The sequence below is a fragment of the Photobacterium sp. GB-50 genome (assembly GCF_003026755.1).
Lineage (GTDB): Bacteria > Pseudomonadota > Gammaproteobacteria > Enterobacterales > Vibrionaceae > Photobacterium.
This window is the reverse complement of record NZ_PYNX01000012.1, coordinates 57,672-113,227: the sequence shown is the minus strand read 5'-3', so window position 1 is coordinate 113,227 and position 55,556 is coordinate 57,672. Positions and strand designations below refer to the sequence as shown.

At 42.0% G+C, this 55,556-nt stretch carries 47 protein-coding genes, 2 tRNA genes and 1 rRNA gene; 23 read left to right on the top strand and 27 right to left on the bottom strand.

Annotated elements, in window-relative coordinates; genetic code table 11:
- The 4 genes from C9J41_RS15135 to C9J41_RS15120 all read right to left on the bottom strand — a co-directional run.
- Positions 1–457, bottom strand: a 16S ribosomal RNA gene (locus tag C9J41_RS15135); the annotation flags it as partial.
- A 374-nt stretch (positions 458–831) separates the two neighbouring features.
- Positions 832–1,935 (bottom strand): acyltransferase, encoded by a 1,104-nt coding sequence (locus C9J41_RS15130; RefSeq protein WP_107207686.1) that lies wholly within the window; start codon positions 1,933–1,935, stop codon positions 832–834.
- 22 nt (positions 1,936–1,957) lie between these two features.
- Positions 1,958–2,941 carry an acyltransferase gene (locus tag C9J41_RS15125; protein WP_233218511.1) on the bottom strand — a complete coding sequence of 328 codons (984 nt, stop codon included), beginning with the start codon at positions 2,939–2,941 and terminating at the stop codon, positions 1,958–1,960.
- 356 nt (positions 2,942–3,297) lie between these two features.
- A tRNA-Leu gene (locus C9J41_RS15120) sits at positions 3,298–3,382 on the bottom strand.
- Between the two features lie 224 nt (positions 3,383–3,606).
- Here C9J41_RS15120 and C9J41_RS15115 point away from each other — a divergent pair.
- Positions 3,607–4,098, top strand: coding sequence for an RDD family protein (locus C9J41_RS15115; RefSeq protein WP_107207685.1), 492 nt, complete (start codon positions 3,607–3,609; stop codon positions 4,096–4,098).
- A 33-nt stretch (positions 4,099–4,131) separates the two neighbouring features.
- Here C9J41_RS15115 and lptG read toward each other — a convergent pair whose 3' ends face one another.
- Positions 4,132–5,205, bottom strand: a complete 1,074-nt coding sequence (lptG, locus tag C9J41_RS15110) for an LPS export ABC transporter permease LptG (RefSeq protein ID WP_107207684.1) — start codon at positions 5,203–5,205, stop codon at positions 4,132–4,134.
- On the bottom strand, positions 5,205–6,305 hold the full coding sequence (gene lptF / locus C9J41_RS15105) for an LPS export ABC transporter permease LptF (protein ID WP_107207683.1): 1,101 nt from the start codon (positions 6,303–6,305) through the stop codon (positions 5,205–5,207). Before lptF ends, lptG begins: the two co-directional genes overlap by 1 nt.
- Before the next feature lie 195 nt (positions 6,306–6,500).
- Here lptF and pepA point away from each other — a divergent pair, with 195 nt between their 5' ends.
- From pepA to C9J41_RS15080, 5 genes are all read left to right on the top strand, one after another.
- Positions 6,501–8,009 carry a leucyl aminopeptidase gene (gene pepA / locus C9J41_RS15100; RefSeq protein WP_107247465.1) on the top strand — a complete coding sequence of 503 codons (1,509 nt, stop codon included), beginning with the start codon at positions 6,501–6,503 and terminating at the stop codon, positions 8,007–8,009.
- 49 nt (positions 8,010–8,058) lie between these two features.
- A complete protein-coding gene (locus C9J41_RS15095) occupies positions 8,059–8,511 on the top strand; it encodes a DNA polymerase III subunit chi (RefSeq protein ID WP_107292645.1) in 453 nt (150 codons plus the stop codon).
- 28 nt (positions 8,512–8,539) lie between these two features.
- Positions 8,540–11,401 (top strand): valine--tRNA ligase, encoded by a 2,862-nt coding sequence (locus C9J41_RS15090; protein WP_107294735.1) that lies wholly within the window; start codon positions 8,540–8,542, stop codon positions 11,399–11,401.
- 180 nt (positions 11,402–11,581) lie between these two features.
- Entirely contained in the window at positions 11,582–11,998 is a 417-nt protein-coding gene (locus tag C9J41_RS15085; protein ID WP_107287771.1) for a DUF2061 domain-containing protein, read from the top strand.
- 88 nt (positions 11,999–12,086) lie between these two features.
- The gene (locus tag C9J41_RS15080) at positions 12,087–12,992 is read left to right on the top strand and encodes a helix-turn-helix domain-containing GNAT family N-acetyltransferase (protein WP_107294734.1); all 906 of its coding nucleotides are present in this window, start codon (positions 12,087–12,089) and stop codon (positions 12,990–12,992) included.
- Positions 12,993–13,061: 69 nt separating this feature from the next.
- Here C9J41_RS15080 and C9J41_RS15075 read toward each other — a convergent pair whose 3' ends face one another.
- Positions 13,062–15,494, bottom strand: a complete 2,433-nt coding sequence (locus C9J41_RS15075; protein WP_107294733.1) for a glycoside hydrolase family 2 protein — start codon at positions 15,492–15,494, stop codon at positions 13,062–13,064.
- A 194-nt stretch (positions 15,495–15,688) separates the two neighbouring features.
- Complete coding sequence (gene rraB / locus C9J41_RS15070) at positions 15,689–16,087, bottom strand: ribonuclease E inhibitor RraB (protein WP_107247470.1); 399 nt, start codon at positions 16,085–16,087, stop codon at positions 15,689–15,691.
- A 304-nt stretch (positions 16,088–16,391) separates the two neighbouring features.
- On the opposite strand from rraB, the gene C9J41_RS15065 reads away from it, so the two are divergent.
- The 5 genes from C9J41_RS15065 (at position 16,392) to C9J41_RS15045 (ending at position 20,299) form a co-directional block, all read left to right on the top strand.
- Complete coding sequence (locus tag C9J41_RS15065; RefSeq protein WP_107260906.1) at positions 16,392–17,402, top strand: ornithine carbamoyltransferase; 1,011 nt, start codon at positions 16,392–16,394, stop codon at positions 17,400–17,402.
- Between the two features lie 272 nt (positions 17,403–17,674).
- Positions 17,675–18,604 (top strand): aspartate carbamoyltransferase, encoded by a 930-nt coding sequence (pyrB, locus tag C9J41_RS15060; RefSeq protein ID WP_107260904.1) that lies wholly within the window; start codon positions 17,675–17,677, stop codon positions 18,602–18,604.
- Positions 18,605–18,619: 15 nt separating this feature from the next.
- Complete coding sequence (gene pyrI / locus C9J41_RS15055) at positions 18,620–19,087, top strand: aspartate carbamoyltransferase regulatory subunit (RefSeq protein ID WP_107207673.1); 468 nt, start codon at positions 18,620–18,622, stop codon at positions 19,085–19,087.
- A 218-nt stretch (positions 19,088–19,305) separates the two neighbouring features.
- The gene (locus C9J41_RS15050) at positions 19,306–19,797 is read left to right on the top strand and encodes an arginine repressor (protein ID WP_107207672.1); all 492 of its coding nucleotides are present in this window, start codon (positions 19,306–19,308) and stop codon (positions 19,795–19,797) included.
- Positions 19,798–19,912: 115 nt separating this feature from the next.
- Complete coding sequence (locus tag C9J41_RS15045) at positions 19,913–20,299, top strand: RidA family protein (protein ID WP_107207671.1); 387 nt, start codon at positions 19,913–19,915, stop codon at positions 20,297–20,299.
- A gap of 98 nt (positions 20,300–20,397) precedes the next feature.
- Here the strand turns inward: C9J41_RS15045 and idi are convergent, their stop codons facing one another.
- The 9 genes from idi to C9J41_RS15000 all read right to left on the bottom strand — a co-directional run bounded on the left by idi (position 20,398) and on the right by C9J41_RS15000 (position 29,231).
- The gene (gene idi / locus C9J41_RS15040; RefSeq protein ID WP_107207670.1) at positions 20,398–20,922 is read right to left on the bottom strand and encodes an isopentenyl-diphosphate Delta-isomerase; all 525 of its coding nucleotides are present in this window, start codon (positions 20,920–20,922) and stop codon (positions 20,398–20,400) included.
- A 108-nt stretch (positions 20,923–21,030) separates the two neighbouring features.
- Positions 21,031–21,756: a 1-acylglycerol-3-phosphate O-acyltransferase gene (locus C9J41_RS15035; RefSeq protein ID WP_107247474.1), complete on the bottom strand. Its 726-nt coding sequence runs from the start codon at positions 21,754–21,756 to the stop codon at positions 21,031–21,033.
- Between the two features lie 173 nt (positions 21,757–21,929).
- A complete protein-coding gene (gene parC / locus C9J41_RS15030) occupies positions 21,930–24,206 on the bottom strand; it encodes a DNA topoisomerase IV subunit A (RefSeq protein WP_107207668.1) in 2,277 nt (758 codons plus the stop codon).
- Between the two features lie 73 nt (positions 24,207–24,279).
- Positions 24,280–26,163, bottom strand: coding sequence for a DNA topoisomerase IV subunit B (gene parE, locus C9J41_RS15025; RefSeq protein WP_105059453.1), 1,884 nt, complete (start codon positions 26,161–26,163; stop codon positions 24,280–24,282).
- A 214-nt stretch (positions 26,164–26,377) separates the two neighbouring features.
- Positions 26,378–26,956 (bottom strand): esterase YqiA, encoded by a 579-nt coding sequence (gene yqiA / locus C9J41_RS15020; RefSeq protein ID WP_107207667.1) that lies wholly within the window; start codon positions 26,954–26,956, stop codon positions 26,378–26,380.
- On the bottom strand, positions 26,956–27,780 hold the full coding sequence (gene cpdA, locus C9J41_RS15015) for a 3',5'-cyclic-AMP phosphodiesterase (protein WP_107207666.1): 825 nt from the start codon (positions 27,778–27,780) through the stop codon (positions 26,956–26,958). The genes yqiA and cpdA overlap by 1 nt, the downstream gene beginning before the upstream one ends.
- Before the next feature lie 38 nt (positions 27,781–27,818).
- On the bottom strand, positions 27,819–28,247 hold the full coding sequence (locus C9J41_RS15010) for a DUF1249 family protein (RefSeq protein WP_107207665.1): 429 nt from the start codon (positions 28,245–28,247) through the stop codon (positions 27,819–27,821).
- A gap of 38 nt (positions 28,248–28,285) precedes the next feature.
- A complete protein-coding gene (gene nudF, locus C9J41_RS15005) occupies positions 28,286–28,909 on the bottom strand; it encodes an ADP-ribose diphosphatase (protein ID WP_107207664.1) in 624 nt (207 codons plus the stop codon).
- A gap of 100 nt (positions 28,910–29,009) precedes the next feature.
- Positions 29,010–29,231, bottom strand: coding sequence for a hypothetical protein (locus C9J41_RS15000; RefSeq protein ID WP_107207663.1), 222 nt, complete (start codon positions 29,229–29,231; stop codon positions 29,010–29,012).
- On the opposite strand from C9J41_RS15000, the gene tolC reads away from it, so the two are divergent.
- A complete protein-coding gene (gene tolC / locus C9J41_RS14995) occupies positions 29,230–30,528 on the top strand; it encodes an outer membrane channel protein TolC (protein WP_107207662.1) in 1,299 nt (432 codons plus the stop codon). The genes C9J41_RS15000 and tolC overlap by 2 nt on opposite strands.
- Before the next feature lie 74 nt (positions 30,529–30,602).
- Here the strand turns inward: tolC and hldE are convergent, their stop codons facing one another.
- The 3 genes from hldE to C9J41_RS14980 form a co-directional block, all read right to left on the bottom strand.
- Positions 30,603–32,033 carry a bifunctional D-glycero-beta-D-manno-heptose-7-phosphate kinase/D-glycero-beta-D-manno-heptose 1-phosphate adenylyltransferase HldE gene (gene hldE / locus C9J41_RS14990; RefSeq protein WP_045083504.1) on the bottom strand — a complete coding sequence of 477 codons (1,431 nt, stop codon included), beginning with the start codon at positions 32,031–32,033 and terminating at the stop codon, positions 30,603–30,605.
- Positions 32,034–32,111: 78 nt separating this feature from the next.
- Positions 32,112–35,009 (bottom strand): bifunctional [glutamate--ammonia ligase]-adenylyl-L-tyrosine phosphorylase/[glutamate--ammonia-ligase] adenylyltransferase, encoded by a 2,898-nt coding sequence (gene glnE / locus C9J41_RS14985; RefSeq protein ID WP_107294732.1) that lies wholly within the window; start codon positions 35,007–35,009, stop codon positions 32,112–32,114.
- Positions 35,010–35,132: 123 nt separating this feature from the next.
- Positions 35,133–36,713 (bottom strand): methyl-accepting chemotaxis protein, encoded by a 1,581-nt coding sequence (locus C9J41_RS14980; RefSeq protein WP_107207660.1) that lies wholly within the window; start codon positions 36,711–36,713, stop codon positions 35,133–35,135.
- Between the two features lie 130 nt (positions 36,714–36,843).
- Between C9J41_RS14980 and C9J41_RS14975 the strand changes: the two genes are divergently transcribed.
- Complete coding sequence (locus C9J41_RS14975; RefSeq protein WP_107247479.1) at positions 36,844–37,638, top strand: potassium channel family protein; 795 nt, start codon at positions 36,844–36,846, stop codon at positions 37,636–37,638.
- A 66-nt stretch (positions 37,639–37,704) separates the two neighbouring features.
- On the opposite strand, the gene C9J41_RS14970 is transcribed toward C9J41_RS14975, so the two are convergent.
- The gene (locus C9J41_RS14970; RefSeq protein ID WP_107207658.1) at positions 37,705–39,219 is read right to left on the bottom strand and encodes an inorganic triphosphatase; all 1,515 of its coding nucleotides are present in this window, start codon (positions 39,217–39,219) and stop codon (positions 37,705–37,707) included.
- A gap of 185 nt (positions 39,220–39,404) precedes the next feature.
- Between C9J41_RS14970 and C9J41_RS14965 the strand changes: the two genes are divergently transcribed.
- The 3 genes from C9J41_RS14965 to C9J41_RS14955 all read left to right on the top strand — a co-directional run bounded on the left by C9J41_RS14965 (position 39,405) and on the right by C9J41_RS14955 (position 42,118).
- Positions 39,405–40,085 (top strand): TIGR00153 family protein, encoded by a 681-nt coding sequence (locus C9J41_RS14965; protein WP_107207657.1) that lies wholly within the window; start codon positions 39,405–39,407, stop codon positions 40,083–40,085.
- Positions 40,086–40,115: 30 nt separating this feature from the next.
- Positions 40,116–41,384, top strand: a complete 1,269-nt coding sequence (locus tag C9J41_RS14960) for an inorganic phosphate transporter (protein WP_107207656.1) — start codon at positions 40,116–40,118, stop codon at positions 41,382–41,384.
- A gap of 116 nt (positions 41,385–41,500) precedes the next feature.
- On the top strand, positions 41,501–42,118 hold the full coding sequence (locus C9J41_RS14955) for a TIGR04211 family SH3 domain-containing protein (protein ID WP_107207655.1): 618 nt from the start codon (positions 41,501–41,503) through the stop codon (positions 42,116–42,118).
- 83 nt (positions 42,119–42,201) lie between these two features.
- Here C9J41_RS14955 and C9J41_RS14950 read toward each other — a convergent pair whose 3' ends face one another.
- A complete protein-coding gene (locus C9J41_RS14950; RefSeq protein ID WP_107207654.1) occupies positions 42,202–43,158 on the bottom strand; it encodes a general secretion pathway protein GspB in 957 nt (318 codons plus the stop codon).
- A complete protein-coding gene (locus C9J41_RS14945; RefSeq protein ID WP_199189331.1) occupies positions 43,158–44,831 on the bottom strand; it encodes an AAA family ATPase in 1,674 nt (557 codons plus the stop codon). The genes C9J41_RS14950 and C9J41_RS14945 overlap by 1 nt, the downstream gene beginning before the upstream one ends.
- Positions 44,832–45,067: 236 nt before the next feature.
- Here C9J41_RS14945 and C9J41_RS14940 point away from each other — a divergent pair, with 236 nt between their 5' ends.
- Entirely contained in the window at positions 45,068–46,303 is a 1,236-nt protein-coding gene (locus C9J41_RS14940; protein WP_107294731.1) for a multifunctional CCA addition/repair protein, read from the top strand.
- Positions 46,304–46,379: 76 nt separating this feature from the next.
- Here the strand turns inward: C9J41_RS14940 and C9J41_RS14935 are convergent, their stop codons facing one another.
- The 3 genes from C9J41_RS14935 to folB form a co-directional block, all read right to left on the bottom strand.
- A complete protein-coding gene (locus C9J41_RS14935; protein ID WP_107247480.1) occupies positions 46,380–47,183 on the bottom strand; it encodes an undecaprenyl-diphosphate phosphatase in 804 nt (267 codons plus the stop codon).
- A 62-nt stretch (positions 47,184–47,245) separates the two neighbouring features.
- Positions 47,246–47,719, bottom strand: coding sequence for a 2-amino-4-hydroxy-6-hydroxymethyldihydropteridine diphosphokinase (folK, locus tag C9J41_RS14930; RefSeq protein ID WP_107247481.1), 474 nt, complete (start codon positions 47,717–47,719; stop codon positions 47,246–47,248).
- On the bottom strand, positions 47,716–48,069 hold the full coding sequence (gene folB, locus C9J41_RS14925) for a dihydroneopterin aldolase (RefSeq protein ID WP_045130746.1): 354 nt from the start codon (positions 48,067–48,069) through the stop codon (positions 47,716–47,718). The genes folK and folB overlap by 4 nt, the downstream gene beginning before the upstream one ends.
- Before the next feature lie 247 nt (positions 48,070–48,316).
- Here folB and plsY point away from each other — a divergent pair, with 247 nt between their 5' ends.
- Positions 48,317–48,928: a glycerol-3-phosphate 1-O-acyltransferase PlsY gene (gene plsY, locus C9J41_RS14920; protein ID WP_107260895.1), complete on the top strand. Its 612-nt coding sequence runs from the start codon at positions 48,317–48,319 to the stop codon at positions 48,926–48,928.
- 54 nt (positions 48,929–48,982) lie between these two features.
- On the opposite strand, the gene tsaD is transcribed toward plsY, so the two are convergent.
- On the bottom strand, positions 48,983–50,002 hold the full coding sequence (tsaD, locus tag C9J41_RS14915) for a tRNA (adenosine(37)-N6)-threonylcarbamoyltransferase complex transferase subunit TsaD (RefSeq protein ID WP_107207651.1): 1,020 nt from the start codon (positions 50,000–50,002) through the stop codon (positions 48,983–48,985).
- 249 nt (positions 50,003–50,251) lie between these two features.
- Between tsaD and rpsU the strand changes: the two genes are divergently transcribed.
- The 5 genes from rpsU (at position 50,252) to C9J41_RS14890 (ending at position 55,051) form a co-directional block, all read left to right on the top strand.
- Positions 50,252–50,467: a 30S ribosomal protein S21 gene (gene rpsU, locus C9J41_RS14910; RefSeq protein WP_005301411.1), complete on the top strand. Its 216-nt coding sequence runs from the start codon at positions 50,252–50,254 to the stop codon at positions 50,465–50,467.
- A gap of 31 nt (positions 50,468–50,498) precedes the next feature.
- A complete protein-coding gene (locus C9J41_RS14905; RefSeq protein ID WP_005369839.1) occupies positions 50,499–50,942 on the top strand; it encodes a GatB/YqeY domain-containing protein in 444 nt (147 codons plus the stop codon).
- Between the two features lie 133 nt (positions 50,943–51,075).
- Entirely contained in the window at positions 51,076–52,833 is a 1,758-nt protein-coding gene (gene dnaG, locus C9J41_RS14900) for a DNA primase (RefSeq protein ID WP_107207650.1), read from the top strand.
- A gap of 92 nt (positions 52,834–52,925) precedes the next feature.
- Positions 52,926–54,776, top strand: a complete 1,851-nt coding sequence (rpoD, locus tag C9J41_RS14895; RefSeq protein WP_005369841.1) for an RNA polymerase sigma factor RpoD — start codon at positions 52,926–52,928, stop codon at positions 54,774–54,776.
- 199 nt (positions 54,777–54,975) lie between these two features.
- Positions 54,976–55,051: transfer RNA gene (locus tag C9J41_RS14890), tRNA-Ile, on the top strand.
- Positions 55,052–55,556: the final 505 nt, after the last annotated feature.

Genomic DNA, 55,556 nt, shown 5'->3' with positions numbered 1-55,556 from the left:
GCCTTCCTCACAACTGAAAGTACTTTACAACCCGAAGGCCTTCTTCATACACGCGGCATGGCTGCATCAGGGTTTCCCCCATTGTGCAATATTCCCCACTGCTGCCTCCCGTAGGAGTCTGGACCGTGTCTCAGTTCCAGTGTGGCTGATCATCCTCTCAGACCAGCTAGGGATCGTTGCCTTGGTGAGCCATTACCCCACCAACAAGCTAATCCCACCTGGGCTAATCCTGACGCGAGAGGCCCGAAGGTCCCCCTCTTTGCTCCGAAGAGATTATGCGGTATTAGCTATCGTTTCCAATAGTTATCCCCCACATCAGGGCATATTCCCAGGCATTACTCACCCGTCCGCCGCTCGTCAGCATTGATAGCAAGCTATCAATCTGTTACCGCTCGACTTGCATGTGTTAGGCCTGCCGCCAGCGTTCAATCTGAGCCATGATCAAACTCTTCAATTAAAGTTTTTGTGGTCGCTCTTGTAAAAAGGCGACCGGCTCAATGAATACTGTTAATTCATCATAAAATGATGAATGAATTGACTGTGCTGATACTTACGTATCAATTGGTCACTAGTATCATTGATAAATCTTTCGACTTAACTTTTCAACGAGTGCCCACACAGATTGCATGGTCAAATTGTTAAAGAACAATACTGATTTTGTCGCTTGCCAGTGGCTTGCTCCGTGTCAGTGAGGCCGCATTATAGAGATTCAGATCACATTGGCAAGCTTTTTTTTTCAATAAAAAACACCACAAAAATGCGATAGCTCAACATCTAATCACGAACATAATAATCGTATATTTTACACACTGAACGTCTGACATTTCATATCTATTTAAAGCCCATAACCCGTTTTCCTAATGCTTGTCCTTTAAGCTCTATATATTTATATGTCGTCTTCGACACAAGGATAACGATCAAAAGAACAGAAACAACAAGTACATTATTATAAAACGTCGAACCTAAATCGATAAACCGTGCACCCTCTATCATTGGAGCGATTGCTTTACCTAACACTTTTTGTCCTACTAATGCGACCGATGTAACCATAAAGAGAATAGCGGCATGTGTTAAATAGATAGAATAGGACCATTTACCTAAGACTTGAAATATACTTCTATTTAACAGTTTTGAAATCGCACCAGACTCAAAAGCAAAAAACAATACAACAAGATAGAACAATAGCGTTGCGTATATATATCTGTAGCTTATTTCATTTGAAACCAAATAAACTACAGCACTTAAAAGCGCGACTTCAATAATAGAGCCTGCAATAAATGGAATCGATATGTGCTTTACTTTGGTAAATACAACATACGTGAATGCACCACCAAAAAAACATGATAATCCATTAAATACATATGGTTGAAGTAGTGTTGAATTGTTCCCCATTAAGCCTAAAATCATAACGGCTATCGTCAACCAGCTCCATACCTTGTAACGACCAAATAGATATAGCGTCAGGAAGAGTAAAACATAGAGATAAAACTCAATGCTTATACTCCACGATGGATAGTTGAACGATAAAGGATCGGTTAATGATGTCCATGATTGCACCATTAATAGGTTAGGGAGTATTTCAGACAGAGATCCATGGCCTGTAAAGGGCAATGTATTAAAACTAAAACCAACGGTTTTATACGCAATATATTTCACCACCTCTAACCCAATGAATACCATCAGCATGCAAACATACAATGGATATAGTCGAAAAAAACGCGATGCTATATAAGATTTAAAGTGTAGGTTGTCCCTAAAACCATAACTATGGGCGAGCACAAAGCCACTTAGGGCAAAGAAAAACTCTACAAATAATTCGCTGCCTCTAAAAAAAGGTAACTCAGTCACACTCCCAACTGCACGAAAGTGAAATAACACAACAGATAATGCACATAACCCGCGAAAGGCATCAAGGGCTTCAAAACGTCTTGCCATATAACAACTCAACTTCAATCAATTAATGTCTAACGACTAATTTGGACTCGATGAAGTGCCAGCTAATCATTGCAAATAAGAAAACAAGTACAGTTGCAATTGCTGTACCTTGATAAATATTCTTGAAAAAACCATACATGATTAATGTTTGTAAGATTGGAAAATGCCAAATATAGATACCGTATGATATATCACCAATACGCTTGCTAACCGCTATTGGCTTTAACTTAAAAACAATAACGTACACTATAAAACTCACCGCGAACGCATAAATCACAAACCAGCTTTGTAAAAAGAATACTATCGGGATCAAGATCAGTAGATGCCAAAGCCTTAAAAACTTAGGCTCCGCAAAATTCCAATATGCCCCTAGCATGAAGAACACTAACATAGATGGTAATTGTCGATTAATGCTTGCTGGTAAACCATGATACTCAATGAAATACTGCACTGTATAAAAACAGCAAATCGATACTAAACCTAGTAGTATTGTCAGCTTTTTATTATCTAACTTTTTATTCAGTACACCATAGATAATAGGTACACAAATATAGAACATGACTTCAATTTTAATGGTCCATAATGCTGCATTAACAAAAGGTTGAAAATTATTTTCAAATAAACCGGGTAACGTCGGATGCAAGAAGTTAGCGAACACATAATTAGACGCTAAGTATTTACCGGCACCATTATTTATGTCGTCAATAAAACTACCGGAGTAATGAAAATATCCAAAAATAAACGCCGTTGTAATAACAATAAAATACAGTGGGTAAATACGTAAGAAACGTGACTTTACATAAGTTGATAAAGACTTTCTTTTTAAGTAGCTTTTTACTATCAAATAGCCACTAATAACGAAGAAGCAATGCACTGCTAAGCCGCCTGGTACATACATGAGGTATTCATTTTGAGTTTCTATCCCTATATGGAAATAGAAAACAAGTACAGCGAGGAAAATTCGTAATACATCAAAATTATTTTTAACCACGAGATCAAAACTCAAAAATGAACCAGAAATAATTATTACACAGTTTTTTTATAATCAAAGTATCCTTCTCATTTCAGATAAGACCTTCACATAAATTATTATAAATAAAAATGAGAGACTATATATTCATTTAGAACAATCATATCTATCTTTTTGTTATATATGAGTAAATGAGATGACATATTTGATTATAAACTAAATACTTGAATAGCTACGTTATTCGATTGATTCGACGCAATGCTGCAATCAAGTCAGATAACGTCTGTTTAGTGTAACAATAAATATGATATGAATGTCAAGGAGGTGTTGGTGAGCTTACTATCTAAAAACAACAAAGCCCCAATCTTTCGATTGAGGCTTTGTTTGAAATTTGGTGCCCGAGGACGGACTTGAACCGTCACTCCCGAAGGAAACGGATTTTGAATCCGTCGTGTATACCAATTTCACCACTCGGGCTTATAGCGGCTATTATACGTATCCAATGCAGCGAGGCAAGCCTTTATCGTTAAGATATTCAACCAATCTCTTTGACCGCTATTTTTTCATCCTATTTACCTCTTTGTTGGTGATAATAACACCAGGTCCCTTACACATTCTGTAGCAATATCAAGCGTTCTCTGACTTATTGTTTACTGTTACACTCAGCACATATGGACACAGTCAGATAAATCGGATGTTTTATGTCAAAATCAGCAATAATAAAAAAAACCACTTCCCCACAATATCCAACCTTATTTCGGCGTTTAGCCGCTTGGTTTTATGATGCTATAATTGTCGCTGCGATTCTTATGCTAGCAGGCGGTATAGCAATGGCAGGAATAGCGCTTTTACTTCATTTTAATATTCTCGATTTAGCTCACTATGAAGATGTAAGTGCTTATTTAACACATCATCCACAAGCTAATTTACTTTACTCTAGTTACTTAGGCGCCGTAATTATTGGATTCTACACTTACTTTTGGACTCATGGTGGCCAAACGTTAGGTATGCGAGCATGGAAATTAAAAGTACAAAATAAAGATGGTCGCCCAATTACTATCACTCAAGCATTGATCCGCGCTGCAACGGCAGCCTTAGGGTTAGGGAATTTGCTCGCATACAACACTAAACGTCGAGCATTACAAGACGTAATGGCTGAATGTGAAATGATAGTGACAAAAGATATTCGCTAATAAAAAAGGAGCCTTTAGGCTCCTTTTTCCATTTTATAGTTTGCGTCTTAGCAAATATATCGTGATAAACAAGAACGCTAAACTTGGACCTAATGCCCCTAAAATAGGCGGTAATCGGTACACTAAAATCATCGGTCCAAACACTTGGTCTGAAATATAAAATGCAAAACCAAAAATGACACCTGAAAGGACACGAGCCCCCATAGTAACAGAGCGAAGAGGACCAAATACAAAAGATAATGCTAATAGCATCATAACAGCAATGGATATAGGCTGAAGCGCTTTACGCCAGAATGCTAACTCATAACGAGAAGCATCTTGCTTGGTCTCTTTGAGATAATTCACATAATGATATAAGCCAGACAACGATAATTCTTCAGGTTTCACCGTCACAACCGCTAATTTATCTGGTGTTAATGTTGTTTCCCAATGCTTACTTGCTATATGGCTATTGGTTAACTGACTACTACCTGTCATGTCTGTTATGGTTACATCATGCATTGTCCAACCCGTCGCTTTATCGTAAGACGCGCGTTTTGCAGATGTTACATCTTCCAACTGGCCTTTGTTGTCAAACTGCCAAATATTAACAACATCCACTTTATTGAGATCATGAACACGTCCCATATAAATGAAGCTATTATCATTTTTAGCCCATACGCCACTTTGTGCAGAAATCATACTACCGCCATAAACCCATATCGAACGATACTCACGTGCCATTTTCTGCGCTTGCGGTGCTCCCCACTGTCCCAGTAATACAACCACTATCATCATAGGGACTGCCGTTTTTAAGGTCGATAAACCAATATCAAGTTTAGAAAAGCCTGCCGCTTGCATTACCACCAGCTCAGAGCTTGATGCCAGCATTCCTAAACCAATCAATGCGCCTAATAATACCGCCATAGGAAAGAACATAATGATGTCTTGCGGCATTGATAATAAAACAAAATACAGCGCCTTGAGGAGATCGTAGCTTCCTTGTCCCACTTTTCTTAGTTGATCAACGTATTTAATAATCGCAGATAAGCCCACTAAGGTTGATAGTGTCAGTGAGAAAGTTGCAATGATCGTTCGACCTATATACCAGTCGAGAATTTTAAACATTAACTGCGTCTCCGTAATTTATCTTTAAGGCGTCGCACAGGCATAGAATCCCAGCTATTTAAAGCAAGAGCAACTAACAAGGTTGTAATATTAATTGGCCACATGCCAATAGCTGATGGGATAATACCATCCTCAATCGCTGATTTTGCGGATGAGATCGCTAAGAAATAAGCCAGATAAATCAACACAGCAGGTGCTAATTTTGCAAATCGTCCTTGACGTGGATTAACAGCCGATAGCGGAACAACAATCATTACTAACAATGGAATACAAAGTACTAAAGAGAAACGCCACTGTAATTCAGCTTTTGCAGCTAAGCTTTGATCTTTTATTAAGGTCATTGTGGGCTGGGCTTCCCAATCACGATTACCAGCTTTAACTTCACGTTGCCCTATTAGCGCTTGGTAGTCATGAAAATGAGTAATGGAGTAATTTAGCTGAGTAGGAATGCCTTCATATCGAGCACCGTTATTTAATTCTAACATTTGACGACCATCAGATAACTCTTTGACGGTACCATTGTCTGCAACAATCACACTAGGCTGCAAGGTGCCAGAGGCTTTTAATTGCGCGACAAAAACCTTATGAAGTTTTGAGCCTTTATCGGTGATATTGTCAATAAATATAACCCCACTTCCATTCGGTGCCGGCTGAAACGTCCCCTTTACCAACATATTTAACGTTGGCCCAGCCTTTGTCTCTTCTTTAAGCTGCTCTATATGCTCTTGCGACCAAGGTGCAACCCAAAATGAATTCACAGCGGCAATTGCCCCCGTAATAATGGCCAAAGCTAATGCTGATTGGAGTAATAATTTGTTCCCCATCCCCGTCGCATTCATCACCGTGATTTCACTTTCAGCATATAATCTACCGAACGTGAGTAAGATCCCGATGTATAAACTCAGAGGGAGCATTAATAGTGCCATCGAAGGGATAGATAATCCCATGAAGGTTAGAATGAGATCACTCGGGATCGAGCCATCGGTTGCATCGGCTAAAATGCTAATAAACTTTTGGCTAATAAAGACAAGGAAAAGTACAAAAAGTACCGCTAATTGGCTCTTTAATGTCTCTCTTGTCAAATACCTAACAATAATCACGCGTTATATTCCCATAGAAAACTTGTTTTTTTGATGGAATCACTATAGTTTTTCGTTAAATCAGTTATTTTGTTATCTTTCAGCTAAATGAAAGACTGCACTCTAAGCGTATACCGAAATCACGGCAGAGCAAACAGTGTGGTATTATCCAACATTTAGCGTTAATTGTCTTTAATTAGGATGTTAGGAGTACGCATGGAGTTCAGTGTAAAAAGCGGCAGCCCCGAAAAACAGCGTAGTGCTTGTATTGTTGTTGGCGTCTTTGAACCACGTCGCCTCTCTCCAATCGCGGAACAGCTAGATAAAATCAGTGATGGTTATATCAGCTCCTTACTGCGTCGTGGCGACCTCGAAGGTAAACCTGGGCAAATGCTTTTACTACACCACGTACCAAACGTGTTATCAGAACGTGTTTTACTGGTCGGTTGTGGTAAAGAACGGGAATTAGATGAGCGCCAATACAAGCAAATCATCAAAAAAACGATCAGTACTTTAAATGAAACTGGCTCTATGGAAGCTGTGTGCTTCTTAACAGAGCTTCATGTAAAAGGTCGTGATACATACTGGAAAGTACGTCAAGCTGTCGAAACAACTAAAGATAGCTTGTATACCTTCAACCAGTTTAAGAGTAATAAACCAGAGACTCGTCGTCCACTACGTAAACTAGTCTTTAATGTACCGACTCGTCGCGAGCTCTCTTTAGGTGAACGCGCTATCAGCCATGGTCTAGCGATAGCATCTGGTGTTCGCGCAAGTAAAGATTTGGGTAATATGCCACCAAACGTGGCAAACCCAGCCTATCTTGCTTCACAAGCACGCCGTCTAGCCGATGATTTTGAGACCGTAAGCACTAAAATCATTGGTGAGCAAGAGATGCAATCTTTAGGGATGACATCATACCTTGCAGTGGGTCGTGGCTCTAAAAATGAAGCGATGATGTCTGTTATTGAGTACAAAGGTAACCCCGATTTAGACGCTAAGCCTATCGTTCTTGTCGGTAAAGGGTTAACTTTTGATTCAGGTGGTATTTCGATTAAACCTGGTGCTCAAATGGACGAAATGAAGTACGACATGTGTGGTGCAGCCTCTGTGTTCGGTACCATGAAAGCATTAGCTAAGCTTAATTTACCCATCAATGTGGTTGGTGTGTTAGCGGGCTGTGAAAATATGCCTGGCGGCAATGCTTATCGTCCTGGTGATATTTTAACCACCATGTCAGGTCAAACAGTTGAAGTATTAAATACCGATGCTGAAGGTCGTTTAGTGCTTTGTGATGCATTAACTTACGTTGAGCGTTTTGAACCTGAATGTGTGATTGACGTTGCGACACTAACAGGTGCTTGTGTTGTTGCTTTAGGTAATCACATTAGTGGTTTAATGAGTAACCATAATCCACTGTCGCATGAAATTATAAATGCGTCAGAGCAATCCGGTGATCGCGCTTGGCGTCTACCGATGAGTGATGAATACCAAGAGCAAATTGCGAGCCCATTTGCTGATATGGCAAACTTAGGCACGCCTGGCGCTGGTACTATAACGGCTGGTTGTTTCTTATCTCGCTTTACTAAAAAGTACAACTGGGCGCACCTTGATATTGCAGGTACCGCTTGGAAAGGTGGTGCAGCAAAAGGCTCTACCGGTCGACCAGTCCCTCTCCTTGTCCAGTTCTTATTAAACAGAGCAGGCCAAGAGATCGTCGAGTAAAAGACATCGAAAAGGGCCGCAAGGCCCTTTTCTTTAGGAACAAAAAACCATGACTCATGCTACGTTTTATATAATCGATGACAAGCAAGAGAGCGCTGATAGTCACTTTCAGTGCCATTTTGCCTGTCATTTAGCAGCAATGAGTTACCGGCAAGGTAACAGCGTTTACCTACTCGCAGCAAATAAACAGCAAGCAGAACAAATAGATGAATATCTATGGCAGCAAGATCCTGACAGTTTTGTGCCCCACAACCTTGTCGGAGAAGGGCCTAATGGCGGCTCTCCCGTTGAGATAGGGTGGTCAACATTACGTCATACTGGACGCCGTGCTACGCTAATTAATTTAGCGCAAAACGCACCAAATTTTGCGGTTAGCTTTGCACAAGTGGTAGACTTCGTTCCTTGCGATGAAAAGCTCAAGCAGTTAGCGCGCGAGCGTTACAAGGCATATCGTCTTGCTGGCATTCAAATTACGACTGCCACTGCTACTGAGACGCCCTAATTCCACATAGAATCCTTCTAAGAGCGCTATGGAAAAGACATACAACCCACAATCAATTGAACAAGCGCTATATCAGCGCTGGGAAGAGGCTGGTTACTTCAAGCCTCATGGTGATACATCTAAAGATGCTTACAGCATTATGATCCCACCACCAAACGTCACAGGTAGCCTACACATGGGCCACGCGTTCCAGGATACCATTATGGATACCCTGATCCGTTGTGAGCGTATGAAAGGCAAAAACACCTTATGGCAGGTTGGTACTGACCACGCAGGTATTGCTACCCAAATGGTTGTGGAACGTAAGATTGCTGCTGAAGAAGGCAAAACAAAGCACGATTACGGTCGTGATGCTTTCATCGATAAGATCTGGGAATGGAAAGGCGAATCTGGTGGCACAATCACTAAGCAGCTTCGTCGCCTTGGCGCATCAGTAGACTGGGATCGTGAGCGCTTCACGATGGATGATGGTCTATCAAATGCCGTTCAAGAAGTTTTCGTTCGTCTATACCAAGAAGATCTTCTTTACCGCGGTAAGCGTCTAGTTAACTGGGATCCTAAACTACACACTGCGATCTCAGATCTAGAAGTTGAAAACAAAGATAAAAAAGGCCACATGTGGCACTTCCGTTACCCATTAGCTGATGGCGTACAAACAGCGGAAGGTAAAGACTACATCGTTGTTGCAACTACACGTCCTGAAACTATGCTGGGCGATACTGGTGTTGCCGTTAACCCTGAAGATCCACGTTACAAAGATCTGATCGGTAAAGAAATCATTCTTCCAATCGTTGGCCGTCGCATCCCTATCGTAGGTGATGAACACGCTGATATGGAAAAAGGCACCGGTTGTGTAAAAATCACTCCTGCACATGATTTCAATGACTACGAAGTAGGTAAACGTCATAGCCTGCCTATGATCAACATCCTAACGTTCAATGCTGATATTCGTGATGCTGCTGAAGTCTTCACAACCAATGGCGAGCCAAGTGATGCATACAGCACAGCGCTGCCAGAGAAATACCATGGCATGGAACGTTTTGCTGCACGTAAAGCGATTGTTGCTGAATTTGATGAACTAGGTCTACTAGAAGAAATCAAAGATCACGACCTAACGATCCCTTACGGTGACCGTGGCGGCGTGGTTATTGAACCAATGCTAACTGACCAATGGTACGTTCGTGCAGCTCCGCTAGCAAAACCTGCTGTTGAAGCGGTTGAAAACGGTGATATTCAATTCGTACCTAAGCAGTACGAAAACATGTACTTCGCTTGGATGCGTGACATTCAAGACTGGTGTATTTCACGTCAGCTATGGTGGGGTCACCGTATTCCTGCTTGGTACGACAACGACGGTAATGTTTACGTTGGTCGTAACGAAGCTGAAGTACGTGAAAAACATAACCTAGCACCGGTTGTCGTATTACGCCAAGACGATGATGTACTTGATACATGGTTCTCTTCAGCACTATGGACATTCGGTACGCAAGGCTGGCCAGAAAACACCGCTGATCTTCAAACCTTCCACCCATCTGATGTGTTGGTAACTGGTTTTGATATCATCTTCTTCTGGGTTGCACGTATGATCATGATGACCATGCACTTCTGTAAAGATGAAGACGGCAAGCCACAAGTACCATTTAAAACCGTTTACGTAACGGGTCTTATCCGTGACGAAAACGGCGATAAAATGTCGAAATCTAAGGGTAACGTTATCGACCCTATCGACATGATCGACGGTATTGATCTTGAGTCTCTAGTAGAGAAGCGTTGTGGCAATATGATGCAGCCACAACTTGCATCGAAGATCGAAAAAGCGACACGTAAAACATTTGAGAACGGCATCGAACCTTACGGTACTGATGCCCTACGTTTCACTCTTGCTGCTATGGCTTCAACGGGCCGTGACATCAACTGGGACATGAAACGTCTTGAAGGTTACCGTAACTTCTGTAATAAGCTATGGAACGCAAGTCGTTACGTACTAATGAACACAGAAGATCAAGATTGCGGTTTCGCAGCAGGTAGCGAGCTTGACTACTCACTAGCAGACAAGTGGATTGAATCACAATTCCAGCTAGCGGCAAAAGAGTTCAATGCTCACATTGATAACTTCCGTTTAGATATGGCTGCTGGTGTACTTTACGAGTTCATCTGGAACCAATTCTGTGACTGGTACCTAGAGCTAACTAAACCTGTTCTATGGAAAGGTACAGAAGCACAGCAACGTGCAACGCGTCATACTCTAATCACAGTGCTAGAGAAGACATTACGTCTTGCGCATCCTGTTCTTCCTTACATCACTGAATCAATCTGGCAGAGCGTTAAACCACTCGTTGACGGTGTTGAAGGTGAAACCATCATGACTCAGGCATTGCCTCAGTTTGATGAAGCGCAATTTGACCAAGCAGCAATCACTGACATTGAGTTTGTTAAAGCGTTTATCACGAGTATTCGTAACCTACGTGCAGAATACGATATCGCGCCAAGTAAGCCATTATCAGTAATGCTAAAAGTGGCTGATGCCGCTGATACTGCACGTGTTGAAGCAAACCTGACGGTACTGAAATCTCTAGCAAAACTAGAAGAAGTGAAAGTATTAGCTGACGGTGAAGCAACACCAGCTTGTGCGACTGCACTTGTAGGCAAATCTGAATTGATGATCCCTATGGCGGGCTTGATTGATAAAGATGCAGAGCTTGCACGTTTAGACAAAGAAATCGCAAAAATGGAAGGCGAAATCAAACGTACTTCTGGTAAGCTAAGTAACGAAGGCTTCGTTGCTAAAGCGCCTGAAATCGTGATCACTAAAGAGCGTGAAAAGCTAGCCGGTTATGAAGAAACATTAGTGAAGCTTATTGAGCAAAAAGCAACGATTGCTGCGCTATAATCTCACCAATCATTCTTGATTAATAAAAACCGACAGTCACATACTGTCGGTTTTTTTATATCTCAAATCTGGCATCTCTTTTCAAACAATAGCTTTTACCTATTAGTAATATAAAAAATAACAAATTTAGTTCTTAATAATATTCAATGATAATGACCTCATCGAATTGAGGATCACCTTATGAAAAAGACAGTCAGTTTTGCCGCCATCCATTTTACTATTGCTTTTACAGTGGCTTACCTTCTTACAGGCGATATCATTATTGGTAGTTTAATTGCAATGATTGAGCCGATGGTTAATACCGTTGCCTTTTATTTCCATGAAAAAGTGTGGCAAAGCAAAACACTCAAACAATCACACTTTAATACGCCAAGTCGCAAAACAGTAAGCTTTGCTATTGTGCACTTCAGTGTCGCATTTAGTGTTGTTTACCTTCTTACAGGTGACATACTGATTGGTAGCTTAATGGCAATGATCGAACCTGCAATTAATACCATGGCTTACTATTTCCATGAGCGTGTATGGCAACGTAAAAATCACAACCAAAATGAGACACATCAGCCAACTTGGCTAGATGCAATGGCTTGTCAGCACTAATAAACACCATGATAGATTAAACAGATTGACATTGTTGCAGGCTGCAACTATTTTAATTGCGTAATGCAATTAAATTCAAGGACGGATCATGCTGCCCCAACAACTTCGCCAACTTTCTCGTCAATTAGTCCGTCAACTCGGCATGCTAAATAGTCAGTGTGGCCAACTCGCCCTTACCCCTGTACAAGCCCACACTTTGATTGAGCTTGAGCAAGGACCTTGTACGGTTAATCAAATGGCAGAGCGTTTACGGGTCGATAAATCCAATGCCAGCCGTAATTTAGCCATGTTACTCAATCAAGGATTGATCCATTCAATTGCCAACCCTAGCGATAAACGTAGCCAACTCTCCCAGTTAACACCCAAGGGTATTCAAACACTCACCGCTCTTCACCATCAGCTTGATCAAGATACCCAAACGATTTTAGATCAGCTGGATCAAGATGAAATAGAGCAGTTAGAAACAAGTTTACGCCGTTATCATAAAGCTTTGACAATCACAGAGCATCAACAGGGGTACGTGCTAAGAGAAATCACGCCTTTGGATAATGCCGCCGTTGCTGCACTCATTCGTCGTGTTTCAGCAGAATATGGATTAACCCCAGATAGAGGCTTTAGCGTTGCGGATCCTCATCTTGATGATCTCTGCCAGCATTACCAATTACCGAAAAGCCGTTATTGGGTAATAGAAAAAAACAATCGTATTTTAGGCTGTGGCGGTATAGCGCCATTAACAGGAGATGCGCAGTGGAGTGAACTGCAAAAAGTCTTCTTCTTACCAGAGCTCAGAGGTAAGGGATTCGCACGGGTATTAACCGTTAAAGCATTAAAGTTTGCCCGAGAAAATGGCTTTAAAGGGTGCTATTTAGAAACCACAGAGGTATTAAAAGAAGCGGTGAAACTCTATCAATCTTTAGGTTTTGTCGATATTCCAACTGCGCTTGGTAATACAGGGCACAACGCTTGTGAAATTCACATGCTTAAAACCTTCTAACATATTAATTGATAATAAAAAGCCTGCTCAGAGACTCTCTCAGCAGGCTTTTTTAAACGATATACTGTATTAATAGCTTTGCTTTAAATGGTAAACACGTAAGCCTTGCACAACTTCATCGTAACTGGCTGAGCCAATGTATTTCACTTGGCGTTGGTGCTCAGGGACGAGCGTGAAGCTTGAATCTTCAAAGCGACCTTCCCCTTCAAATTCCAAATGAACATAGAAAGCAGGTTTGTTGCTACTCAGCATCACTGATATTTCACCATTCATTTCAGCAACTTCAAAACGTAAATCAGGATCTTCTAATTCACATTCTTTAGGTTTAGCTGGGAACCATGTGTTTTCAATTAGTTTATCGCCGTTACGTAAATGCACATGGAAGAAGCCTTCAGTCTCGTGACCATCAAGATCCTCGTTTAACCATTCCCACACCACTTTCGTGCAATCAGGATCAAGGAACTCTGAAATAGGTTCACGATATAAAATCTCACCTTCCCAACTCTGCCATACCACTTCACCTTTTAACTCAGCACTATTGCGACCATCATTGATCAAGTGAAGTTTTACCCCTTGCTCATCGCGAATAAAGGTCGCCATCTGTGGCGCAAAGAAACGTCGAGTATGATAGTGCAACTGTTTCCAACGACCACTATATTCTAGCGAAGACCATGAGCTTACTGGCCAGCAATCATTCAATTGCCAGAATAAAATGCCACGGTTTGTCGGCTTATGTGCACGCCAATATTCTGCTGCCGTTTTAATCGCCATCGCTTGTTGTACTTGCGATAGGTACAACATATTGACGAAACCATTAGGGAAACGGAAATAACGGGTAAACATTTCAGTGATAATCGAGTTACCACGGCTATTTTTCTGATGACATTCAAAACTTGGTGACGTGATATTCCAATCTTGCTCAGGAGCAAACGTCTTCACTGTCGGCAGTGACGGCCATGATTGGAAACCAAACTCTGAGCAAAAACGTGGCGTAACGGTTTGGTAGGCTTCAAAATCTTTACCTGAATGCCATACATCCCAAAAATGCATGTCGCCACGTTTATCATCGTGCCACGCATCGCCAAAATCTAACTCACCATTACACGGCGAACTCGCCCAAAAACGACGAGAAGGATCTTCTTTTTCAACTACTTCTGCTAATGCTCGGTTTAAACGATCATAGTTAACAAGATATTTTTCTCGGTTTTGACGGGATTCAGGATACCAACTAATCGCACCTATCACTTCATTGTCGCCACACCATAAGGCTAGGCTTGCATGATCTTTTAGACGGCGGACTTGGTATTCAACTTCCTGTTTTACTTCTGCTACAAAATCAGGTGTTGAAGGGTACAGCGCACAAGCAAACATCAAATCTTGCCATACCATGATCCCTAATTCATCACATAACTCATAGAAGATATCTTTTTCATACATGCCTCCGCCCCAAACACGTAGCATGTTCATATTGGCAGCTAACGCATCTTCAAGCAAAGAACGATAGCGTTGATCCGTCATGCGTGAAGGCATCGCATCCATCGGAATCCAATTGGCACCTAATGCCGAGATCTCAACATCATTAACTTTAAAGACCATACTTTGGCCAAGTTCATCATCTTCAGTGATCAACTCAAGCTTGCGCAGACCAATCTTCTTATTGATATAACTGCCGTCAGCTTCAATTTTAAGATCATATAAACGTGGTTTACCATACCCAGCGGGCCACCAACGACGAGGCTCTGCAATACGGAACAAGACAGATGTTTTCGTTGCGTCACGATCAAGCGTCAAGTGGAAGGTTTGATCGTTAAACGTGACAGCTGCGTTTGCTAATCCTTTCTCTGATACCACTTCATAATTGAGCGTGACAGATAATTCGCACTCTTGATCTAGCCACTTTTGTTTCGTACTCACATGACTGATTCGAATATGCTCAATTGGCTGTAATTCAATATCGCCATATACCCCTAATACAGATAAACAAATACCCCAGTCCCAACCCGCATGACATTGGGTTTTACGCAAGGTATTCATATGAGGGATCTGGTTATTACCTTCTGCCCATGGCACTGGAAATGGCAATTTATCAGCACGCTTTTTAGCTGCAAGATCAGCACGGTGTAATACGATTTCAATTCTGTTGCAGCCTACTTGCAGACAACTTAATACATCTACTTTGTGACGCATAAACATATTATTAAAATCAGCCACGGTGTGCCCGTTTAAACGAATTTCAGCCACGGTATCAAGGTGATCCATCACTAAATCCATCGCATTACAGGCTAACTGCGCTTCGGTTAAGTCGAACTGTCGACTTACGATCCAATCACACTCCCCAACCCATTGGACTTTCTTTTCATTGGTAGCCCAGTAAGGATCAGGGATCTCACCTGCAGCAAAAAGCGCAGAATGAACATCACCTGGTAAATCAATATGCAGATCTTGTAAAGCCGCTCGCTGAACACAGGTTAATTGCCATTGACCATTAAGCGAAATTGTCATCATAACTCCAGCACTGAGTACACTCAGTAAGCTTGATAATAAAAAAGGTATATCTACGCAGTTTTTCAATAACGCACTGTGATCATTATTAAACTTTGATCATTAAGCAGAATAAAAAGTGCGAGTCCCCACAGCTAAAAGGCGAAAAAGCCAGCAAATATGCCGGCTTTTTTATTATTCGTCTATTTTAACGATTATTCTTCGTCGTCGTACTCTTCATCGTCGTCTTCACCAGACTCGAAGTAAGTGCCCCAACCGTCGTAATCGATATTGTGTTTTTCAGCAAGTTTGATCAACTTCTCAGCTTGTTCGTCAATCAACTCAGCGTTCAGTGCTGATTCCATTACAGCATCGAAACAAACAACTTTACCGCCGCCATCTTCTGGCGCTAGTTCAAGTTCTTCTGCTTCTAAAACTTCAAAACCAAGTTTAAAGGCTTCTACAGCAGCACCTTCTAACTCTTCAAACGTATCCGCTGAAAAGTGGTGCTCAATCGTATAAAGAGCATCTGGCTCACTGCCATCTTCAAGTAACGCGGCAATAATTTCGCGTGTTTCTTCTTTTTGCTCTTCGATCAGTTCTGCATAAGACATGGGTTCACTCCGACTGTGGAATCAATTTGCTGGCAAATATCGCATGGTTTGCCATCAATTACCACCTGTTAGTGAGAAGCACCGATAATTAGTATTGCCTTGAGTTTTAGCGTTCATATTCAACATTCTTATTACTGTCGGAAAAACCAAGGAAACCAAATAATCTTGCATAATAAGCGCACAGCTATTCACAATGCAGTAATAATAAGATAAACATAAAGCAACAATAACGAATATCTAGTAACCTAGTCACAACAAAGGGGTATTCGGTTAGAAACATTATAAAATGCAAGAGGGAACTATCATGGCTTTTAATCTTCGTAACCGTAACTTCCTTAAATTATTAGATTTTACTCCACGAGAAATTCAACATCTTCTCGATTTATCTGCTGAATTAAAAAAAGCCAAATACAATGGTTACGAGCAGCCACGCTTAAGCGGAAAAAATATTGCGCTCATCTTTGAAAAAGCATCGACCCGTACTCGTTGTGCATTTGAAGTGGCGGCTTTTGATCAAGGTGCAAAAGTGACATATCTTGGCCCATCAGGCTCACAAATCGGCCATAAAGAATCAATGAAAGACACCGCGCGCGTATTGGGTCGTATGTATGATGGCATTGAATACCGCGGTTTTGGTCAAGCCATTGTTGAAGAGTTGGGGCAATACGCTGGCGTACCTGTTTGGAATGGGTTAACCGATGAATTCCATCCGACTCAAATCTTAGCTGATTTTCTAACGATGCAAGAACATGGCCGTGGCAAGCAACTCCATGAAATCACCTTTGCTTATTTAGGTGATGCACGTAATAACATGGGAAATTCATTGCTCGTTGGGGCGGCGAAAATGGGGATGGATATTCGTCTCGTTGCGCCCAAAGCGTTCTGGCCTGAAGACGAGTTAGTGGCACAGTGTCGTGAAATTGCATTAGAAACAGGCGCGAAAATCACTCTCACAGAAAATGTGCAAGAAGGCGTTCAAGGATGTGACTTTTTGTATACCGATGTATGGGTTTCAATGGGCGAAGCAAAACAAGCATGGGCTGAGCGTATTCAGTTAATGCTCCCTTATCAAGTCAATATGGACTTACTAAAAGCAACAGGGAATCCACATGTGAAATTTATGCATTGCTTACCCGCTTTTCATGGTGAAGACACCACAATTGGTAAGGAGCTTGCGCAAGAATATCCTGAACTGGCCCAAGGCGTTGAAGTCACCGATGAGGTCATTGAATCCAAACATTCAATTGTTTTTGATGAAGCAGAGAATCGTATGCACACTATTAAAGCGGTCATGGTGGCAACACTGGGGCATTAATAAATGCCTATTGATAGTTTTCGCAAACGCTTGCGTCACTTAAAAATGACGGTATAATTCTTGCCAATTTGTCGAACACGAGCTAAGAGATGAACCTGACAATAACTCCACTACAGAATTATCGTCACCGCTTTTTAACGCAGGTTCGTGTTTCTATTTTTATAAAAAAAGCCTCCTTTTATTAAGGAGGCTTTTTTTTGTCTGTAAATCGGCAAGGATCACGGTGAATGCCGTATTGAGCGTTATTTATTTTATTTTGAGGGAAAGAAACCATGGCTAATTCGCTGTTTAAAAAGCATATTATTTCCATCCCAGAGCTTAGTCGCGCAGAGCTTGAATTAATTATCCAAACCGCAGGACAATTGAAAGCTGATCCTAATCCTGAACTGCTAAAAAACAAAGTGATTGCAAGTTGCTTCTTTGAACCATCAACCCGTACCCGACTCTCATTTGAAACGGCTATTCAACGTTTAGGCGGGACTGTGGTGGGGTTTGATAGCGCTGGCAATACGTCTCTAGCAAATAAAGGCGAAACTCTGTCTGATTCCGTTCAAGTGATTACTTCATACGTTGACGCTTTCGTTATGCGTCACCCTCAAGAAGGCGCTGCTCGTCTGGCATCTGAATTTTCTAACGGTATTCCTGTGATCAATGGTGGGGATGGGGCAAACCAACACCCAACGCAGACCCTGTTAGATCTGTTCACCATTTACGAAACCCAAGGCACGTTAGATAACATTAATATCGCCTTTGTTGGTGACTTGAAATACGGTCGTACGGTGCACTCGTTAACCCAAGCATTATCTAAATTTGATAACGTGAAGTTCTTCTTTATCGCCCCGGAAGTACTCGCAATGCCTGACTATATTTGTGAAGAATTAGATGATGCAGGTATCGCTTACAGCTTGCACAGCGATATGGAAGATGTGATCCCTGAGCTTGATATCCTTTACATGACGCGAGTACAAAAAGAGCGTTTTGATGAATCAGAATACGCCCACATGAAAGCGGCTTATATCTTAACGGCGAAGATGCTAGAAGGGGCAAGAGACAACTTAAAAGTGCTGCATCCACTGCCACGTGTCGATGAAATTACGGTAGATGTTGATAAAACTAAACATGCTTACTTCTTCCAGCAAGCAGAAAATGGTGTTTACGCACGTCAGGCGCTATTAGCCCTAGTTCTTAACGAAACCTTATAAGCAGGAGCGATGATCATGTCTAAAGAAACCCAACTAAAAGTTGAAGCAATCAAAAACGGCACTGTTATCGACCATATTCCTGCGCATGTGGGTATCAAGGTACTTAAGCTCTTTAGTATGGATAACTCGAACCAACGAGTGACAATTGGTTTGAATCTGCCTTCGTCAGCACTTGGTGCCAAAGATCTGATCAAGATCGAAAACGTCTTTATCAATGAAGATCAAGCTAACCAACTCGCACTCTATGCCCCGAAAGCAACCGTTAACCAAATTGAAAATTATGAAGTAGTAAAGAAACTTAACTTATCATTACCTGACTTTATTAGTGCGGTATTTAAGTGCCCAAATACTAACTGTATTTCACACGGTGAGCCGGTAAATAGTGGCTTTAAGGTACTGACTAAAAAAGCAGACATTCAACTTAAATGTAAATACTGCGAAAAAGTTTTCTCTCGCGAAATCGTGACAGAGTGCAATGCATAACTTTGTTATAAACAGCCCGTTAGCTTCATAGCGGGCTTTATTCATTAAATCTCAGCCACAAAATAACACAAAATACCAGCTAGGTATTATTTAGTGATAACCATCAAGTTTCTTCTGATTATTCCCTGTTATCATATTTGCATTAAATATCACAAAAAGTGATTATTATTGCGATATCGAACAAATAAAATGCATAAAAAAGCGACAAGGAGCTGTCCATGAATGGACATGAATCACCACACGGGATCATCAGTCATTATTGCGAAAAAAACATGACAGCCGTTTGTAAACAATTATTACAAATGCACCATTTTTCTACTCAAGATCATATTCGCGACGCGCTAATTAAAGAGGGATTTGATGATATCAGCCAATCTACCGTTTCACGTCTTCTCACTAAACTCAAAATAGTAAAAGCACCAAATGTCTATGGTAAACGGGTGTATTGTGTTACTGAAACCACCAATCCCACATATACTGATTCTGAGATCGCTTCACAAATTGAATTTGTTACTCATAATAAATTAGTGATTGTAGTAAAAACCCATCCGGGTTCTGCACAACTCATCGCTAGAATTATTGACCTTAATCCCCATCAAGAAATTTTAGGCACCATAGCTGGCAATGACACTATTATGGTTGCACCTCGCAATATTGATCGGATCCGTGATTGTGAACAAGCCGTTTGTCTAAGTCTTGGGATGATATAAAAACGTTCTAATCAGCTTGAATCTTCCTGACTTAGCCCCCATAACACCATCAATCAGATAGCGTGACGTGTCACTTACGCTATAACAATCAAAAAAATATAAGTAAGGGTAAACAATGACTAAGGTTCTTCATACAGAGCAAGCTCCTGCAGCAATCGGTCCATACGTACAAGGTGTTGATCTTGGTAATATGGTGCTAACTTCCGGTCAAATCCCTGTAAACCCTGCAACAGGTGAAGTACCGGAAGCAATTGCAGCGCAAGCTCGCCAATCTTTAGACAATGTAAAGGCGGTAGTGGAATCTTCAGGTCTTCAGGTTTCTGACATTGTTAAGATGACTGTTTTTGTTAAAGATCTAAATGACTTCGCTGCCGTTAACGAAGTGTATGGTAACTTCTTTGATGAGCATAACGCACCTTACCCAGCACGCTCTTGTGTTGAAGTTGCACGTTTACCAAAAGATGTAAAAATTGAAATCGAAGCGATTGCTGTTCGTAAATAATCGTTGCTAATAAACGTTTCATTGCATCTTAATTTGCCATAAAAAAAGCTGCTAACGGGATCTCGTTGGCAGCTTTTTTATTCATAAAACAACACTAATTACTTAGTGGCAAAAGCAAACACTTGACTAAACCATGCCGTAAATAACTCAGGCTGAGTCTTTAGCGTTTGTTTAATCGTCTCTTCAGACCACCAGCGATAATCCATCACTTCATCAGCGTTAGGAACAACCTCTATCTCGCCAGCATCAGCCACCAGCACATGATCGAGCTCATGCTCAAATAATTGGTTATCAAGCTCTGCGTAATAACAGAAGTGACCAATATCAGATAATGAAGTCACTTGCGTGATCCCCATTTCTTCAGCTAATCGTCGTATCCCTGCTTGCTCTATCGACTCATATTGGCGAGGGTGTGAACAACACGTGTTAGTCCACAACCCACCACTATGATATTTGTGCAACGCGCGTTGATGAAGTAAGTATTCACGACCAGACGTGGTATTTCGATACAACAAAACCGAAAAAGCCAAATGCAAAGCACCTTGTTTATGCGCTGCCATCTTCTCTTGTAAGCCTTGAAATTCACCTTGGCTATCAACCAAGACTACATATTCTTCAGTCATCACTCTTTACTACTGTTATAAATTACCCCCTGATATTCAGGGGTTAAAATAAAACAAGGACATGTGATAAACATGTCCTTGTATATTAATACTTACGAGACAAATAAATTAGCGTTTACCTCGCTCACTCGCTTCTGCATTAAGCTCTGCTAATTTTTCAGCCATAACATCATGACAACGGCTAGAGAGGCTGCGAACATCTTCTTTATGTAAGCCGTCCGTTGAAATCGGCTTCATCACTTCGACAATCACGACACCGTTATCCCAACGATTTAACCTAACATGATCAGTTGAACTACACACAATCGGTACAACAGGAACGTTCGCGCCAATTGCAGCATGAAAAGCACCGGTTTTAAACGGTAATAAACCACGACCACGAGAGCGAGTGCCTTCAGGAAACATCCACACTGACACTTTGTTTTGCTTAATTTTATCGACAACTTGACCTATGGTACCCACTGCTTTGCTGCGGTTTGCACGATCAATTAAGATGTTACCCGTGATCCAGTATAGCTGACCAAATAACGGTAACCATACTAAACTTTTTTTACCCACGGTAACGGTACGAGGCATGATTGCACCAGAAACCGTAAAAAGATCATAATTATTCTGGTGGTTCGCAATATAAATAGCAGAGCCTACTTTTTCAGCACCCTCTGCGTATCGGAACTCTAATTTGATCCCGAGTACACGTGACATTTTGCTAAACAAACGTCCAAAGGTATAAACGTGTTTAGGGTTACGTGGGCTTAATAAACAATATCCGCAACCAAAAATAAACGTCACGATAGCAAAAATTGCGATAGCAAATATCCGCAAAACAAAAATCATTCTAGCTCTCCTCAGCGTACAAGCGTTCGCTAGTATACTCACAGCAAGAGAAAATACACGTTTTATGTGTATTCTTTACTCACTTGTTATTCGCTGATCAATAGAAACGATACGCACAGCTTAGATCAAAAAAGCCCTCAACTTGAGGGCTTTGAATAGCGCATCAAAAATAACTATTCCGATGGAACGTCAGAAGATTGCTCGTTTGGTGAATCAATCTCCATCCGTGTTACTCGCTGTAAGCCTCGAGGTAACATCGCACCTCGACGTCCACGCTCACCACGGAAATTATCGAGATCCGACGGTTTCAATCCTAGCTTACGTTTACCCGCATACAGGGTGACATGGGTATCAGCACTTATTACCGTCAAGTACGATAAGAATTCTTCACGCGCCTTTGAACGTGCAGATGGAATGTTGATGATCTTATTCCCCTTACCTTTCCCCAGTTGCGGTAAATCTTTAATTGGGAACAGTAACATTCGACCTTCATTGGTAATGGCTAATATCTGATCATTCTCAATGTCAGCAACAGGCTGTGGCGGCAGCACAGCAGCATTTTCAGGTACCGTTAATAAGGCTTTACCGCTCTTATTTTTCGATACCATATCTGTGCTCTTACAGATAAATCCGTAACCTGCATCCGATGCCATTAACCAAATTTGATCGTCTTCTGCCATTAACACTTGGCGCATATTTGTGCCTGGGGTTAAATTTAAACGCCCCGTGATAGGTTCACCTTGGCTACGCGCAGATGGCAAGCTATGTGATTCTAACGCATAGCTACGTCCATCAGAGCCTAAGAAAATCGCAGGCTGATTACTCTTACCGCGAGCATGCGCAAGGTAACTGTCACCCGACTTATAGTTTAGCGTGCTCGGATCTACCTCATGCCCTTTAGCATGACGGATCCAGCCTTTCTCTGATAGTACAACGGTGATCGCCTCACTTGGGATCAAGTCACGTTCAGTTAATGCTTTCGCTTCTTCACGTTCAACTAATGGTGAGCGGCGATCATCACCGTACTTCTCAGCATCAGCGAGAATTTCTTTCTTAATTAAAGTATTTAAGCGACGCTCAGAGCCAAGTAACTTTTCTAGTTGCTCACGCTCTTTGGCTAATTCGTCTTGCTCTGCACGGATCTTAATTTCTTCAAGCTTGGCTAACTGACGCAGTTTAATTTCTAAAATTGCGTCTGCTTGAATCGCTGATAAACCAAAACGTGACATGAATTCTGCTTTTGGATCTTCCTCATTACGGATGATCTCAATCACTTCATCAATGTTAAGGTAAGCGGCCAGTAAACCTTCTAAGATATGTAAGCGTGCATTCACTTTATCTAAACGGTACTGTAAACGACGACGTACTGTTGTACGGCGATATTCCAGCCATTCAGCAATAATCTCCACTAAACCTTTAACTTGTGGACGACCATCTAGACCCAACATGTTCAAGTTCGCACGGAAGCTCTTTTCAAGATCCGTTGAAGCAAACAAGTGATTCATCAACTGCTCGCAATCAATACGGTTAGAGCGTGGCACAATCACAATGCGAGTTGGGTTTTCGTGATCGGATTCGTCACGTAAATCCTCAACCATTGGCAATTTCTTCGCACGCATTTGGCTAGCGATTTGCTCAAGCAGTTTTGCACCTGACGTTTGGTGTGGCAATGCGGTAATAACAATATCACCGTTTTCTTTGTGCCAAACCGCGCGCATTCTAATACTGCCTCGGCCACTCTTATAGACTTTCTTTAAGTCAGCTTTAGAGGTAATGATTTCCGCTTCAGTTGGGTAATCAGGGCCTTGAACAAACTCCATTAGCGCATCAAGATCTGCCTTTGGATTTTCAATCATATGTACTGCTGCATTGGCAACTTCACGCGCATTGTGCGGTGGAATATCAGTTGCCATACCAACAGCAATACCCGTTACGCCATTAAGCAAAATATGCGGCAGACGTGCAGGTAACATCTTAGGCTCTTGCATTGTACCGTCAAAGTTTGGTACCCAATCTGCGGTGCCTTGGCCTAATTCAGACAGCAACACTTCAGAAAATCGAGACAAACGTGATTCGGTATAACGCATCGCCGCGAATGATTTCGGATCATCCGGAGCACCCCAGTTACCTTGACCGTCAACCAGTGGGTAGCGGTAAGAAAAAGGCTGTGCCATTAATACCATGGCTTCATAACAGGCAGAATCACCATGAGGGTGATATTTACCTAATACATCACCCACGGTACGGGCTGATTTTTTATATTTTGCCGTTGCACTTAAACCCAACTCAGACATCGCATAAATAATACGGCGCTGTACGGGTTTAAGGCCATCACCGATAAACGGTAAGGCACGATCCATGATTACATACATGGAGTAATTTAAATAAGCGTCTTCAGTAAACTTCCTAAGAGGAAGCTGTTCAACGCCATCCATTGAGACATCAGTCATCGTTAGATAATCCGTCTTTAATTTTGCTTATCTGCCAGTTATTACTAGCAGATGAAATAGAGTAAAAAGCTGATCACACTTCAGCCATATCGCCTTTGCTTTGCAACCAGTGACGACGATCTTCAGCACGCTTCTTACCAAGTAGCATGTCCATCATTTCGTTGGTTTCACTGTCGTCATCAATCGTTAACTGCACTAAACGGCGAGTATTCGGATCCATGGTGGTTTCACGCAATTGCAATGGGTTCATCTCACCCAGACCTTTGAATCGCTGAACATTAACCTTGCCACGCTTACCTTTTAGGCGATCAAGAATACTGTTTTTCTCAGCTTCATCGAGGGCGTAGTACACTTCTTTACCCAAATCGATACGGTACAAAGGAGGCATTGCAATAAACACATGTCCGGCACGTACTAAGGTTTCAAAGTGCTTCATAAATAACGCACACAACAAGGTAGCAATGTGAAGACCATCGGAGTCCGCATCCGCAAGGACGCAGATCTTACCGTAACGTAGCCCACTTAAATCATCACTATCTGGATCAATACCAAGTGCGACCGAAATATCATGGACTTCTTGAGAGGCAAGGACTTGATCGGCAGACACCTCCCACGTATTTAAAATTTTACCGCGAAGTGGCATGATCGCTTGGAACATACGATCACGAGCTTGTTTTGCCGAGCCGCCCGCCGAGTCACCCTCGACAAGGAATAATTCAGTGCGATTAAGATCTTGTTGTGAACAGTCCGCTAACTTACCAGGCAGTGCTGGGCCTGATGCAATTTTCTTACGTACCACTTTTTTGCTTGCACGCATACGACGGTGCGCATTTGCAATACAGACTTCTGCTAATTGCTCTGCCAGTTGTGGACGCTCATTAAGCCATAAGCTAAAGGCATCTTTTACCACACCAGAAACAAACGCCGCACATTGACGTGACGATAAACGTTCTTTGGTTTGACCGGCAAATTGTGGATCTTGGATTTTTACCGACAGGACATACGCACAACGATCCCAAATATCATCAGCCGTTAATTTCACGCCTCGTGGCAATAAATTACGGAACTCACAGAATTCACGCATCGCATCTAACAAGCCCTGACGCAGACCATTAACGTGAGTCCCCCCTTGCGCTGTTGGGATCAAGTTAACATAACTTTCAGTGATCAATTCGCCACCTTCAGGTAGCCATAACAGCGCCCAATCAGCGGCTTCTGTTTGCGAACTGAACACACCAGTAAATGGTTCTTCTGGCAGTAATGTATACCCTTTTACACCTTCAGCAAGGTAGTCTTTTAAGCCGTCTTCATAACACCAACGAATCGTTTCATCAGTGATTTTATTGGTGAATACAATTTCTAAACCAGGGCATAACACTGCTTTAGCTTTTAAATTACTCTTCAGGCGGGAAACTGAGAACTTGGCACTATCGAAATATTTTGGATCAGGCCAAAAGTGAACACGTGTGCCTTTTGCGCGACGGCCACAAGTGCCAATCACCTCAAGCTCTGAGACCTTATCGCCATTTTCAAAGGCAATTTGATACACTTGACCATCACGTTTTACCGTGACTTCAACACGCTTAGAAAGGGCGTTTACAACCGAGATGCCTACCCCGTGTAAACCACCTGAAAATTGGTAGTTTTTACCAGAAAACTTACCACCTGCGTGAAGCTTACATAAAATAAGTTCAACCCCTGATACACCTTCTTCAGGGTGAATATCAACAGGCATACCACGACCATCATCAACCACCTCTAATGATTGATCGGCATGAAGGATCACTTCAACTTTACGGGCATGTCCAGCCAATGCTTCATCGACACTGTTATCGATAACTTCTTGACCTAAGTGGTTAGGTCGAGCCGTATCGGTATACATACCGGGACGGCGGCGTACTGGCTCAAGGCCATTAAGAACCTCAATGGCTCCAGCGTTATAGCTTTGATCTGTCATATCACGGAAATTTACGGGAAAGTTTTGAAAATAATAGTCAGTAACCCAGCGCTATATGTCAAGTTCTGGGACACATGAAGGCTCATGACTGTGAGTAATGATGTTATTTACAAGAACATCAGATAGAACATGTCATAGAAATATAAGTAATATCAGAAAACATATCGCGACACAGAGTCACTCGCGAATGCTAAACATGGCAGCATTCTACCAGTTATAATTCTAAGAATTGGATAATTGATGCAGGAAATCGTTCAAAATTGACAAAACTATGATCCCCATTAGGTTCAACGGTCAATTTTGATTCAGCATATTTCATTATGGATTGGCGATAATCTAATACTTCATCACCTTCTTGCAATAGCACCCAAAAACGTTGTGGAGCATGTAATGTCGCCACATCTAGTTGCTGCAATTGCGCCATATGCTGGGGAACAAGTACATAATTTTCGCCACTATATGGATTCTGCTGGGGTCCTAAATAATCAACTAACAACTCATAAGGTTTTACTGCTGGGTTAATTAATACCGCAGGTAAAGCAAACCGTTCACTTAACCAAGTACATAAATACCCACCTAATGAACTCCCTACTAAACCTATCTTGTACTCGTCTTTGCAGCGAAGGATCAACTGTTCAAGATAAACCTGCGCTTCTTCAGGGTAGCTCGGTAGTTGCGGCATCACAACCTTAATATCAGGTCGATGGTTTGCACAATACTGCGCCATTTGCTGCGCTTTTAATGATTGTGGCGAGCTATTAAAACCGTGCAAATAAATCAATAGTGATGCCATTAATACCCTGCTGAATCAAAAGTTGGTTGGAATACATCACCTTCAAGACGTTCAACGTGAGTAATAATATCCCCTGTCGCGGTTAATTCTAAATAACGCCAACCTGGGGTTACTTGATCTAATGCAAAATCATCAGAATCGGGTAGAAATTGAATACACGTCGAAGGTGTCGCTAGCACTCTGACATCACGATGAATACGATCCAACTCTTGATGAATATGACCGCATAAAATAGCTTTTACTTGAGGATGTTTATCAATGACCTGCCACAGCGCATCACTATTGTGTAACTGATGCTGATCAAGCCATGCGCTCCCCGCGGGTAACGGATGGTGATGAAGTAATACCAACGCATGTCGCTCAGGGTGTAGCGATAAAGCATGATCAAGTAGTGCTAATTGATGATGAGATAATTCGCCATGTGGAACACCAGCCACTTGGCTATCAAGTAGGACAACTTGCCAATGATCACCGACCAATATTTGTTCACTATCTTTAATTTGTTCAGAAGGTAATATTGATGCCATGGTTGGTTGGTAATCGTGATTGCCCGGTAACCAAAAACACGGTTGTTCCCAACGAGCAATGCCTTCAGCAAAACGTTGGTAGGAATCAGGAGTGTGATCTTGGGAAATATCTCCCGTTGCAACAATTGCATCAAATTTACGCGTAGAAGCATCTACCGCATTAAGGACGGCATGAAAGCTCTGTTGAGTTGCCACACCAAGCAGAGCGCCTGATTCATTGGCAAACAAATGAGTGTCTGTAATTTGAAGAAGAACCACACTATCAGGGTTCGTCTGTGGCAGCGAATAGGTCTGCAAAACGTCAAAAACCTTGTCTTTTAATCAATCAAAAACAGTTAACAAACAGATTGGTTACTGATCCCACGGCGTAAACAATGGTTTAACCAATCGCCTAAAAAACGATTTACTTGATGTTTCTCATCTTTCTGATGCATACGCAAGTTAGGATAATCATATATTGGCTTTAAACGAGAAATCTGTTGAGCGGAACACACTTCTGCGACTCTAGCATCATGATAAAGCCTTACTGTTAACGCTGGCGATAAATAATCGACAACATCTTGATCACTCTTTAACCCTAGAGAAATCATCGTAGTATAGCGTGTGGATTCTATTATTTTTAAGCGATATATATCATCACACACTCGATAAAACCTTTCATCACCCACTTCGTCACTACGAGGTAATAACGGGAGCAACTTAGCATAATTGGTTTCATACAAGCGCATTAGGCTTGATAAATCGACAGAGTATCGAGAGTTCAATGACAAAATCCTTTAAATAGTTACAACCTTTTATTGGCCTATTGCTGTAACTGTAAATAATGAAGCTGTAACCATTGTAAGGCAATAATCGAGGCTGCATTTTCAATTTTACCAGATTCTACCCACTGATAGGCCTGTGTTCTTGACACAACATGCACCCGAATATCTTCACTTTCTTCAGCTAAACCATGAATACCACTCGCTGTTGTGCTATCAACAGTGCCAACGAATATATCCAGCATTTCAGAACAACCACCTGAGCTTGATAAATAACGCGTCACTTTTTGAAGTTCAGTGACGGTTAGCCCCGCCTCTTCAACAGCTTCTCGTTTAACGACCTCTTCTGCAGATTCACCTTGGTGATCAATCATGCCCGCGACAATTTCTAACTGCCAAGGCTCACAGCCAGCCGCCATCGCACCGACACGAAATTGTTCAATTAAAACAACCTCATCAGTGACTGGATCATAAGGTAATAAGGCGGCGGCATGCCCACGTTCAAACATTTCTCGATTGACCGTATCGCTCCATCCGCCTGCAAAAAGTTTATGACGAAAACGGTATTTCACCATTTTAAAAAAGCCATTGTAGACAATATCTTTCGCCTCAACTTTTACATCATCCACACCAAACTGCAGTGGACTTTTCTCATTTTGGCTCATCATTATTCCCTTGTATAAATAAAGTGCGCTAGCTCGCAATAATTAACAGATAATCATAACAAACAGAGAAGGTTAGCTATCTTTTCATTCAATCAGATTATCAGCAACGTTTAACTTCAACAAAATTAATAAATATTACATTTTTTTTTAAACCAAATTGATAAGAGTTTAAATTTCCACCACCATAAATAAAAAATAAACCATCATATTTAGGTAAATTTTTGCAATGATCAGTTTCAAGCAAGGCATGTTGAGGTAAACTACAATTTGTAATTATATTTTTAGCTCCCATTTTGTCAGCAAGACCAGGAAAGGCATCCATGAAAAAATTGCTTCCAATCGTTATCAGCCTTGCATTTGGCTCACTAAGTCAATCAGCTCTTGCTGATGATCTCGCTCAAATTTATCAGCAAGCAAAACAAAATGATCCACAACTTCTAAAAGCTGCAGCAGATAAAGATGCAGCATTTGAAGCAATTAACTCATCTCGAAGTACGTTACTACCGCAGATTAACTTAAGCGCGGGCTACAATACTTACCATTTAGATGCCAAAGACAAAAATACAGATGGATTTGTTGGCGGTCTTCAGCTTGACCAAGAGATTTATAATCGCTCAAGCTGGATTGGTTTAGATGTATCAGAAAAAAAAGCCCGTCAAAGTGATGCTGCATACTCAGCTGAGCAACAAGGCTTAATTCTTCGTGTCGCACAGGCTTACTTTAATGTTTTAGAAGCCAAAGACGATCTGAGTTTTGGTGAGGCCGAAAAGAAAGCTGTAGGCCGACAACTAGAACAGATGAAACAGCGCTTTGAAGTGGGTCTATCTGCCATTACGGATGTCCATGACGCCCAAGCACAATACGATAAAGTTGCAGCTGATGTGATTCTAAAAGAAAATGCAGTCGCAAATAGCTACGAAGAACTGCGTGAAATTACAGGCCGTGAGTACACCTCTCTGGATGCCTTGAACACCAAGACTTTCTCCGTAACGCCATTACAACAATCACCTGATACGTTTGTAAAAACAGCTGAGACTGACAACCTATCATTATTGGCGTCAAGAATTGGTCAAGATATCGCAAGAGACAATATTTCACTTGCAGAATCAGGCCATCTACCAACCTTATCGTTCACTTCAGGTTATCAATATAATAAGTCAGGACCGGGCACTCCAGATCCAGATCAAGGTTCTTTGACTGCAGGAATTCAGTTAAACCTTCCAGTCTACTCTGGTGGTAATATCAGCTCTCAAGTAAAACAAGCGCAATACGCATATGTTGCCTCTAGTGAAGAGCTTGAAGGCCAATACCGCACAGTTGTGAAAGATGTACGTAACTATTACAACAACATTCATGCCGCTGCTGGTTCAATAAAAGCATACAAACAGCTCGTTATTTCAGCTAAATCAGCTTTAGAAGCAACAGAAGCGGGCTTTGATGTGGGTACGCGTACTATTGTTGATGTTCTTGACTCAACAAAGAGCCTCTATTCAGCAAATAGCCTATTAGCTAATGCTCGTTATAATTATATTCTTGCACAACTACAGCTAAAACAAGCGGTAGGTACCCTGAGTGAGCAAGATATTGTTGATATAAATAAAGGCTTAATTAAACAATAAGTTTTAATCATCAAAAATAAAAAAGCGCCCAAAGGCGCTTTTTTATTATCTGCGATTTTTGTCGCTATAATTTATTAGCCACGACCACCACGGATCGCTTCAATAATTTTGGATGTAGAGCAGCCGTCTTCAAAGTTAAGTACCAGTACTTGACCACCAGCTGCCACAACTTCTTTACCACCCGCAATTTCTTCAGGTTTATAATCGCCACCTTTCACCAAAAGGCTCGGAAGCACTTCACTGATCAAACGTTGTGGTGTTTCCTCGGTAAACGGTACCACCCAATCAACTGCACCAAGACCTGCCAATACCGCCATACGACGATCTTCTGGGTTGACTGGACGACCAGGGCCTTTTAAACCTTTAACTGAGCTATCAGAGTTCACCGCAACAATTAAACGATCGCCTAATTTTGCCGCTTCAGTTAAATAAGCAACATGACCAGCATGTAAAATATCAAAACAACCATTTGTCATAACTACCGTCTCACCACGCGCACGTGCTGACTTTACGGCTTGAATTAATTGAGGCTCAGAAATAACACCAAAACCACTGTCTTGACTACCATGAATGGCATCTGTTAATTCAATAGTAGATAAGGTTGATGTACCCAACTTCGCGACAACGACACCAGCCGCAGCATTGGCTAATTTACACGCATCTGATAACGATTTACCTGCAGATAATGAAGCGGCTAGCACTGAGATCACCGTATCACCCGCACCTGTTACGTCATACACTTCTTGCGCTTGCGTTGGCATATGTAAAGGCTCACTGCCTTTTTCAAGTAACGTCATGCCATGCTCAGAGCGAGTGACTAACAAGGCTTCAAAATCAAACTTTTCAATAAGGGCTAACCCTTTCTCAACTAAGTCTTCGTCTGACGTGACTTTACCAACAACCGCTTCAAACTCAGATAAGTTTGGTGTAAGCAGTGTGGCGCCACGGTAACGTTCAAAATCCGAACCTTTTGGATCAATTAACACAGGCACATTTGCTTCGCGCGCTAATTGGATCATACCTTGAACGTGCTCTAATACACCTTTCGCATAATCAGATAAAATGACGGCTTTCACATCCGTTAAGGATTGCTTCATGCGCGCAATGATCGGTGCGGGATCAACGTTATGAAAACCTTCTTCAAAGTCTAAACGGATCAACTGTTGCCCACGACTCATTACACGAAGTTTGGTAATTGTCGGATAGTTAGGCAGTGAAACAAAATCACAATAAACGTTCAGTGAAGATAACTTTTCAGTCAGCGCTTTCGCTTGCTCGTCAATGCCCGTTAAACCAATCAATTTTGCATGCCCGCCTAATGCTGCAATATTCATTGCAACGTTAGCGGCACCGCCCGGGCGCTCTTCAATCTGATCAACCTTAACAACAGGTACTGGCGCTTCTGGTGAAATTCGCCCTGTAGGACCTGTCCAATAACGGTCTAGCATGACATCACCAACAATCAAGACACCTGCTTGGTTATAATCAGGAAGGGTCAGTTTCATTTTTTTCTCCGGGAATATGAAAACGCTCAAATACTAGCATAAACTAAAATCAAGATGCATCAGGACAATGTTATTCCGTTAATTATCATCACTATTGATTGGCTCTAAAATTTGCAGCCAGATCGCTTCAACATTTTCTCGTAGCTCAACAAATTGTTTATCAGATACATACGCATCTGATCCTAATAAATTAAGCTTATGGGTTTCATTACGCATTTCACAGTAAGCATGCTGGAGTAATTTTGCATCCTCAGCAGAAATGATGCCTTCTTGCGTCATTGATGAAAATATACGGATATTATCAGACCAACGAGTTACGTCAGGTTGCTCAGCAGCATTCGCTAACACAAGAAATTGGGCGAGAAATTCAATATCGGTGATCCCACCTTTATCTTGTTTTAAACCAAACATTCCCGCTTTTTTCTTACCTAAATGATCACGCATTTTATGGCGCATCTCGACAACGGCTTTGGCTAATTCATTTCGTTTGCGAGGAATTGATAATATCTGCTGGCGAACATCGGCAAAGGCATGCTGCAATTGTTGGTCACCATAAATCATGCGAGCACGAACAAGCGCCTGATGCTCCCATGTCCACGCCTCTTGCTGCTGATAATCAGCAAACGCGGTGACGGTACTGACCAATAACCCTGATGCACCAGATGGACGTAACCGCATATCAACCTCATATAACACGCCTGATGCGGTTCGAGTTGAAAATAGGTGAATGATCCGTTGCGCTAGACGTAAATAAAATTGACGGCCATCTATTTCTTTAAGGCCGTTGGTGTAAACATTATCAGGGCAATCATGCATAAAAACAAAATCAAGATCAGAGCCATAACCAAGCTCCCAACCACCAACTTTACCATAGCCCACAACACCAAACCCTTTCCCCTGTCGTTCAACTAAGTGGCTCGGCTCACCATATTTCTGAGCGATTTGTAACCATGCTTGGTTCACTACAGCTGCAACAATCGCTTCAGCTAAATAAGTTAAGTGATCACTAACCTTCATCACAGGTAAAATACCAGCAATGTCAGCCGCTGCAATTTTCAACAACTGAACTTGTTTAAACTGTCGAATCGCCTCCATTTGCTGCTCCATATCTTCCTCTGGAATACGAGCAAGATATTCACGCAATTCGTCTTTATAACTGGTGAGCTCTGTCGGCTTATAAAGGTGCTGTGGATCGAGTAATTCATCTAATAAAAGTGGATATAACGCCAGCTGATCGGCAACCATTGGGCTTGCTGCACAAAGTCGAATCAATTGCTGTAAAGCGGCTGGGTGTTCAACCAATAGCTCAAGATAAGTGGTACGTGTTGCGATCCGAATGATCAGTTTGGTTAAACGCGGTAACAGTTGAGTCGCATCATCTCGCATCACAACCTGTGATAATACTTCGGGCATTAGGCGAGCTAACACTTCGCGCCCACGGGGGCCCAATGTACGTTTAGATAGCTCAGCTTTAAAACCAATTAAGTGCTCTGCTAACTCAATGGATGCTGGCTCATTTAATTCAGCAAGGATCGCGAGTAAGACTTCATAATTGAGCACCATTGCCCACATTTCATGATATTGAGCATCAACACTTGCTTGATCATCTTGCTCCTCCACACCGATGATATCTTCAAAAATCAAGTGAATTGCAGACATATGAGATTCGACATCTTGCAGTAAAGCAGCCCAATCAGCATATCCCATTGCACACGCTAAACGTGCTTGATCAAGTGCTTTATCTGGTAACGTTTGGGTTTGTTTATCATCGATTGCTTGGAGTAAATTCTCTAAACGGCGCAAGAAACAATAGCCATCTTGTAACACAGCCACATCTTGTGATGGCAATAAACCTAATTCATTCATCGCTGATAAGGTGGGCAGTAATCCTCGTCCTCGCAGACTCGGTTCACGTCCACCACGGATCAACTGAAATGACTGCGCGATAAATTCAACCTCTCGGATCCCACCAGCGCCTAATTTAATATTATTGCTAAGTCCTCGACGTCTTACTTCACTGCTGATCATCGCTTTCATGCGACGCAAAGCTTGTACAGCACTGAAGTCGATATAACGACGAAAAACAAAGGGCCGTAGCATTTGACGTAATTCTTGATACTGGCTAAAGCTTTCTTTGCCCATCACGCGCGCTTTGATCATCGCATAACGTTCCCAATCACGTCCTTGCTCTTGGTAATAATCTTCAAGGGCAGCATAGCTCATCACTAATGGGCCACTGTCGCCAAAAGGACGTAAACGCATATCAACGCGATAACAAAAGCCATCATAAGTTTGTTGATCTAACGCTTTAATCAACTTCTGTCCTAGACGGGTAAAGAACTGCGCATTGGCAAGACTTCGACGCCCACCTTGCGTTTCACCATTTTCTGGATAGGTAAAAATAAGATCGATATCAGAAGAAAAGTTTAGCTCTCCACCACCCAGTTTACCCATTCCTAATACCAACATAGGTTGAGCTTCACCGCTTGCGTTCATTGGTGTGCCCCAATCAGCACAACATTGACGATATAACCAATGGTAGGCTTCCATGATCAACGCTTCAGCAAGCTGCGATAAAGACTCTAAACTCTGCTTTAACGGGACAACATTAGTAAAGTCATGCCAAGCAATAAGGCACATTTGTCGACGACGAAATTGCCTTAACACATGCATTAATTGGTTTTCATCTTTCACATCATTTAACTGCTCAGATAAGCACTGGCGGTAATCAATCGATTCAAGATGCTGACGATGATGCAGTAGCCAAGTTAGCCATTCAGGATCTTGCACTAATGACGAAAAAATAAAATCACTTAAGCCTAAAACTGAACGCAGCTCTTCTCTATCTTGCCCTTGCCATTGCGCTAACGCTTCAGGGTGATGTTCGGCAAGTTTATGAATAGCAAGATCAGCGGCATCAGCCAGAGAAGTAAAACGAGAAATATTAGGAAAAAAAGCGCTCTTTTCTACAGTCATGTGCTTTCCTTGAACAAGTAATCTGACAGAATTGTTTCTACATTAGCATAGAAAAACGCCCATCAAATGATGGGCGTTATAATTTTATACATTACTGATTATCTCATTACACGAGGCGATGAGTTACACCTGAAATGCCTTAATTTTTGTTTCTAAATCATTAGCATGTTGGTGCATGGTATCTGACGTTTCAGCAAGCTCAGTCACCACTGTCACCGACGCTTCTACCAGCTCTCGTACATTGGTTAAATTCTGGTTCATCTCATCAGCAACCGTTGTTTGCTGCTCTGCTGCGGTGGCAATATGGAAATTCATATCATTAATTAGCTTTACTTGTGCAACAATTTTTTCTAATTCATCCCCAGCATTGGTCACCAAGTCAACCCCTTCAGCCGCCTCTTCAACACTTTGCTCCATCAAACCCACGGCTTGCTGGGCACTTTGTTGTAATTGACTGATCATCTCTTGAATTTCAACCGTTGCAGTTTGTGTCCGTTGCGCCAAATTACGTACTTCATCGGCAACAACAGCAAAACCGCGTCCAGCATCGCCTGCGCGTGCAGCTTCAATCGCAGCATTCAATGCCAGTAGATTGGTTTGCTCTGAAATACTTTGGATTGTCACAATAACTGTGCTGATCTTCTCAACGCGTGCTTCGACCTGATTAACCGCATCAGCAGATTGACGAATATCGCCAGAAAGCTGATTAATTGTGCTCATTGTTTTGCCTACAAACTCTTGTCCTTGCGCTGCTTGCTCTGATGTTCCCACTGTGGCATCAGAAGCTTGCCTTGCATGTTCAGCGACGGTTTGTACCGTAGAGGTCATTTCTGACATCGCAGAAGCTAATTGATCAATCTCTGCAAACTCTTCTTGTGCCGACGCTTTCGTCTCTACCATACTAATTGACATAATATCGGACAGGCTCGAAAGCTCACTCGCCACTGTACGTTGAGCTTGCAATACTTCCTGTAACTGAAAACGTGCGGTTTCTAGCTCACGTGCTAAATCACCAAATTCATCACGGCAATCCATCTCAATCGGCTCAATTAAATTACGTTGTGCCAAATTTTTAATACTTAGTTTTAAGTAATTAATTTGACGTAGCATTATCCTTGAACCACCCAGTAGTAGCACCATAAAGGCAAGGATCATAACCCCTGTTTGCCATGCAATTTGCCATAAGTATTGATGGTAATAGTTATTAGCAACTTGGCTTGACTGAGAGCCCACGACCACTAAATCACGCTGGGGGAGTAATTCTGCATATTCATAACGCCCTTGATCTAACGTTAGTGGAGAAGAGATCGTTAATTGAGAGAGTAAAGCTGACAAGGGTTGATTTTCTGACGTTGTTGCACTGAGTTGATCCAGTTGCGTTACAGATGGATGCCCAACAACCTTGCCACTTTTACGATCAATGATATAAACATACGCGTCTTGAGCAGAAACTTGGTTAAAAAAGGATTTTGCTATATCGACACCTGATTTATCATTACCTTTCAATAAATTAGAATATGAAACCGCTTGTTCTTTAGCACGATCTTTTTGGATTTGTGAGACTGCAGAATAAAATGTTTGGGCATCCCATAACTGCTTTCCAAGTAGCAGTACCGTACTAAATACCATTAATAGGATCAATTTGGGCACAAGACGGATATTTGTTAGTCCTTTTTCCCATGATGAAAAGTGCATCGTTGCCATTTGGATCCTCCTTATTGCCCTTCAATTTTCAAGTCAAATAAATGAAGATGAAGCACAATAACTATCAATGAATTTTGCTATCGTCTTTCTTAATAGCAATATATCGACAATAACCACAAAGACCTTAGTGATGAAAGTAATTGATGACGTAAAGTATGAGCTACATCCCATGAGTTTGATGGCATTGGTTCTCTCTATCACCTCGCTTATCATTGTGACCAGCACACTTTTTCTCAATAAACACAGTCCAACGTTTCGTATTTTTATTGCCATAGACACTTTTATCTGCCTGATTTTCTGGTGCCAACTGCTGATAGATTTATTTAGAAGTGAAAGTAAAGCTGCCTACCTAAAGCACCACTGGCCTGATTTTATCGCCAGTATTCCCGCTATCGAACCGTTACGTTTTATGCGTATTTTACAAGTTCTGCGCGTTATTCGCTTATTACGTTCGAGTAAACACATTTACTTTCAGCTACAAAACAATCGCCGAGAAACCACTTTGGCTTCGATCTTCTTATTATTGACGGTCCTTATCACTATTGGCGCAAGTTCTATCTTATTTGTAGAAGGCAATGTCCCTGAAGCGAACATTCATACTGCAGGGGATGCACTATGGTGGGTATTTGTCACTATCTCAACCGTGGGTTATGGCGATTATTATCCGGTTACAACATTAGGTCGAATCATTGCTGTCGGGATCATCATCTGTGGTGTGGGTTTATTTGGTATGGTGGCTGGTTTGATAAGCTCAATCATTTCAGATCCACAACATGAAAAAGACTTACTCGAAAAAGCACATCGAAAAGAATGGCGAGAAATGCTAGCCAATCAACAAGTCTTACTGGCTAAATTAGATCGCTTGGAAACAAAACTTGATCAACTATCACAAGAGAAAAGCACCAATACACCAAGCCAGCATTAAGAAAACAAAAATATATCGCTATAAAAAAGCCTTGCTTGAGCAAGGCTTTTATTTTCTCTCTAGCACTTAAGGCCAATATGGCGCGAGTTCAATACTCATCTTACGTGTTTGATCCATTGCATGGATCAATGATTCATTTTGACGCTGCAACCATTTCTCAATTTGTACAAAGTCATCACCTTCAAATAACGGCAATAACTGACGTATTGGCTCTAAGGCATAAAGGTCGTCAATGCCTTGCAATAAATCAAACCATGGCATACGGAAAGATTGACGTAATTCAGGATCGTAAAGCGCAGCAAAAGATAAACCACACATTAAATTTCGTTGCAAACGTGGTTTCTGATCAATGTAATCAGAACGGGTTAATTGGCGCTCAGCAGGAAAAGCATCCATTAGCTCACGCCATGAACGAGATAAGATATTATCGGCAAAAGGTTTAATCGCACCAGCAAGTTTTGCGCGTGATTTATCATCTAAAAACGGCTGCCAACCACGGCTTAATATCCAACGACTTAAATCAAGCAATAAACCGCAATAACGTGCAGAGTTCATCAAACGCAGCATATCTTCGCTATCGGGTAGCTGTTCATAGCGCGTATCTAACTGCTGTTGTAGTGATTTTCGGACATTTAACTTACGCAACACATAAGATTTATCGTCCGTTAGCGCTTGAATACTATTGGCATCCTCTAACCACGCTAACTCACCTTCTAACCATTGTAATTCTTGGCGTAACAAAGCACTGGCACGACGCGGGATAATACCGCCGAACGTTGCAAAGGTTTGGCGCAATAAGCTTAATGATTGGGAGATTTGAACTAACGCTTGCTGATCTTGCGATTCAGTATAAATTTGTTCGTGGTATAACCAATGCTCTAATGCGTGCTCTAACGTTTTAATAAACGTCGATTCAACCGTATCTTGCTCAGTCGTTGCCACCAGCGTTAAAGGCTTTGGTGTATCACCTTGATAATCTGCTGCTAAGCGGTAGCCACGAGCCGCTTTACTCAAATTACCTAATCGCATACCACCATCCGCACAAAGTGCACGGGCAAGCGTAAATAAAGCATCGGTTTGACCCGATTTAAGCTCTAACTCAACTTCACAAATTGGCGATGATTTACCATTAGTATGGACATCACCATGATCATAGGCCAATTCAATCTGGCTTCCATCCGGCATGGCGACTAACCATTGCTGACGGGTGAAATCGGTTGAGAATAAAGGTTTAATTTGCTGTTGAGCGAGATCAACATCAAAACCTTCTGGCCACGCATCCGCTGGATGTAAAGCCAAAATGGGCGCATCACCATCAATTTCTACATTATATTCAGGACGCTGGTGTAAACCCGCAACGACCCGACCTGCAGTTTTTAATGTTTGTACATAAACATCGTCAAAACGACGTATCCGAAGGCCAATATCATGCTGACGCAATAATTGGTCTGGCGTATCAAAGTAAATATTGCCTAATTCTCGACTGCTCTGCTGCAGAATTTTCGCTTCAGTTATTTTGTTCAATAATTGACTAGAAAATTCTGGTGAGACGATAAACTTCAGTTCTATCTCGGTTTCCATAGTTATACCTATAAACAGTGGCAATCCAAGGATATTTGCTTCTGCGCTTAAGGGCAAGTCAGAAATATCGATAAAACCTTGATCAAAATTAGTTCCACTATACTCATATATACGTTAACATGCGCGCTTCAATGACCATCGCTCAAGATTTAGCCTTTTTCGGGCGCTCTCTAGGTTGATCGGCTATGCCAGTAAATACAATTATGGGGCTCTTTGCAAAATCCCCAATCAAACCACTGCAACGTCACGTTATTCGCGTAACTGAATGTTGTAACTTGCTTATCCCATTCTTTGAAGCATGTAATGCTGGAGACTGGGAAAAGGCGGCTGCTTTACGCGAACAGATCTCGCAACTTGAAAAAGATGCGGATGTGCTTAAGCGTGAGATCCGTCTGAAGCTTCCTCGTGGTCTTTTCATGCCAGTAGATCGTACTGATATGTTAGGACTGTTAACCCAGCAGGATAAACTCGCTAACCTCTCTAAAGATATCGCAGGTCGTGTCTTAGGTCGTAAGCTACAAATCCCTGCGATCATGTACCCAGACTTTGTCGCTTACGTTCAACGATGTTTAGACGCTGCTGATCAAGCACGCCGTGTAATTAACGAATTGGATGAGCTTCTTGAGACTGGTTTCAAAGGCAGAGAAGTGACGCTTGTTGCCGAAATGATTAATCAGCTAGATGTTATCGAAGATGATACTGATTCTATGCAGATTGTTCTACGTCAACAATTAATGTCCATCGAAGACCAACACAGCCCGGTGGATGTCATGTTCCTGTATAAGATTCTCGAGTGGGTAGGCGCGATTGCTGATCAAGCACAGCGTGTAGGCTCGCGTTTAGAGATTATGCTTTCGCGTTCTTAATAACGAGAATTAACAAAACAAGGTTTTACAATGGAAATCCTGGCTAACTACGGCACTCTAATTATTGGAGTGGCAGCTATTTTTGGTCTTTTAATGGCGATTGGTATTGGTGCAAATGATGTTGCCAATGCCATGGGTACTTCAGTAGGTTCAAAAGCACTGACTGTGAAGCAAGCAATCATCATTGCGATGATTTTTGAGTTCGCAGGTGCTTATCTTGCTGGTGGTGAAGTAACAGATACAATCCGTAAAGGTGTTATCGATACCTCACTCTATGCAGCCCAACCTGAAGTACTGGTATACGGCATGATGTCAGCGTTACTTGCTGCTGGTACATGGCTACTGCTCGCTTCTTATATGGGCTGGCCAGTATCAACAACTCACTCAATTATCGGTGCAATTATCGGTTTTGCGTGTGTGTCTGTTGGTACTAATGCAGTGGATTGGCATTCAATCCAAGGTATTGTTGGTAGCTGGTTAATTACCCCTCTTATTGCAGGTATTTTTGCTTACCTAATATTTATCAGCGCCCAAAAATTAATTTTTGACACTGATACTCCACTGAAAAATGCAAAGCGCTTTGTTCCTGTCTACATGTTTATTACTGCGATGGTCATTGCACTAGTAACAATTAAGAAAGGTCTAAAGCACGTTGGTTTGCATTTAACAACCAGTGAAGCTTGGGTTGCATCACTTGTTGTATCACTACTTGTGATGGTAGCAGGTTACTTATACATTCAGCGTAAATACACCGACGACGGCTCTTCTGTTGATAGTAATGGCTATGCCGGTGTTGAAAGTGTATTTAGCGTACTAATGGTAGTAACCGCTTGTGCAATGGCATTTGCTCACGGCTCTAATGACGTAGCTAATGCGATTGGTCCTTTGTCTGCTGTAGTTTCTACGGTTGAGCATGCTGGCCAAATTGCAAATAAAAGTGAAATTGCATGGTGGATCCTTCCACTAGGTGGTATCGGTATTGTTATCGGCCTCGCAACTCTAGGTCATAAAGTAATGGCTACCGTAGGCACAGGTATCACAGAACTAACCCCAAGCCGTGGTTTTGCTGCGCAGCTTGCAACAGCATCGACTGTTGTACTGGCATCAGGTACAGGTTTACCTATCTCAACGACACAAACACTTGTTGGTGCCGTTTTAGGTGTGGGTTTTGCTCGTGGTATTGCAGCATTGAATCTTGGTGTTGTTCGTAACATCGTTGCATCATGGGTAGTTACTCTGCCAGCGGGTGCACTACTTGCTGTCATTTTCTTCTACATTATGCAAGCCATATTTAGTTAAATAGTGGCACAGGTTCAAAAGAGGGAGGCTTAGCCTCCCTCTTTTCTTGCACCTTCCTGCCAAAATTCTTACTATCAACGACCTTAACAAAATCAAGACTCCCCAAGGATCAGATTGTGAAGCACCTCATTAGTCTTTGTTTACTTATTTGTGCGGCAATTGCGCCTATTGCAAATGCGGCACAAGTTCGTTATATCTCCGACAACCTATTTACCTATATGCATTCAGGCCCCGGCACACAATACCGTATAATTGGTAGCGTTGATGCAGGTACTAAAGTTACCCTACTAAGCTCTAATAAAGCGGCAGGCTTTACCCAAATAACCGATGACCGTGGTCGTAGTGGTTGGGTCGATTCAAAATTTGTTTCAACCGAAATTGGCCTAAAAGAGCGTGTTCCTGCGCTACAAACTGAATTAACAGAAGTTAAGGCTAAACTTGCTGAAGCACTTACTTCAAGCGATAGTCAAAACGCTGGGCTTAAAAACACACTAGCTCAACGTAATACACAGATTAATGATTTAGAAACACGCAATAATAAACTGCAAAGCGAGTTGTCTTCATCTCAAGATCAAATCCGTGAACTTCGCGCAAAAATTGATACTCAAAAAGACGACCTATTAATGAAGTGGTTCACTTATGGTGGTCTTGTTGCAGGTGCAGGCTTATTATTTGGTCTTGTGCTACCTCACCTTATCCCACGCCGTCGTAAACGTAATAACGGTTGGGCATAATGACCAAAGAGGCAGAGGTCTCGACATCTGGATCAAAAAAGGCAGCTAAGCTGCCTTTTTTATTATCTCTTGTTAGCGTGCATTTACCACTCTGATAATGCTGGCATACTGATTTCGTAACCATCAAATTTTAATACCACATCACGTGACTCGATACGGGCTAATTTGACGCCTGGCGCAATACTGTCCCCTTCATGAAATTCCTTACCATTGACCTTAACCCAACGTTTAGCAGGGGCTGACGAATAGATATGCTGCTCAAAGTTCATTTTAGGTAATTGGTTTTGAATCGATGCTGGTAGCAAGCCAATAGGGATCACTTTACTTTGTGATTGTTTAGGCGCTTTAACTGAAGGTTGAGCATCAACTTTATCCCCACTGCGATCCAGTTCATTGTCTTGATAACTTTCGCCATCTGTTGCCACAATCGCGGATTTAAGCTGAGCGGCTAACTTAGGTGATAATCCAGAAAGATCTAAATTATCTAGTTGATAGGGATCTTGATCTTCAGATTGTTTTGCAACAGGTTTAGATACCGCAGCATAACTGTCTGCAGAAGCATTCGCTAAATAAGATTGAGTCGGCGTTGCGACTTCATAATCTTGATAAGCAGGCGCGGCTGAATACAGGCTATCACCAACAGGAAGAGGCTCTGTCACCAATTGAGGATAATCCAGAAAAACAACGTCTTTGGTTGGTGATAATACAGTAGCCTGACGGCTCTCTGCTGGCGCTTGCAATACTCGCTGATCATATGTTGATGTCGAGGGTTGCGATTGAGGTACTTGCTTTAACGGTGCACTCAGCGCTGTTGTTTGAACCTGCTCATATTTGGCTTGCTGATAAAACTTATATCCAACAATTGAAGCGGCAGGAAGTAATGCAATAACAAGTGGCCATGCCCATGATGTTGGCATTTTCTGAGCTTTAACACTTCGCATTGGATGCACAACTTTAACGGTTCCTTGACCCGCTTCTCGTTCAGACTGATCCGTATTTTTATTATCTGATTGTTTTAAACTATCTAGCAATTGAGACATTAGCTGTGCTCCGGCTGTAACGTTGGTCCAGGTAGGTTCATCGCAGAATCCAGCACCATAAGTGTCATTGGCCCTGCTATCCCATCAGCCGCTAAATCTTGTGAACGTTGGAAACGACGCAATTTATCTAATATTGATTGATCAAAATAGCCTTTTCTTGGCGACTCTTCACCAAGAAAATCATTCAATTGTTGGTCAAGCCACGCAACGCGTGGACCATTCTGTCCAAAACGAATACTGGTTTTATCACCTAATGGTGGACGCCACAATAAACTAAATTGTCCATCCCAACGTGACTCAAACCATTTTGGTGTCACCGAAATTCGCTCTTTCCCTAAGAGTAATTCAATACGATCATCGGTGATCGCGTATAACACCGCGTAAAAAGGCTTCTGCGCGCCATCTTTTAAAGTTACGATCACGGGACGGTTAATTAAGCCTAATTTTGCTAATGTCGCTTTACCACTAAAACACGCCAAGCTGATCCGCGAACTGGTAGCACATGTTGCTTGATTTAATGCGGTATCAAAGCCCCATAAACGATATAACGTTTGCATCGAAGTTCGCTCTTTACGACTCGCATCAATCAGTTTCGCTAACCTTTCTTGGGTATTTTCTGGGTGATTTAAGGCTGTTGTTATTTTCTGATTATTTAACTCACTCGATGTCTCAACGGCAGACAAATTTACCGCAGCGTATGACGAATGGTTCGGTGCTATCGGTGATGCAACTGGCGCGACAGGTAATGGCCAATAATGCCATACCCCCATCACTAATGTTGAACATAATGCCATAGCAACTCCCCATGGGAGCCATGATGCCGCAGTTTTAGCCCCTTTTAAGCGCGCTTTTGACTGAACAGGGACTTGCCAACTTAAAATATCTTCACACGCTTGAACCGCCATTGTTTTAGTCACTTGATGCGTGCCGGCTTGACAAGCCAATTGCATCGACTTATCACACACAAGATTAATTAAGCGCGGAATACCTTGAGTTGCTTTCGCAATATATTTGATGCTACTTGCGTCAAATACAGGGTATAAACAATCGACAGCAGTTAAACGGTAGTGAATATACTCACTCACTTCGGTTTCGGTTAAGGGCAACAGGTGATAACGAGAAGTTATACGTTGAGCAAGCTGACGTAAACGCTCTTGTTGCAATAATTGCTGTAATTCAGGCTGACCAATTAACACGACCTTAAGCAATTTTCTGCTGTCCGTTTCTAAATTGGTCAATAAGCGTAATTGTTCTAATACATCAGGCATAAGGTGCTGTGCTTCATCCACCAGCAGCAATGTTTGTCGACCTTCAGCATGATTCGCAATTAAGTGGCGATAAATGATATCTGTTAACTGTTTAAAGCTCGCGTCAGATTGATAATGTAAGCCTAACTCATCACAAATCGCAGCTAATAAATCATGAGCAGATAACGCTGGATTTAAAATAACAGCAACTTGTGTTTGGTGTGACAACCGGGAAATCATCGCACGTAGTACGGTGGTTTTACCGGTACCCACCTCTCCCGTTAATAAACCAAAACCACCACCATCGGTTAATCCTGACAACATATGTGTCAATGCTTCTCGATGTCGTTCACTGAGATATAAAAAACGTGCGCTAGGGACGATAGAAAAAGGCGCTTCAGTGATCCCGAAAAAGTCTTGATACATAGAAATACTCTAGTGCTTAAAATAAGTGATAACCGTTTAACGAGGTTAAATGCTCTTTTGTTCTAAAATACCCGTCAACATTGCGGTATTTATTATCATGGGTATTGATTGGGTTATTGTATACTGCCAAGCAGTAGCGCATAGACCAAGTTCACACTGAATACAGTATTATGGTCAGTTTTTAACTAAAATCGGTAGAGATTCATCTCATTAGTTTCAGATATAAGGAGCTTTCATTGCAAACCTATCTTGTTGGTGGTGCCGTTCGTGACACCTTATTAAACCTTACGGTAACAGATAAAGACTGGGTGGTGGTTGGCACAACACCTGAAGCAATGCTAGCTGCAGGATTTGAACAAATAGGCAGTGACTTTCCTGTTTTTCTTCACCCAAAAACGAAACAGGAACATGCTCTAGCTCGAACTGAGCGAAAATCCGGGCATGGTTATACTGGCTTTACTTGTTATTCTGCACCTGATGTAACGCTTGAACAAGATTTACAGCGCCGTGATCTTACCATCAATGCGATGGCCCAATCACCAACGGGTGAGTTAATTGATCCTTACCATGGACAACAAGATCTTCACGATAAAATTTTACGTCACGTCTCCCCTGCATTTAGTGAAGATCCTTTGCGTGTCTTACGTGTCGCGCGTTTTGCCGCACGTTTTGCCCATTTAGGTTTTACTGTCGCGCCTGAAACTATCGCGTTAATGCAAGAGATGGTGATCAGTGGTGAATTAGAAAGCCTCACACCTGAGCGGGTATGGAAAGAGTGGGAAAAATCACTCTCTAGTGATGACCCACAAGTATTTCTTACGGTACTGCGCCAATGTGGTGCGTTATCAGTTGTCATGCCTGAAATTGATGCACTGTTTGGGGTACCACAACCTGAAAAGTGGCATCCTGAAATTGATTGCGGTATCCATACTTTATTAGTGGCTAAAAAAGCCGCTGAGTTAACGACCGATAAAACCATTCGTTTTGCCGCACAGGTACATGATTTTGGGAAAGCCTTATCCCCAAAGGAGGATCTACCTCATCACAAGACACACTGTCGAGATGGTATTAAACCTATCAAAGCACTGTGCCAACGTTTACGTATACCGAATGACTATCGCGATCTGGCATTATTGGTCTGTGAACAGCACACCAAAATCCATTATGCCGAAGAAATGCGTGCTGATACCTTTATTAAAATCTTTGATCAAATTGACGCATGGCGAAAACCCGACCGTGTTGCTCAACTAGCAACGTGCTGCCGTGCTGATGCTCGTGGACGCACCCACTTTGAGCAAACACCGTACCAACAAGCTGATATTTTCCAAACTGTATTTGCTATAGCACAACAAGTGGATGTAAAAGCAATTGTTGCAGCAGGGTTTAAAGGCGCAGAGATCAGAGAGCAATTAGCGGCAAAACGTATAGAGGCAGTTGCTCTACATTTAACAGCGACACGCCAAAGTAGCTAAGTATTAGCTTTAAAATAAAAGACACAAAAAAGCCGACTTAATGTCGGCTTTTTTGATCGTAAATAGCGCGTTAAAATTACTTGGACATCAAGAATAAGAACAAACCAATACCCAAAATTAAGCGGTAGATAACAAACGGTGTCATTCCCAAACGCGTTACTAATTTCAAGAACACATGAATACACGCATAAGCACTGATAAACGAAACAGCAATACCAATGCTTAGATTACCGAAATCAATTGGGTCTGTGCCCGTCACCAATTTTAAACCAAGGTAACTACCAGCAAGCAGAATAATCGGGATCGACATTAAAAATGAAAAACGCGCTGCAGCCTCACGCGTAAAGCCAAGATACAGTGCAGCTGTCATCGTCGCGCCAGAGCGAGAAGTTCCAGGGATAATAGCCGCCGCCTGCGCTAGACCAATAAACAACGCACTCTTCCAATTCGCTTGATACTCGTTATCGGTTTGCTTGGCGCGTTTATCAACCCACCATAGCAACAAACCAAAGATAATCGTGGTGCACGCAATCACCCATGCTGAACGCAAGTACATTTCGATAAAGTCTTTCATCACCAAACCGAAGATACAGGCGGGGATTGTCGCTATCACAATCATCCATGCTAATTTCGATTCAGCGCTATGTTCACGTTTAAAAATGGAGTTAATCCAAGCGGTTAATAACGAAACCACCTCTTTTCGAAAATACAGAATAACCGCCATCAACGTACCAACATGTACAGCGACATCAAACGCTAAGCCTTGATCAGGCCAACCTAAGATCTCAGACGGTAAGATTAAATGGGCGGAGCTAGAGACGGGTAAAAACTCTGTCAGTCCTTGAATAAGGGCTAACATAAATGCTTCTAAATGACTCATTAATTGTCCTTAATTAAACACAGCATAAAAAGTAAGTAGTGACTAACTTTTTACTAAATGACTCATTCAACAGGCCATAATATTTGCTGTTGAGAAAAATTTTGCCAAAGTTGCGCCAATGTTTGAGTCTCTTGTGGTATCACTAAGTCTGGATTTAACTCACTGAGAGGCCACAAAACAAAAGCAAAACGGTAAATATCAGAACGTGGTAACGACGGTAAAGCATCACTTACAGCATCGCCATACAACAACAAATCAAGGTCGATAGTACGACTTTGATTTTTAACCGCATGTGCCGGACGCCCTAATTGGCATTCAATTTCTTTAAGTTGAGATTGTAATGCAGATAACGATAACGATGTCTGTATTTCAATCACTGCATTAAAAAAATTATCACCATCAAACCCCACAGGCTCAGCTTCAAAAATGCGAGACATTCGCCAGTTACTTGCCAGTGTCTTTACCGCATCTAAGCCAGCTTTTAAATGATATTCACGTTCAATATTACTACCAATACTGATATACGCGGTGATCACTTACTACCTCGCTCTATTTGCACTCCAACGCCACGCGCATTCACCACAGCACCAGGTTTAGTCACTCGCACTTTGATCCAAGGCACATTAAAATCTGTCATGATTAAATTTGCCACATCTTCAGCTACACGCTCAACTAACAGAAATCGTCCCTGTTCAATCAAATTCGTAACAGCGGTACTTACCGTAGAATAATCCAATGCATAAGTAACATCATCACTGTTAGCAGCAGGTCGATTATCATGCGCCATTTCCAAATCAAGCACTAATTTTTGCTTAATTTCCTGCTCCCAGTCATATACCCCAATAGTGGCAATAACTTCTAATTTTTCGATAAATACCGTATCCATGCTCAATCGCTAATTTTGTTAGAGGTCGGATACCCAATGTCAGCAAAAGCGCGTATTATCAGGTAATATTCGTTAACATGAGTGTTGTTAGTAATGATGCAACATTATCACTGTTAACTTGGCTGGAACTATACCACAGCCATGAACGAGTCAAAATTACTGTTCCGTAATATTGACGCAGATAAGATCCAGTTAACATTTCAATTCCTGTTGAACTGGCACTTACCTTAGCTATTCGGAAAAATGCATGACACCACTAGCGCTACTGATGATCATTGCCGCCTACTTACTTGGGTCTATTTCTAGCGCCGTATTAATTTCGCGGTTGTATCGACTTCCCGATCCTCGAAAAAGTGGTTCCGGTAATCCAGGTGCTACTAATGTGCTTCGTTTAGGTGGAAAGAGTGCAGCAGCACTAGTCTTGGTATCTGATATTTTGAAAGGTATGTTGCCAGTATGGCTAAGCTACTTTTTAGGTATTAATCCATTTTTACTCGGTATCATTGGAATTGCTGCCTGTTTAGGCCACATTTATCCACTATTTTTTCATTTCCAGGGCGGAAAAGGAGTTGCAACAGCCCTTGGAGCATTAGCGCCTATTGGATGGGATTTAAGCGGCATGCTGATTACAACATGGGTACTCACACTGGTTTTAACGGGCTACTCTTCACTCGCATCACTTATCACAGCCCTTGCTGCACCAATGCTCACTTGGTTGGTAAAACCTGAATACACCATGCCTGTTTCCATGCTGTCTTGCTTAATTATTTTGCGGCACCACGAAAATATTCGTCGCCTACTTGATGGACAAGAAACCAAGATTTGGGATAAGTTTTCCAAGAAAAACAAAGACGCTTAAACAAAAAAAGCGAAGCTCTTTGCTTCGCTTTTCTATTGCTATACCCTTTTTTTATTAGTCAGCAATCGGTTTAAGTTGATCAATCGGCCAGCGTGGAAAGGCTTTAACACCTAAATCCATCGTTTCTTTGTTTTTCAGACGTTGCATGCCTGCATAAGCGATCATTGCACCATTATCTGTACAAAATTCTGTACGAGGATAGAACACCTCCCCTTTTAGGTTCTTCATCATGCTTTCAAGCTCTTGACGTAAGTACTTATTTGCACTGACGCCGCCAGCAATCACTAAGCGCTTTAAACCTGTTTGTTTTAGTGCACGTTTACATTTAATGGCTAAGGTATCGACTACCGCCTCTTGGAATGCAAACGCGATATCAGCTCGGGTTTGTTCATCATCGTCGTTAGCACGAATGGTATTCGCCGCAAATGTTTTTAAACCAGAAAAGCTAAAATCAAGACCGGGACGATCTGTCATTGGACGAGGGAATTTAAAACGCCCTTTAGTACCTTTTTCTGCCATTTTAGACAGTAATGGGCCACCAGGGTAATCAAGCCCCATCATCTTCGCTGTTTTATCAAAAGCCTCACCAGCCGCGTCATCAATCGACTCGCCTAGGATTTGGTATTCACCAATGCCTTTAACTTCAACCATCATGGTATGACCACCAGACACCAGCAAGGCAACGAATGGGAATTCAGGTGCATTATCTTCTAACATTGGCGCGAGAAGATGCCCTTCCATATGGTGCACCGCAACAGCAGGTAAATCCCACGCATACGCTAGGCTGCGTCCAATGGTTGCACCCACTAATAATGCACCAACAAGACCCGGGCCTGCGGTATAAGCAACACCATCAAGATCGTCATGAGTCAGTCCGGCAGAAGCAAGCGCAGCCTTAATCAATGGAATCGTTTTCTTAACGTGATCACGCGATGCCAACTCAGGCACAACACCACCGTAATCCGCATGTAGCTTTACTTGACTGTAAAGTTCATGTGCCAAGAGACCTTTTTCATCATCGAAAATCGCAATACCTGTTTCATCACAGGAAGTCTCGATGCCCAGTATACGCATAACAACCTCTATACTATTAGGGGGTTTAAATGAAAAATCGGTATAGTTTCAATAACAACCGATAACTCAAATAGGGTTAGGAAGTACTAATTAAGGGGCATGTTACCGTTGTTGACATAAATTAACCAGTTCATAGACGTAGAATGCTTTACAAATGCCCCCAGATCAGATTAGAATTTCGCACCATTTTTAATCAGCTGACACTTTGAACGTCAGCTTTAAATAGAATCACTCTGAGGTGAGTATTACATGCCAGTAATCAAAGTACGTGAAAACGAACCGTTTGACGTAGCACTACGTCGTTTTAAGCGCTCTTGCGAAAAAGCAGGTATCCTTTCTGAAGTTCGTCGTCGTGAGCACTTCGAAAAGCCAACAACTGTACGTAAGCGCGCTAAAGCAGCGGCAGTTAAGCGTCACCTGAAGAAATTGGCTCGCGAAAACGCGCGTCGCGTTCGTCTGTACTAATCTTTAGATTTTAATACAGAAGGATCGCGTAATGACTCTAATTGAACGTCTTAAAGACGAACAAAAAGCGGCGATGAAGGCGAAGGATAAACCTCGTCTTGGCGCTATCCGTTTAGTTCTTGCAGCAATTAAACAACGTGAAGTTGACGAAAAGATCACTCTTAACGACGACGACGTGTTGGTTGTATTAACAAAAATGGTTAAGCAACGTCGTGACTCTGTAGCTCAATATGAAGCTGCAGGCCGTCAAGACTTAGCTGATGTCGAGCATGCTGAAATCAGTGTTCTAGCCGAGTTTATGCCTCAACCACTAACTGAAGAGGAAATCTCTGCGTTAATGGATGAAGCTATTGCTGCGACTGGCGCTGCCACTATGCAAGACATGGGCAAAGTGATGGGCGTACTGAAACCGCAAATTCAGGGTCGTGCCGATATGGGGATTGTTAGCAAGTTAGTGAAAACTAAACTAGGTTAATCACTCTCCTATTCAGCGACAAGCCGTGCTATCCTTTTGGGATGCACGGCTTGTTCGTATCTGATTGAGCGAGAACTCCACACACTCCAACAACAATCTTCTTTCATTTCACTATCAGGTTATTTGCTTTCTTATGGCAGGAAAAATACCACGCTCATTCATTGATGATCTTATTTCTCGACATGACATTGTCGATGTCATTGATGCGCGGGTAAAACTCAAAAAACAAGGCAAAAACTTTGGTGCTTGTTGTCCTTTCCATAATGAAAAAACACCCTCTTTTTCTGTCAGCCAAGAAAAGCAGTTTTACCACTGTTTCGGTTGTGGTGTGCACGGTAACGTCCTTGATTTTGTCATGGAATTTGATCGCCTTGATTTTGTTGATGCGATTGAAGAATTAGCTTCACAGCTAGGTTTGGAAGTGCCACGTGAAAACGATGGCAATAACACCCAACGTGGACCAAAAGCCGCTGACAAACGTAATTATTATGAATTGATGGGCCAAGTTTCACAGTTTTACCAATCTCAACTTCGTACCAAAGAAGGTGAAATTGCTATCGATTACCTCAAAGGTCGTGGCTTATCCGGTGAAATCGTAAAGAAATTCTCTATTGGGTTTATTCCTGATCAATGGGACATGGTACGTAGTCGTTTTGGCAGAGATAATGAATCGCAAAAAGCACTTGTCAACACAGGTATGCTGATCGAAAACGATAATGGTCGTCGTTATGATCGCTTCCGTGGCCGAGTGATGTTTCCGATCCATGATCGACGTGGACGAGTCATTGGTTTTGGCGGTCGTGTGTTAGGCGATGGCACCCCAAAATACCTCAATTCACCAGAAACCGATATTTTCCATAAAGGTCGTGAGTTATACGGCTTATATGAGGTGTTACAAACTCACCGTGAACCAAATAAAATCATGGTGGTTGAAGGCTATATGGATGTCGTCGCGTTAGCGCAATTTGGTGTTGATTACGCCGTAGCGTCACTCGGTACATCAACCACAGGCGATCATATTCAAAGTCTGTTTCGTCAAACTAGCACAGTTGTGTGTTGTTATGATGGCGACAGAGCAGGACGAGACGCTGCATGGCGAGCAATGGAGCAAGCGCTGCCGTATTTAACAGATGGTCGCCAACTTAAATTTATGTTCTTGCCTGACGGCGAAGATCCTGATTCATGTATTCGTGCTGAAGGCAAAGACGCCTTTGAACAACGTGTTGATGAAGCGATGCCATTATCAGAGTTTCTCTTCAACAGTTTAATGCGACAAGTCGATACCACCAGCCGCGAAGGGAAAGCGAAACTTAGCACCCTCGCCGTTCCCCTGATCGATAAGGTCCCTGGTGGCACGCTCAGGCTATACTTACGTGAACTGCTTGGCAAAAATTTAGGGTTGCCTGACGAAGCCCAGCTTCAGCAACTAATATCAATGCATGGCAAAACATCAAAACCTGTGGGCCAAGTACAAATCAAGCGAACACCAATGCGAGAAGTGATCGCATTATTGATTCAGCACCCTCATTTTGTCACTCACCTTGAGTTTGACATGGGTGCATTTGAAAATATTGAATTATCAGGCTTAAATTTATTGCTATCGATAGTTGATAAATGCCGAAGTAATCCCAATATTAGCACTGGACAGCTTTTAGAACACTGGCGCGGTACCAAGAATGAAGCCACAATGGCTCGTCTTGCTGCGTGGGTATTACCGTTGTCGAAAGATGAAGACAACAGCTTAGATGTATTTTTAGACGCAATGGACAAAATTATTGATCAGTGCGTCAAACAACAAATTGAACAGTTGCAGACTAAATCGAGAACTGTCGGCTTATCAGTCGAAGAAAAGCAGGAATTACAGTTACTATTACTGAATCGTCCTGTTTAATAAGTAGTCAACAATTAAGAAATTTGTTATAATTAACGGTTTGCAACTCTGCATACTAAATTATCACTCAGACCCGAAGTTGGATACCGTCTATGGAGCAAAATCCGCAGTCACAGCTAAAGTTACTTGTTGCGAAAGGCAAGGAACAAGGCTATCTGACCTACGCCGAAGTAAATGACCACCTACCAGAAGATATTGTTGATTCTGATCAGGTAGAAGACATTATTCAAATGATTAATGACATGGGTATTAAGGTAGTTGAAACTGCCCCTGATGCCGATGAACTCATGATGACTGAAGATAATGCCGACGAAGACGCCATTGAAGCAGCGGCGCAAGCATTATCAAGCGTAGAAAGCGAGATCGGCCGCACGACAGACCCTGTACGTATGTACATGCGTGAGATGGGTACGGTTGAACTACTTACTCGTGAAGGCGAAATTGATATCGCAAAACGCATTGAAGATGGTATTAACCAAGTTCAATGCTCTGTCGCTGAATACCCGTCTGCAATTGCTCACTTACTTGAGCAATTCGATAAAGTTGAAGCTGATGAGCTTCGCCTAACTGATATTATTTCAGGCTTTGTTGATCCTAACGAAGAAGCAACAGCTGCACCAACTGCAACGCACATTGGTTCAGAGCTAAGCGAAAGTGATCTTGAAGACGAAGATAAAGATCTTGAAGATGACGAAGACGCTGAAGATAGCGATGAAGAAGAAGATGACGGCAGCATCGATCCAGAGCTTGCTCGTGAAAAATTCTTAGAGCTACGCCAAGCCTACGATAAAATGGCGTTAGCAATTGAAACAAACGGTCGTCAAAATGCGACGACTGAAGTTGCAGTTGAAGAGTTATCTGAAGTATTCAAGCAGTTCCGTCTGATCCCTAAGCAGTTTGACCGTTTGGTTAGCTCACTACGTGATTCTATGGATAAAGTACGCACCAACGAGCGTCTTATCATGCGTATGTGTGTTGATAACAGCAAAATGCCGAAGAAAACTTTCGTTTCCTTATTTGCAGGTAACGAGTCAAGCCAAGATTGGATTGATGAAGCGCTAAATTCTGGCAAACCTTATGCTGAGCGCTTAAAAGCATACGAAGAAGATCTTCGTCGTTCTTCTCTTAAACTACGCATGCTAGAAGAAGAAACGGGTCTTTCTATCGAGCGTATTAAAGACATCAGCCGTCGTATGTCTATCGGTGAAGCAAAAGCGCGCCGTGCGAAAAAAGAGATGGTTGAAGCAAACTTACGTCTGGTTATTTCTATCGCGAAGAAGTACACCAACCGTGGTCTGCAGTTCTTGGATCTAATCCAAGAAGGTAACATTGGTTTGATGAAAGCCGTTGATAAATTTGAATACCGTCGTGGTTACAAATTCTCAACTTATGCGACATGGTGGATCCGTCAGGCAATCACACGTTCAATCGCAGATCAGGCACGTACCATTCGTATCCCTGTTCACATGATTGAAACCATCAACAAACTGAACCGTATCTCTCGTCAGATGCTTCAGGAGATGGGGCGTGAGCCATTACCAGAAGAATTGGCTGAACGCATGCAAATGCCAGAAGACAAGATCCGTAAGGTATTGAAGATTGCTAAAGAGCCAATCTCAATGGAAACCCCAATTGGTGATGATGAAGATTCACATTTAGGTGACTTCATTGAAGATACCACGCTTCAATTACCAATGGATGCAGCAACAGCAACCAATCTACGTGCAGCGACAAACGATGTACTTGCAGGCTTAACACCACGTGAAGCTAAAGTACTACGTATGCGTTTCGGTATTGATATGAATACTGACCACACGTTAGAAGAAGTGGGTAAACAGTTTGATGTAACGCGTGAGCGTATTCGTCAGATTGAAGCAAAAGCGTTACGTAAGTTACGCCACCCAAGCCGTTCTGATGTGCTACGCAGTTTCCTCGACGAGTAAACTTAAGCATTCAAAAAAGCGAGCCTAGCGCTCGCTTTTTTGTATCTAAAACAATGCATACAATCAAATAACAAAGTCACTTATTTGATTTATTCTGCAAATATTTCGAATAGAAGACTAACTGTTGAAAAAGCAAACAAAATCCTAGCCTTAATCGCTAGACAAGGGCAAATCCATCCCCTATAATTTGCCCCATATTGGCCCCTTAGCTCAGTGGTTAGAGCAGGCGACTCATAATCGCTTGGTCCCCAGTTCAAGTCTGGGAGGGGCCACCAAACATAGAAAGGCAGAAAAGGTTAATCCTTCTCTGCCTTTTGTTTTATCTACAGTCTTTCAGATTCAGATCACAAAAGCCATTATTGTGATTTCATCAATTACTTTGATAATTATTCACCACAACAGAATATGTTACAGCCTAAAGACAATATTAAATAACCCTTCAAGTCTTGATAAATAACAATACTTTATTTTTATTTTTCAGCATAATCATCATCGTTACGTCACATAACAATGAGACGATTTTGACTCTTAACTCTAAGTGCAAATCATAAGAGTTCTGCTATAATGTTGCGCTCGTTAAACTCATATCCAATAAACTGTTTGATATTATTAATTAATGCAAGTATCAAGATCTAACCAACGATAAGTAACAATAAAAATTTGTACTGTCACTTTATCAAAGCGCCAACGTTTTTATAAAGTAATGTTTATCGAGTTTTTTATTACAACCATCGTAGTAACTATTCTCTCATTTAGGATGTAGTGACACAGCAATCAGAT

Bases quoted from the DNA above. Each gene is read 5' to 3' on its own strand.
- C9J41_RS15130 (WP_107207686.1), bottom strand. From the start codon at position 1,935: ATGGCAAGACGTTTTGAAGCCCTTGATGCCTTTCGCGGGTTATGTGCA.
- C9J41_RS15115 (WP_107207685.1), top strand. From the start codon at position 3,607: ATGTCAAAATCAGCAATAATAAAAAAAACCACTTCCCCACAATATCCA.
- lptG (WP_107207684.1), bottom strand. From the start codon at position 5,205: ATGTTTAAAATTCTCGACTGGTATATAGGTCGAACGATCATTGCAACT.
- pepA (WP_107247465.1), top strand. From the start codon at position 6,501: ATGGAGTTCAGTGTAAAAAGCGGCAGCCCCGAAAAACAGCGTAGTGCT.
- C9J41_RS15095 (WP_107292645.1), top strand. From the start codon at position 8,059: ATGACTCATGCTACGTTTTATATAATCGATGACAAGCAAGAGAGCGCT.
- C9J41_RS15090 (WP_107294735.1), top strand. From the start codon at position 8,540: ATGGAAAAGACATACAACCCACAATCAATTGAACAAGCGCTATATCAG.
- C9J41_RS15085 (WP_107287771.1), top strand. From the start codon at position 11,582: ATGAAAAAGACAGTCAGTTTTGCCGCCATCCATTTTACTATTGCTTTT.
- C9J41_RS15080 (WP_107294734.1), top strand. From the start codon at position 12,087: ATGCTGCCCCAACAACTTCGCCAACTTTCTCGTCAATTAGTCCGTCAA.
- C9J41_RS15075 (WP_107294733.1), bottom strand. From the start codon at position 15,494: ATGACAATTTCGCTTAATGGTCAATGGCAATTAACCTGTGTTCAGCGA.
- rraB (WP_107247470.1), bottom strand. From the start codon at position 16,087: ATGTCTTATGCAGAACTGATCGAAGAGCAAAAAGAAGAAACACGCGAA.
- C9J41_RS15065 (WP_107260906.1), top strand. From the start codon at position 16,392: ATGGCTTTTAATCTTCGTAACCGTAACTTCCTTAAATTATTAGATTTT.
- pyrB (WP_107260904.1), top strand. From the start codon at position 17,675: ATGGCTAATTCGCTGTTTAAAAAGCATATTATTTCCATCCCAGAGCTT.
- pyrI (WP_107207673.1), top strand. From the start codon at position 18,620: ATGTCTAAAGAAACCCAACTAAAAGTTGAAGCAATCAAAAACGGCACT.
- C9J41_RS15050 (WP_107207672.1), top strand. From the start codon at position 19,306: ATGAATGGACATGAATCACCACACGGGATCATCAGTCATTATTGCGAA.
- C9J41_RS15045 (WP_107207671.1), top strand. From the start codon at position 19,913: ATGACTAAGGTTCTTCATACAGAGCAAGCTCCTGCAGCAATCGGTCCA.
- idi (WP_107207670.1), bottom strand. From the start codon at position 20,922: ATGACTGAAGAATATGTAGTCTTGGTTGATAGCCAAGGTGAATTTCAA.
- C9J41_RS15035 (WP_107247474.1), bottom strand. From the start codon at position 21,756: ATGATTTTTGTTTTGCGGATATTTGCTATCGCAATTTTTGCTATCGTG.
- parC (WP_107207668.1), bottom strand. From the start codon at position 24,206: ATGACTGATGTCTCAATGGATGGCGTTGAACAGCTTCCTCTTAGGAAG.
- parE (WP_105059453.1), bottom strand. From the start codon at position 26,163: ATGACAGATCAAAGCTATAACGCTGGAGCCATTGAGGTTCTTAATGGC.
- yqiA (WP_107207667.1), bottom strand. From the start codon at position 26,956: ATGGCATCACTATTGATTTATTTGCACGGTTTTAATAGCTCGCCACAA.
- nudF (WP_107207664.1), bottom strand. From the start codon at position 28,909: ATGAGCCAAAATGAGAAAAGTCCACTGCAGTTTGGTGTGGATGATGTA.
- tolC (WP_107207662.1), top strand. From the start codon at position 29,230: ATGAAAAAATTGCTTCCAATCGTTATCAGCCTTGCATTTGGCTCACTA.
- C9J41_RS15000 (WP_107207663.1), bottom strand. From the start codon at position 29,231: ATGGATGCCTTTCCTGGTCTTGCTGACAAAATGGGAGCTAAAAATATA.
- hldE (WP_045083504.1), bottom strand. From the start codon at position 32,033: ATGAAACTGACCCTTCCTGATTATAACCAAGCAGGTGTCTTGATTGTT.
- glnE (WP_107294732.1), bottom strand. From the start codon at position 35,009: ATGACTGTAGAAAAGAGCGCTTTTTTTCCTAATATTTCTCGTTTTACT.
- C9J41_RS14980 (WP_107207660.1), bottom strand. From the start codon at position 36,713: ATGGCAACGATGCACTTTTCATCATGGGAAAAAGGACTAACAAATATC.
- C9J41_RS14975 (WP_107247479.1), top strand. From the start codon at position 36,844: ATGAAAGTAATTGATGACGTAAAGTATGAGCTACATCCCATGAGTTTG.
- C9J41_RS14970 (WP_107207658.1), bottom strand. From the start codon at position 39,219: ATGGAAACCGAGATAGAACTGAAGTTTATCGTCTCACCAGAATTTTCT.
- C9J41_RS14965 (WP_107207657.1), top strand. From the start codon at position 39,405: ATGCCAGTAAATACAATTATGGGGCTCTTTGCAAAATCCCCAATCAAA.
- C9J41_RS14960 (WP_107207656.1), top strand. From the start codon at position 40,116: ATGGAAATCCTGGCTAACTACGGCACTCTAATTATTGGAGTGGCAGCT.
- C9J41_RS14950 (WP_107207654.1), bottom strand. From the start codon at position 43,158: ATGTCTCAATTGCTAGATAGTTTAAAACAATCAGATAATAAAAATACG.
- C9J41_RS14945 (WP_199189331.1), bottom strand. From the start codon at position 44,831: ATGTATCAAGACTTTTTCGGGATCACTGAAGCGCCTTTTTCTATCGTC.
- C9J41_RS14935 (WP_107247480.1), bottom strand. From the start codon at position 47,183: ATGAGTCATTTAGAAGCATTTATGTTAGCCCTTATTCAAGGACTGACA.
- folB (WP_045130746.1), bottom strand. From the start codon at position 48,069: ATGGATACGGTATTTATCGAAAAATTAGAAGTTATTGCCACTATTGGG.
- plsY (WP_107260895.1), top strand. From the start codon at position 48,317: ATGACACCACTAGCGCTACTGATGATCATTGCCGCCTACTTACTTGGG.
- tsaD (WP_107207651.1), bottom strand. From the start codon at position 50,002: ATGCGTATACTGGGCATCGAGACTTCCTGTGATGAAACAGGTATTGCG.
- rpsU (WP_005301411.1), top strand. From the start codon at position 50,252: ATGCCAGTAATCAAAGTACGTGAAAACGAACCGTTTGACGTAGCACTA.
- C9J41_RS14905 (WP_005369839.1), top strand. From the start codon at position 50,499: ATGACTCTAATTGAACGTCTTAAAGACGAACAAAAAGCGGCGATGAAG.
- dnaG (WP_107207650.1), top strand. From the start codon at position 51,076: ATGGCAGGAAAAATACCACGCTCATTCATTGATGATCTTATTTCTCGA.
- rpoD (WP_005369841.1), top strand. From the start codon at position 52,926: ATGGAGCAAAATCCGCAGTCACAGCTAAAGTTACTTGTTGCGAAAGGC.